We start from the raw sequence: 56,542 nt of genomic DNA on the forward strand, positions 1-56,542 counted from the left end.
TCGTCGCCGCCTGTCTGCCCGACCCCGCCGGACTCGGCGACCGTATGCGCGGGAAGACGTGCGCGGGCACCTGGGTCAAGGGCACCAAGGACGGGCGGCCCCGCGAGGTGTACCTCTACCACGTGGTCGACAACCAGTGGTCGATGCGGGAGTACGGCTCCCAGGCCGTGGTCTGGCAGACCGCGGTCAACCCCGTCGTCGCCCTCGAACTCCTCGCCTCCGGAGTCTGGCGTGGCAGCGGCGTCCTCGGCCCCGAAGCGCTGCCTCCCCGGCCGTTCCTCGACCTGCTGACGGAGTACGGCTCGCCGTGGGGCATGCGCGAGGACACTCCGAGCGTGCGTACATAGCGTAGAAAGTCCCTTATCTCCCTGTTGTCTGGATCACCCCCACAAGCAGCCGGAGCGAGGGACCGAGGATGACCGACGACACCGCCGACCCCGCTGACTCCGCCCGCCCGCCCGACGGACCGCCGGGCGGAGCGCCGGGCGGGCTGAAGCCCGACGCGATCGGGTTCGTCGACGCGCTCGTCATCGGGCTCAACTCCACCTCCCCGGCGTACTCGCTGGCGGCGGTCATCGGCCCGGTCGTCGCGCTGGTGGGCGTCTACGCCCCCGGCGTCATGGTCGCCTCGTTCGTGCCGATGCTGCTGATCGCGTCCGCGTTCTACTACCTCAACAAGGTCGACCAGGACTGCGGCACCACCTTCTCGTGGGTCACCCGGGCGATGGGGCCGTGGGCCGGCTGGCTCGGCGGCTGGGCCATCACGATGACCGGGGTCCTGGTCGTCGGTTCACTGGCGGACGTCGCCGTGAGCTTCGCCCTGCTCGCCTTCGGCCTCGACAGCTGGGTCGACGACGACGTCGTACGCCAGTTGCTCACGGTGCTGCTCATCCTCGTGATGACGGCCGTGTGCGTCATCGGCACCGAGGTCTCGGCCAAGGTGCAGAACGTCCTCATCCTCGCCCAGGTCGTCTGCCTGCTCGCCTTCGCGGTGGTGGCGCTCTACCGCGTCTACGCCGACACCGGCACCCTCGACTCCGTCGACCCGTCGATCACCTGGCTCGACCCCTTCGGGCCCGGCGGCGCGGCCCTCACCGGCGCCCTGCTGCTCGGCGTGTTCATCTACTGGGGCTGGGAGTCGGCGGTCAACCTCACCGAGGAGGTGGAGGACTCCGCCACCGCGCCCGGCAGGGCGGGTATCTGGTCGACGGTCATCCTGCTGGTGACGTACGTGTCGGTCGGCTACGCGGTCGTCGCCTACGCCGGAACCGCCTACCTGACCGAGAACGCCGACGACGAGGAGTACATCTTCGCGCTGCTCGCCGGGGAGGTGATGGGCGGCTGGGACTGGGTCGTGCTGCTCGCCGTCTCGACGTCCGCGCTGGCGTCGACGCAGACGACGATCATCCCGGCGTCCCGCACGGCCCTGTCCATGGCCCGCCGGCACGCGCTCCCCGCACACTTCGGGCACATCGCCCCGCGCTTCCGCACGCCCGACGTGAGCACCTGGTGGGTCGCCGCCATCGCCATCGCCTGGTACGTCGTCGTCAACGAGATCAGCGAGAACGCGCTGTTCGACTCGCTCACCGCGCTGTCGCTGCTGATCGCCTTCTACTACGCGCTCACCGGCGTCGCCTGCGCCATCTACTACCGCCGCCATCTGACCGAGAGCGTCCGCCACTTCCTGCTCATCGGCCTCGGCCCGCTGGCCGGCGCCGGGCTGCTCGCCTGGCTGCTGGTCGAATCGGTCGCCGACATGTCCGACCCCGAGAACTCCTACAGCGGGGTCTCGTGGTTCGGCCTCGGTCCGCCGCTCGTCATCGGCATCGGCATCGCGCTCACGGGTGTGGTGCTCATGGTGGTGCTGCGGCTGGTGACGCCCGTCTTCTGGTCGGAGCGTCCGGGCGTGGCCGACCCCGACCTCGTCCACGGAAAGGGCGGGGAGTCCTGATGGCGATCGTTCTCGGATACGACGAGTCGCCGGGCGCCGTACGCGCGCTGCGGGTCGCCATCGAGGTGTCCGGCCGCTACGGCGAGCCCCTCGTGCTGGTGTACGGCGCGGCCGCCCCCGGCGGCAAGGGCGACGAGTACCGGACCCACCGCGAGGCCCTGCACCAGGCCGGACGCGTCGCGCTCGCCCACGCCGTCACGGCGGCGGACGAGGCCGGCGTCCCGACCACCGTCGAGATCATCGACCAGAAACCGGCGCTCGCGCTGATCGACGCCGCCACGCGCCATTGGGCACGGCTGATCGTGGTCGGCACCTGGGGCGAGAGTCCGATGCGCGGGGCCCTGCTGGGCTCGACCCCGCACAAGCTGCTGCATCTGTCGCGCTTCCCCGTCCTGTGCGTGCCCACCGAGGAATGACGTGGTGAGGCCGGCGCGGCGCGCGCGGGACGGGCGGGCGATCGGCTCCCCTACTGCTCGGGCGCGCCGCCGAAGCGCTCCTTGTACGCCTCCAGGTCGTCCTCCGTCAGCTTCGCGAAGAGCACCGGGGGGACGGTGAAGGGCGTACCGGCCGGGACGAAGTCGAGGGACCTGGCCTCCTCCGCCGTCACCCAGACGGCCGAGTCGTCCTTCAGGGCGAAGGCGGCGCGCATGACGGCCGAGGACGCCGGGATGAAGGGCTCGGAGACCACCGAGTAGAGGTGGATCAGGTTCATCGCGGTACGCAGGGTGAGGGCCGCGGCCTCCTGGTCGGTCTTGATCTCCAGCCAGGGGGCCTTCTCCTCCAGGTAGGAGTTGCCCGCCGACCACAGGGCGCGCAGCGCCGCCGCCGCCTTGCGGAACTGCAGGGCCTCCATCTGCGCCTCGTACTCGGCGAGCAGACGGGCGATCTCCTCGCCGAGGCGGGTCTCCGCCTCTCCGGCCGCCGCGCCCGCCGGGACCTCGTCGCCGAAGCGCTTCCTGGAGAAGGACAGGACGCGGTTGACGAAGTTGCCGAGGGTGTCGGCGAGGTCCTTGTTGACCGTGGCGGTGAAGTGCTCCCAGGTGAAGGAGGAGTCGTCCGACTCGGGGGCGTTGGCGATGAGGAAGTAGCGCCAGTAGTCCGCCGGGAGGATCTCCAGGGCCTGGTCGGTGAAGACGCCGCGCTTCTGCGAGGTGGAGAACTTGCCGCCGTAGTACGTCAGCCAGTTGAAGGACTTGACGTAGTCGACCTTCTTCCACGGCTCGCGGATGCCCAGCTCGGTGGCCGGGAACATCACCGTGTGGAAGGGGACGTTGTCCTTCGCCATGAACTGCGTGTAGCGCACGGGGTGGTCGTCGGCGTCGGCCTCGTACCACCAGGACTTCCAGTCGCGGTTCTCGCCGTCCGGGGCGGCGTCCGACCACTCCTTCGTCGCGCCGATGTACTCGATCGGGGCGTCGAACCAGACGTAGAAGACCTTGCCCTCCGCCGCCAGCTCCGGCCAGGTGTCGGCCGGGACCGGGACGCCCCAGTCCAGGTCACGGGTGATGGCGCGGTCGTGCAGGCCCTCGTTCAGCCACTTGCGGGCGATGGAGGACGACAGGTGCGGCCACTCCTCCTCGTGGGCCGCCACCCAGGCCTCGACCTCGTGCTGCAGCTTGGACTGCAGGAGGAAGAGGTGCTTGGTCTCGCGGACCTCCAGGTCGGTGGAGCCGGAGATGGCGCTGCGCGGGTCGATCAGATCGGTCGGGTCCAGCACGCGGGTGCAGTTCTCGCACTGGTCGCCGCGGGCCTTGTCGTAGCCGCAGTGCGGGCAGGTGCCCTCGACGTAGCGGTCCGGGAGGAAGCGGCCGTCGGCGGGCGAGTACACCTGGCGGATGGCCCGCTCCTCGATGAACCCGTTCTCCTTCAGGCGGCGGGCGAAGTGCTGGGTGATCTCGACGTTCTGCGGGGAGGAGCTCCGGCCGAAGTAGTCGAACGCGAGCGCGAAGCCGTCGTAGACGGCCTTCTGCGCGTCGTGCGCCTGCGTGCAGAACTCGTCGACCGGCAGGCCCCGCTCCTTCGCGGCCAGCTCGGCCGGGGTGCCGTGCTCGTCCGTCGCGCAGATGTAGAGCACGTCGTGGCCGCGCTGGCGGAGGTAGCGGGCGTACACGTCCGCCGGGAGCATGGACCCCACCATGTTGCCCAGGTGCTTGATCCCGTTGATGTACGGAAGGGCGCTGGTGATGAGGTGTCGAGCCATCGGGGGCTGCTCCCAGGTCGGTTCTCTGACTGCTTCGCGAACCTTGAAATCGTAGCCGACACGGGTGTGCCGCCCGCCTCCCGTTTTAGGGGATGAGAAGCGGGCGGCACGGTGGGACGGGGGCCGGGCTACGGGCGCCAGGCGGCCAGGATGCCCTCGTAGACCTCGGCGTCCGTGAGTTCGCGCGGGGTCTCGCCTGCCAGGAAGTGGGACGTGGTGGACGTCTTCAGCTTGCGGAGGTAGTCGAAGGCCTTGTTCTCCGGGTCGCCGAACGCGACGAACGCGAAGTGGACGGCGGGGTGGTTCCCGGCCGCGTCCGCGAGCGCCTGGTTCGCCGGGGTCTTGGCGTCCGGGGCGCCGTCGGTCTGGAAGACGACGAGGGCGGGGGTGCCGGGGGCCGCCTTCCGGTGCTGGGCGAGGACTTCCTCGACGGCCACGTGGTAGCTGGTACGGCCCATGCGGCCGAGGCCGGCGTGCAGGTCGTCGACCTTGTTCTCGTACGCGTCGAGGGTCAGCTCGCCGGTGCCGTCCAGCTCGGTGGAGAAGAAGACGACCGGGACGGCGGTCTTCTCGGGGTCGAGGTGGGCGGCGAGGGCGAGGGTCTGCTCGCCGAGGGCCTGGGCGGAGCCGTCCTTGTAGTAGCCGCGCATCGAGGCGGACCTGTCCAGCACGAGGTACACCTTGGCGCGGGCGTCCTTGAGGTCCTGCTTGGCGAGTACGGTCCCGGCGGCGTCGTAGGCGGTGCGCAGGCCGGCCGGCACGGGGGCGGCTCCGCCCGGGGTGGCCGCCGACCCGGCCTCGGCTTCGCCATCGGCCGAGCCCGTTCTCCCACCCGCACCACCCGTGCCGCTTTCGTCGTCGGCCGCGGGTGCCACCTGCGGGGCGACCTCGCCGTCGGCGACCGCGGGCTCGGGGGCGGGTTCGGGGGCGGGTTCGGGCTGGGGTGCGGCCTCGGTTTCGGCTTCCGGGGCGGGCGCGGCTTCGGGCTCCGAGGCGGGCTCGGGCACGGAGGCGGCAACCGGCTCCGGCGCGGTTTCGGGCTCGGGTGCGGCTTCCGGTTCCGGCGCGGCTTCGGGCTCGGCGGCGGCGACCGACTCCGGGGAGGCCTCGTCTTCCTTCGCGGGTTCCGGCTCGGGTGCGGCCTCGACGGTGGCCTCGGCCTCGGCCTCGGGCGTGGCCTCAGGCTCGGTGGCGGCTTCGGGCTTGGCCGAGGCTTCTGCCTGCGGCTCGGTCTCGGCTTCGATGACGGGCTCGGACTCGGCCTCGGGCGCCGCCTCGGCCACGGGTGCGTCGGCGGGCTCGGCCACGGGTTCCGCGACGACCGGCTCGGCTTCGGCGATCGGCTGCGGGGCGGCGGCCTCGGCCCCCGCCTCCGGCTCGGTCTCGGAGTCGGCAGGGGCCTCGGCTGCCGTCTCGGCGGCGGGCTCGGCCTCGGCAACGACCTCAGCCGTCGGCTCGGGCTCGGCTTCGGCGACTGCCTCCGGCGCGGCTGCCGACTCGGACTCGGGCTCGGCCTCGGCAACGGCCTCGGCTTCCACCTCGGCGGCCGGCTCGGCCTGAGCCGCCGACTCGGGCTCGGCCTCGGTCACCGCGTCCGGCTGGCCCGCCGACCCGGTCTCGGTCTCGGCCTCAGCCACGACCGCAGCCTCCGCGTCGGCGGCCGGGGCCTCGGACGCAGCCACGGCCTCCACCTCGTCCGCCGCGGCCTCTACCGCAGCCACAGGCTCGGCCTCGGCCACCGGCTCCGGCGCGGCCTCCACCTCGGCGGCAGCCTTCACCTCCGGCTCAGCGGCCGCTTCCGGCTCGACGGGCAGGGCAGTCGGCTCGGGCTCGGCGGCAGCCGTCATCTCGGGCTCGGCCTCGGCGGCCGGCGCCGCCTCCGCCTCGGCCTCGGCGGCCGGCGTCGGCTCGGCTTCCGGGGTCTTCGCCTCGGGAGCCGCCACCGTGTCCGCGGCCGGAGTCTTCGCCTCGGTCTCCGTGGGCGCGTCCTTCGCCTCGGCCTCCGTGGTCGACGCGGGGGTCTCCTCGGCCTCGCTCTCGCCGCCCCGCGGCTTCGGCACCGTGACGTTGTCGAAGGCCGCGGAGACGAGGTCGTCGGCGACGGAGGTGGGCGGCGTAGGCGCCGCGGGCTCGGGCTCGGCAGCCTGGGCCGGAACCCTCGGCTCGGCCGGCGCGGAGCCGTCGGTCGACTCCGGCGAGGAAACCCGCTCCGCCTCCTGCGAAGAATCCGTGTCGCGCCCCTTGCGTGAGCGACTGAACGCATTCCGCAGAAGAGAGAGAATGCCCATGTGCGCAACCCTTCGGGTGAGTTGAAGCCGTCAATCCCTGGCCAGGACGGACACGTAAGGTTAGCGGCCGGGCGTGGCGATCTTGGGGTGGGGCGGGGGGCTTTCACTATCCCCGCCACCCCGCGCTGTCAACACCGCCTGGACCGCCGCAGGTTCACCCCTTGTTCATCTCGCGTCCCCGTGCTCGAACGCACGCCCCCCTAGCGTCGCGCTCACACCAAAAATGTACAAAGAGCATCGAGGAGCGCGCTGTGCGCAAGCTGCTGCCCATGATCGGCTCGCATCCCGGCGGCCGTTCCGCCCTGACCTGCCGGTTCCGCTGTGGGGACGCCTGCTTCCACGAGGTACCGAACACCAGTGCCAACGCCTACGTGGGTGACGTCATCGCGAGCGCGCTGAGCCGCCGCTCGGTGATGCGAGCCGCCGCCGTCGTCTCCGTGGCCGGCGCTGCCGGTACGGCCGTCACGCTCGGCACCGCCGCGCCCGCCGCCGCGGCCACGACGGCGGAGTCCGCCGAGGCCGCCAGGAGCGCGGCGGCCAGGAGCAAGAACAAGGCCGCCCGCGGTCTGCGGTTCACCGCCGTCGAGCCGAACACCGCCGACACCGTGACCGTCCCCGAGGGGTACGAGCAGAACGTCGTCATCCGCTGGGGTGAGCCCATCCTGCGCGGCGCCCCCGCCTTCGACCCCGAGAACCAGACGGCCAAGGCCCAGGCGGGGCAGTTCGGCTACAACAACGACTTCCTCGCACTGCTCCCGCTCCAGGGCGAGCGCGACCGCAAGCTGCTCGTCGCGAACCACGAGTACACCGACGAGATCCTGATGTTCCGCGGCTACGACGCCGCCAACCCGACCCGTGACCAGGTCGAGGTCGCCTGGGCCGCCCACGGTCTGTCGGCCGTCGTCGTCGAGGAGAACCGGCGCACCGGCAGGCTCACCGCAGTGCCCCGCCACCAGCTCAACCGGCGGGTCACCGCCACCACCGAGTTCCGGCTGACCGGCCCCGCCGCCGGGTCCGACCTGCTCAAGACCTCCGCCGACCCGACCGGCCGCAAGGTCCTCGGCACCCTCAACAACTGCTCCGGCGGCACGACCCCCTGGGGCACCACGCTGCACGGCGAGGAGAACTTCAACCAGTACTTCGCCAACAGCAGCCGTCCGACCGACAAGCGGTACGGCGTCGGCACCGGTGCCACCGAGCGCAAGTGGGAGCGGTTCGACAAGCGGTTCGACGTCGCCCAGGAGCCGAACGAGGTGCACCGCTTCGGGTACGTCGTCGAGTTCGACCCCTACGACCCGTCCTCCACACCCCGCAAGCACACCGCGCTCGGGCGGTTCAAGCACGAGGCCGCCACCATCCGGCTGACCTCGGACGGGCGTCCGGTCGTCTACTCCGGTGACGACGAGCGCTTCGACTACTTCTACAAGTTCGTCAGCGGCAAGCGGATGAAGAAGGGGTCGAGCCGCTCCGTCCGCGAGCACAACCTCTCCCTGCTGGACGAGGGCACGCTCTACGTCGCCCGGCTCACCGGCGACTCGCCGGCCATCGAGATCGACGGCACGGGCAAGCTGCCGGCCGACGGCGAGTTCGACGGCGCCGGTGAGTGGATCCCGCTGGCCACCGCCACCGCCAAGGGCGCCGTCTCGCACGTGGACGGGATGACGGCCGACGAGGTGTTCGTCTTCACCCGGCTCGCGGGCGACAAGGTCGGCGCCACGAAGATGGACCGTCCCGAGGACATCGAGCCCAACCCGGTCACCGGCAAGGTCTACGTCGCCCTCACCAACAACTCCAACCGCGGTGTCGGCTCCAACGCCAAGGCGGACGAGGCCAACCCGCGCAACGCCAACAAGCACGGCCAGGTCCTGGAACTCACCGAGCACCGCAACCTGCCCGAGAGCACGACGTTCGGCTGGCTGCTGTTCCTCGTCGCGGGCGACCCCGAGGACCCGGCGACCTACTTCGCCGGTTTCCCGAAGGAGCACGTCAGCCCGATCTCCTGCCCGGACAACGTCGCCTTCGACCCGCACGGCAACCTGTGGATCTCCACCGACGGCTCGCAGCTCGGCTCGCACGACGGTCTGTTCGGTGTCGCCACGCGCGGCAAGCGGCGCGGTGAGCTGAAGCAGTTCCTGACGGTCCCGAGCGGCGCCGAGACCTGCGGCCCGATCATCCAGGACCGCCGCGTCCTGGTCGCCGTCCAGCACCCGGGCGAGCTGGACGGGGCCACCGTCGAGAAGCCGAAGAGCACCTGGCCCGACGGCCCGGGCACCTACGTCCGCCCGGCGGTCGTCGCGGTGTGGCGCGCGGACGGCAGCGACATCGGCGTCTGATCCCGTACGTACACAGGCACGTACGGGCACACGCGCATGCGGGCCGTCCTCCTGTCGGGGAGGACGGCCCGCATGTCTTTCGGTGCCGCGTGGTTCAGGGAGCCAGGCAGCTGACGCCCGGGAGGCCCGCCGGGTCCACGAGGGCGGCCGGGTCGGCGAGCACGGCCGGGTCGACCAGCTCCGTCACGCCGGCCGGGGTCTCGGTGACGCAGGTGACGGTGGCGACGGGGTCCGGGATCGCCTGGGCGGCGGGGGCCGCGGCGCCGGCGAGGGCGAGGGTTCCGAGCAGGACGGTCGCGGTGCGACGCATGAAAAATCCCCTTATAGGTAGGGCGGTTGAACCGGATTGATCATGTCTGCTTTTCGGCTGCGTATTCGCCCTCAGTCACCCGTGCGGGGATGACGTAACGATTCGGCGCCCTGCACCCGGTTGACCTGCTCAGAGGGGCGAGGTGATCGCCCGCGCCGCCGCCACCTCCTGGCGCAGCGGCTCCAGCACGCTCCCGGGCGGTCCGCTGAGGTCGGAGCGCACCTCGTAGAGGGTCTCCGTCCTGCGCAGCCCGTCCGACAGCTCCCGCAGCTGCAGCGCGACCTGGTCGACCTCGGCGGCGGACGGCGGCTGCGCGCCCTGCTTGATCCGGACCCGCGCGGCCGTCGTCGCGTCGACGATCCGCTCGGCCGCCACGACCAACGGCCACCAGGCGGCCGCCCGCCGGCCGATGGGTGGCGGTTCGGTCAGGGCCCGCTGGAACTCCGTACGGATGGCGGACAGGTCCCGGTACAGACGGCGGCGCATCCGGGTCCGGTCGGCGGGGTCGGCCGGCTCCGCACCGAAGGCCGCCTCGACGTACGCGGCCGTGTCGGCGACGGCGTCCGCGAGGCGGGCGCCGACCCGGGCGTGCCAGCTCTCCGGCCAGAGCAGATAGCCGGCGACCAGCGCGATCGCACAGCCCATGAGGGAGTCGACGAGACGCGGCACCAGCAGACCCGTGCCCTGGTGGTTGAGGACGTCGGACAGGAGCAGGATCACCGGGGTGATGGCGGCCGTCTGGTAGCCGTAGCCCCGGGGGGTGAACACCGGGATGAGCGGCGCGAGCAGCAGCATCACCGGCACGTCCCACCAGCCGCGCGGCACCTCCGCGAGGATCCCGGCCGCGACCACCAGCCCCACGACCGTGCCGAGCGCGCGCAGCAGCGCCCGCGAGAACACCGACCCGAAGTCCGGCTTCAGGACGAACGTGATGGTCAGCGCCACCCAGTACGAGCGCGGTACGGGCACGAGCGACACCAGGGCCTGCGCGATGCCGATGCACAGGGCGAGCCGCAGGCCGTAGCGCCAGGAGGCGCCGGACAGGGCGACGTTGCGGGCGACCCGGGCGGCGCGCACGCCCAGCGGGGCGGGGCCCCCGGACCGGTCGCCGGCCTTCCGCAGCGCGTCCGGCGACTTCTCGGTGGCGACGTCGGCGGCGTGCCGCAGCGCCTGGTCGACGGCCCGCCCGATCTCGCTGCGGGGCTCCGGCAGTCGCAGCCCCAGCGGCCCCGAGTACCCCGTCTCGACGGCCTCCGCGAGATGCCGTACGGCCACCGGGATCTCGGCGGGCAGCGGGCGGCCGGACAGCCGTACCGCGGGGGCGGCCTCCACCAGCGGGGTGACGGCGTTCAACTGGGCCAGCAGCCGCACCAGTTCGGGGCTGCGGCCGTGGTGCCGGGCGCGGCGGGCGAGGACCAGGTCGTAGGACTGGTTGAGGGACTGGGTGACGATGTGCCGGGCCGCGTCGTAGGCGTCCGTGTGGCCGGCGGGGTCGTCGGCGGTGGTCGTGGCGAGCAGGTCGGCGACCTTGCGGTAGGTGTCCGCGACGGCGTCCCGTTCCGGTACGCCCGCCCTGAGCGGCCAGGCGAACAGGGCCAGGGCGAGGACGAGGAGACCGCCGCCGGTCATCAGCACCGGGGCGAGCCACCACTGGCCCGGCATCGGCAGGCCCGCGCCCACCACCGAGTTGAGGAGCAGGAGCAGTCCCGAGACGGAGGCCACGGCGCCGATCGACGAGATCATCCCGGAGACGAGCGCGGCCAGCGTGAGCGCCGCGACGGTGACCCAGCCCTGCCCGTACACCAGCGAGCCGAGCGTGATGCCGACGGCGGCGAACAGCTGGGGGACCGCGATGTTGAGCAGCCGCATCCGGTACGCGGCGGCCGTGTCGCTGATGACGCCCGAGAGGGCGCCCATGGACGCGAGCGCGCCGTACTCGGGCCGGCCGGCGGCCAGGCCGAGCACGAGCGGCAGCGTCAGCGCGATGGCCGCGCGGGCGACGGCCGGCCGGTTGACCGGGGTCGGCTGCGGCTGGAGGTTCCGCACCAGCCAGTCGGGCGGGGCGAGGCCGATGGGGAACGGGCGGGACATGCGCCCATTATGACCGGGGGGTTTCGGGGATTCCGGGGAGCCTGTGTGCCCGTTGGTTCACGCGCGGCGGTGCAGGTCGAGGTCGACGGTGACGGCGTTGTGGTCGGTGCCCGCCAGCTCGACGAAGCGGACCTCGCGGGCGGAGAAGTCCTCGCGCGAGACGAGGACGTGGTCGATCTGGGCGCCGAACCTCGGGGTCGTGGCGGAGGGCCAGGTCGGTCCGCGGTCCTGCCCGGTCAGCCGGGCCGCGTCGTTCAGGCCGGTGTCGAGGATGGCGCGGAAGGCCGCGTGGTCCTGGGAGGCGTTGAAGTCGCCGGCCAGGATGGTCGGCGTGCGGGTGTCCTTCGCCGCATACGCCCGCAGCGCGTCGAGCTCCTGCCGCCAGGTGTCCAGCGTTCCCGGGAGCGGCGGCATGGGGTGCGCCAGCTGCAGCCGTACGGGACGGCCCTCGATGTCGGCGACGGCGGCGGGCATGCCCATCGAGCCGGGGATCGGGTCGGCGGGCTTCAGGGGGTAGCGGCTGAGGATGACGGAGCCGGTGGAGCCGTAGCCCTCGACGGACCGGCGGTGGGGGTAGAGCGGTTTCTTTCCGCTCAGGTCCCCGAGGGTGTCGCGGAGTCTGGCCGAGCAGGTGACCTCGCACTCCTCGACGAAGACGATGTCGGGGCGGTCGCGGTGTACGGCCCTGACGAGGGCGTCGGTGGCGTGGCCGAACTGCACGTTCGACGTCATCACGCGTATCTCGGCGAGCACCGGGCCGGTCGGCTCGGTCGCCTTTCCGTACGGCTCGATGTACCAGGCGAGCGTGCCGAGGATGACGACGCCCCAGGTCAGGCCGGTCCACCAGCGGGCGACGAGGGAGAGGAGGAGGGCGAGGGCGGTGGGGGCGAGGAGCCAGGGGAGGAACGCGAGGAGCTGGGGGACCGGGGTGAAGGCGTCCACGTCGGCCGCACGCGAGGCGACGACGAGGGTGACGCCGAGGAGGAGCAGGGCGGCGAGGGCGGCCTTGCCGCGGTGCCGCTTGCGTGGGGGTGGGGGCGGGGTTGCTTCCGGTGCCGGGTCCGGCATCGGCTCCGGCCGCTCGATGGTCGCGCTCTCCACGGGCCGGTGCCTCTCGTTCTTGTTGCGGGGTCCTCTTTAGGACGGGTGGGGCGGGGAGAAGGTTGCGTAGTCGGGTGCGGTCCGGTGGGGCTTCTCGCGCAGTGCCCCGCGCCCCTGGAAAGACAGGGGGTGCGGGGTCGGGGTCGCGTGGTGGGGTGCGGGTTCGGTGGGGGTTCTCGCGCAGTTCCCCGCGCCCCTTTGAGGCCGGGCCCTGCGGGTCTGGAAGGCGGGGCCTGGCAGTGACCGTTCTGCGGGTCTGAAAAGCACGGGGCGTAGCCCGTGCTTTTCAGGGGCGCGGGGAACTGCGCGATCAGCCCCCACCGGGCCCGCGGTCGGGCGTGGGTGGGGTCACATGCGGGAGTGGGAGTCCGGGGAGGTCGCCAGGGACCAGATCACGAACACCGCGGCGCCGATGCAGATGAGTGACCAGATCGGCGCGTAGGGCAGGAACATGAAGTACTCGATGGCGAACAGGGACGTCAGGGCGATCCCCGCCGCACGGGCCCAGCCACGGCCCTGCATGACGCCCCAGCCGGTAGCCAGGACGGCGAGTCCGAGCACCAGGTGGATCCAGCCCCACGTGGTGAGGCTGAACTTGAAGACGTAGTCACCGATGTTCGTGTAGACGTCGTCCGTGGCGATCCCCGCGATGCCGTTGAGGATGCTCATGACGCCGATGGCCATCATCAGGACACCGGCGAAGACCATCCCGCCGTGGGCCCACTCCGAGCGGGCGTCCCGGTGGCGCGCCGACGTCTCCTGCGACGTCGGGTTCGAACGCGGTGCGGTGCTGTGCTGGGCCATGAGGGCCTCCTCCGACGGATGGACAGCTCACCCGCATGCTCACGCGGCGGGGGTGGCGCCGCATGTGGTGTAGGCCGAACGGGTGAATCACAGCCCCGGGGGCCGGCCTCGGTCCAGCCGTGCCAGGAAGCCCTCCAGCGCCTCGTCGAACGCGTCCGGTCGCTCCAGGTTCGGCAGGTGGGCGGCGCCCTCGACGACGTGGAGGGTGGAGTCGGGCAGGGCGGCGTGCATGGCCTCGGCGTCGGAGACGGGGGTGTACTCGTCGTCGGCGCCCACGACGACCAGGGCGGGCACGGCGACCCGGGTGAGCAGATCCCGGTAGTCGGGGCGCTCGGCGCGGCCGCGCAGGGCCGCCGCCGCGCCCACCGGGTCGGTGGCCGTCATCATGCGGCGCACCTGGGCCGCGACCTCCGCGTCCGCGTACGGCGCGACCATCTTGAACAGCACCTCGTCGGCGTACCCCGCCATGCCCTCGCGCAGCAGCCGGTCGGCCATGGCGTTCCGGTCGCGCCGGCCCTCGGGCGTCTCGGCGGCGGGGAAGGTGTCCGCGAGGAGGAGTCCACGGACGCGGTGCGGGTACTGGCGGTAGCACTCCATCGCGATCTGGCCGCCCATGGAGAGGCCGCCGAGGACGAACTCGGAGATCCCGAGGTCGTCGAGGAGGGCGGCGATGTCCTCGGCGAACGTGGACAGCGGGGTGACGCCCGGGACCACGGGGGAGGCGCCGTAGCCGCGCAGGTCGGGGGCGACGACGCGGCGGGAGGCGGCGAACCGGGTGATCTGGGGGTGCCACATCGTGCGGTCGAAGGGATGGCCGTGGATCAGGACGAGAGGGAGGGGGCGGGACGGGCCCGCTTCCCCTTTGTCCTCGTATGCGAGGAAGGCGGTCATGGACACGACCCTAGGGGCGCCCGACTGGTCGGTGCAATAAGATCTTTGCCCTCGGTGCAATGTGAAGAGGCCGGGAGAGGACGAGCGGGAGGCGGGGAACGGTCGTGGCCGACTACCGGCGTATCGCCGATCGCATCGCGGACGACATCGCCACCGGACGGCTGCGGCCCGGTGACCGGCTGCCGCCGCAGCGGGTGTTCGCGCGGCGGCGGGGCATCGCCGGGTCGACCGCCGGGCGGGTGTACGCGGAGTTGGTGCGGCGCGGGCTGGTGGTGGGCGAGGTCGGACGCGGGACGTTCGTACGGGCGGCGCCGACCGGGCCGGCCGGGAGGGCGCTGGCGGAGCCGGTCGGCACCGCTCCCGTGAACCTGGAGCTGAACTACCCCTCCGCGCCCGGCCAGTCGGAACTGCTGGCCGCAGGGATCGCGCCGCTGCTGCGCCCCGACGTGCTGACGGACGCGCTGCGCACGGCCCCGGCGACCGGGACGGCCGCCGCGCGCGAGGCCGCCGCCGGGCTGCTCGCCACGGCCGGCTGGCGCCCGGCCCCGGACCGCTTCCTCTTCACCGGCAACGCCCGCCAGGCCATCGCCGCCGCCCTCGCCCTCCTGGTACGGCCCGGGGGCCGTGTCGGCGTCGAGGCGCTCACGTATCCGCTGGTCAAGGAGATCGCCGGGCGGCTGGGGGTGACCCTGGTGCCGCTCGCGACGGACGAGGAGGGCGTGCGGCCGGAGGCCGTGGCCGCCGCGCATCGGTCGGCGCCGCTGTCGGCGGTGTACGCGCAGCCGACGCTCCACAATCCCACCTCCGTGACGGCGGGAGACGTACGGCGGGCTCAACTGGCGCGTGTAGTACGGGAGTTGGACCTGCCGGTGATCGAGGACCGGATCTGGTCCTTCCTCGTGGACGGTGACCTCGGCGCGGGGGCGCCGGTGCCGCCGCCGCTGGCCGCGTACGCGCCGGAGCGGGTGTTCGTCGTCGACGGGCTGTCCAAGCGGGTGGCGCCGGGGCTGACGGTCGGGTTCCTGGTGGTGCCGGAGGGGCGGGCCGAGGGGGCGGCGGAGGCCTTGCGCTCGGGGGGTTGGGCGGCGGGACGGTTCGCGCTGGAGGCGGGGGTGCGGTGGATCGCGGACGGCACCGTCGGACGGCTGGTCGCGGCGAAGCGGGCGGACGCGGCGGCGCGGCAGCGGCTGGTCGCCGAGCATCTCGCGGGGTTCGCCGTGCGGGGCGATCCGCGGGCCTACTACGCCTGGTGGGAGTTGCCGGAGCCGTGGCGCGCCGACACGTTCCGCGCGGCGGCGGCGCAGCGGGGGGTGGCGGTGACCCCCGGATCCGCGTTCGCCGTCCCCTTGGTGGGGGCCGGCCGGCGGGCCGGGGAGGCGGTGCGGGCCACACCCGTGGTTCCCGCGTCCGACTGCGTCAGGCTCGGACTCGCGTCGGTTTCTCCGCCGGAGCTGGCGGGGGCGCTGCGGACGCTCGCCGCAGTCGTACGAGATATCCCGTGAGCCAGGCGGTCGCGGCCACGGTGGTGCCGAGGCCCAGCAGGCCCCAGGTGACGCTGCGGAGGGTGGCGGTCAGGGCGTCGTAGACGGCGCCGGCGGCCGCGGGGGAGACGTCCGGGGGCAGGTCGGCCAGGGTGAGATGGCGGCCGAGGGCGACGGCGACGCCGAGCAGCGCCCCGCCGAGAGCCGTGCCGAGGCCCGTCGCGCAGACGGCCCGGCGGCGTTGTGTCGCGACGAGGATGCCCCCGGCGGCCAGCGCGAGCGCGCCGACCGGGAGCCAGAACGCGGCGATTTCGAGCACGCGATATCCCTTCCGAAGCTGAACCAGTTCCGTGGCCGACACCACCTCGACCTCGGTGTGCGCGACCGGGATGCGATGGGCGAACGGCACGTGGTCGCGGACGAGTTGACGCTTGACGCGTTCGCCGATCGGCGCGAGGTCGAGCGTCACCGGCCGGGTCCCGGCGCCCGTGCCCCCGCCGTACGCGCCCTCCTCGCGCACCGCCGTCAGCACCGCGTCGTGCGCCGCCAGGTTCGTCAGGTGCCAGGCCGTGCGGAACGCCTCCGTCCGGGTGAAGGAGTGTGCCGCGTCGTAGGTGAAGTCCCGCACCGGTCCCCGCAGTCGTGGCCCCACCCGCACCTCGCGCAGGATCCCGGTGGCGACCGCGTCCGCGAGCGCCTCCTGGACGGCGGGGTCGGTGGCCAGCGGTGCCATGACGGCCTCGTACCGGGTGCGGTCCGCGATCTCGTACGTCGCCCACGCCGCGAGCGCGCCCACCGGCGCGAGCAGGCAGGCGAGCACGGTCAGCGCGGCCGACAGGGTGCCGCGGGCACGGGGGGACACACCTCCAGGCAAGACCCCCGCCCGGCAGCGCGCGAGCGCTCCCGCCCGGGGTGACTGCGAATGGCCCCGCAGGACAAGCCGAACGGGGCCACCGGGCCCGGTGCTCCGGTGGAGCGCTCACCCGAACGGGTGTTACCTGGGAGGGAGGTGACAGGGGGTGGCGAGGGGGTGCTGAGGAGGCCGAGCATGCGTGGTAATTCGGGTACGTCGGTCCTGCGGGGCCTCGTCGCGGCCGGGATCACGGGTGGTGTGCTGACGGTGACGGCGCTCGGGACGGCGTCCGCGGCGGTGGACCGCGCGGCGGACCGCCCCCACGGGGACCACGAGGGTTCCGTCCGCGGCACGATCGTCGCCCGCGGCGATCTGAACCTCCGTGAACAGCCGACCACGCACTCCCGCGTCGTCGGCTTCCTCGCGCCCGGCGGCCAGACCCGCGTCGATTGCGTGGTGCGTGGCCAGAAGGTGTTCGGCGACCGGGACTGGTACTGGCTCGCGGACGCCCGCGGCTGGGCGAGCGCCGTGTACGTCGACACCCACGGCCGGTCCGTCCCCACGTGCACGGACCCGTGCCCGCGCTGGAAGGAATGCGATCCCTGCCAGGACGGGCACGGGCACGAAGACCGGAACGGGTCCGTCTCGTTCACCTGGACCTTCACGGCCTCCGGCACCTGGGAGTGGACGGAGGACTGAGGACCGCACGGGCGGACCGGGCGGCCACCGGCTCACCGCAGCCGGTGGCCGGCCGCGTCCTCGTGCGTGTAGTAGCGGTAGAAGTTCACCGCGAGGAATCCCGCCGCGACGGCGAGGGACATGCCCACCGACCGCAGCACGGAGTGCTGGGACGCCTGGCTGTACAGGAACCCGAACGCGCAGCCCGCGAAGGCGGCCCAGAGAGCGGCGTGCAGTTCGCGGCGCAGCCGGGGGGCCACGGCCAGCACGGCCATGTGGAGCGCCGCGAACACGAACGCGACGACGAGGCCGAAGAGGACGTTCCAGCCGGTGATGGGGCCGGCGTCACGGGTCAGGGCCGCGGCCCAGTAGCCGTAGACGAGGCCGAGGGCCACGGGCACGAGCCGGTTCGCGAGCACGTGCGTGCGCTCGCTGAACACATCGGGCGTGGCCGGCGCCGCCGACCTGCCCGCAGCCGAGGGCCTGCCCGGAATCACCGGCCGGCCCGGAGTGGGTGCCGCTTGCGCCATGGGAGCACTCCTCTCTTCCCGCCCCCGCGCCTGTCCGCCCCGACTACCAGAGCACACCTGGGAGCACCCCGTGGCAAGTCGGACGACGCGAGGACTGTGCCGGGGCGGGGGCAGGGGCGGGGACGGGCGAAGGGGCGGGGGCGCCGCCGACGCCTCGGGGCGGGTGGTCGGGATGCGTCGGGCGTGGGCGCGTGTTTCGCTGTGGGGCATGCGGATGCGGATGCCGGGGCCGCGTGTGCGTCGGGAGCCGGACCCCTTCGAGCGGCGGCTGCCGCTGCGGGTCCGCGGGCACGACATCACCTGGCTCCCGCCGTTGGTGCTGCTGCTCGCCGTGCCGACGCTCGACTGGTTCACCGGCGGCGATTTCCGGGTCATCTCCTGGCTGGTGCTCGTACCTGGCCTGGCCGCCGCGGTCTGCGGGCTGTGGACGACGGCCCTGTTCGCCGCGCTCGCGATGCTCATGTACGTCGTCGGCGACAACTCCTGGCCGCACCAGTACCGCACCGGCCTGCCCGACTTCGTCCTGGTCGCCCTCGGCGGAATCCTCTCGGTGGTCGCCTGCGCGGTACGGCTGCGCGGGCAGGAGAGGATGCTGCACATGCGGGCCGTCGTCGACACCACCCGCCGTATCCTGCTGCGCCAGCTGCCACCGGACGTCGGCGGCCTGGACCACGCGGAGATCTACCTCGCCGCCGACAGCCAGGCCCGCGTGGGCGGCGACTTCTACGACATCCAGCCCAGCCCGTACGGCACGCGCGTCGTCGTCGGCGACGTCCAGGGCAAGGGGCTCGCGGCGGTGGAGGCGGCGTCCGTGCTGCTCGGCACGTTCCGCGAGGCCGCCTACTGCGAGACCGACCCGGTCACCGTGGCCGAACGGCTGGAGACGCGGATGGTGCGGCACGTGCGCTACTGCGCCCACGTCGGCCGCGACGACTCCGAACGCTTCGCCACCGCCGTCCTCCTCGACTTCCCCGACCTGCGCAGCGATCGGACCGACTGGGGGCCCGACCTCACCGGGCTGGACGCGGTCACCGTGGACATCGTCAACTTCGGCCACGAACCCCCGCTCCTGGTCCGCCCCGACGGCGTGCGTTTCCTGCCGTTGCGCGACGGACTCCCGCTGGGCCTCGGCGAGCTTGCCCCGCGCACACCCCGCACGGCCACGGTCCGGCTCGCCCCGGAGGAGACATTGCTCCTGGTCACGGACGGCGTGACGGAGGCCCGCGACGGCAACGGGGAGTTCTTCCCTCTCCGCGAGTACCTCACCCGCGCCCTCGCCGCCGGGCCGCCCGCGCTCGACCCCGCTTCGCTGGTCCGGCTCGTCCGCGACGGCGTCCTCGCCCACACCGGCGGCGGCCTCGACGACGACACGACGATCTTCGCGGTGCGCCGGGCGTCGGAGCCGATGCACAGGGGGCCCGGGGCCCCGCCGTGACCGGTCCCGCCCCCCTCCTCCCCTGCCCCTTTCCCCGTTCGCACGCGCAGCGGTTACCGTGCTGACTGGCCTACGTGATCGACGGGGAGGGAACGATGCCCGGAACAGTGCTGCTGCTCGCGGCCTCGCCCATGGGCAGGGGGTGCCTCGTGGACGCGGCCTCCGTGCTCCCCGTACTGGCGGCCGTCACACCCGAGGTGCTGTCCGGCACGGGGACGGCGAACGTCGTCGAACTGGCCGATCCGCTGGAGCCGCAGGCCGTCCTCACCCGGCTGCGCGCGGCGGCGACCGCGCCGGGCCCGCTCACCGTGTACCTCACGGGACAGCTCCAACTCGACCGCAGACAGCGGCTCGTGCATCTGGCGCTGGCGCGTACGACGCCGGCGACCGTGCGGTACACGGCGTTCCCCTGGCACTGGATCGTGGAGGAACTGCGGCTGCGTGCGCCCGGATCCACGACCCTGTTCGTCGATCTGCACGCCGACGCGGAGGTGTGGCGGCAGCTGGCCGGGCAGCCGTTGTCGGCCGGGCCAGGGGTGAGCCTGTACGGGCGGATCGCACCGCCCGCGGGCGGGGTGCGGCGCGGGGTGGCCGCTCCGGGCTACATGAAGGCGCTGGCGACGATACTGCGCAGTGGGCAGCGGCCGGCGCCGGGAGCGCTGCATGAGCAGGTGCTCGCGCGGACGGGGGGCTACGGCGATCTGGTGCTGGCCCGGGACGCCACGGCGCCCGACGAGCCGGTGCCGCACGGCGAGGCCGCCCGCGCGGTCCCTCCCGTGCCTGCTCCCTTGCCTGCTCCCGTGGCCGCCCCCGCGGTCACCGACCCCCACAGCGCCATCGCCGTCGCCGTCGAGGCCGGGCGGCACTCCGAGGCCGCCGGGCTGGCCGCGCGGTGGGAGCAGGGGGCGTTGCGGGAGTTCGGGGACGGGTCGGAGGAGGTGCTGCACTGGCGGGAGGTGCGGGCGGACCTGGCGATGTTCGCGGGGGACGCGGCCGGCAGCTGCGAGGCCTGGATGGGGGTCGCGGGGGCGCGGCTCGCTGCGGGGCGGCTCGCGCGGGACCCCGTGGTCGAGGCGGCGGTCGACCGGGCGCACCACCAGTGGGGACTGGTCACGGACGCGGGACGAGCCCTCGAACTCGGTGCCGTCTTCGTGGAGTTGCGCGGCCGGGTGCCGGGGCGGCGCGCCGGGGCCCTGGAGCACGCCCGGCAGCGACTGGCCGAACTGCGCAGGCAAGAGGGCGAGTTGAGGTCGGCCCAACACGTACCCGGTTAGCCGAGCCGGTCGATGAGCCGTCGTTCCGTTCGTCGTAGATCGATGAGCCGTCGATCAGGGCGAATGCCGGGCCGACCTCGGAGGGGAGTCGTACGAGGCCGCACCGCACTGCACAAGGTGGACACCGCACGTTGATCACTTAAGCGGTCGCCGTTCCGGAACGGATCGGAGTTCGATCAGGGAATGATCAGAAACTCCCCAGCCGTCGGCAAAGTCCACCCCCTGTCACAACCCGTGGGCTAGGACGGGGTGGGCTGGGACGGGTGAGTCAGGACGGGCGGGTCAGGACGAGGCCGGGATCAGCACCCTGAACCAGGCCCCCCGGTGCGACGGATGGGACGGCTCCAGCGTGATCGTCCCGCCATGGGCCGTCGCGATCGCCGCGACGATGCTGAGGCCGAGCCCGCTGCCGGCGGCCCGCGTCTCCTCACCGCGTACGAAGGGGTCGAACAGCCGGGCGCGCAGGTCGTCCGGGATTCCGGGACCGTCGTCCAGGATCTCGATCACCCGGTGGCCGTCCTCCGTGCCGAGCCCCAGTGTCGTCGTGGTGCCCGGCGGGGTGTGGACCCGCGCGTTGGCCAGCAGGTTGGCGACCAGCTGGTGCAGCCGCAGCGGGTCGCCGGTGACCGTGTGGTCCCCGGGGGCGAGCAGCAGCCGTACGGGACGGTCGGGGTGGCAGTCGCGGGCGGCGGAGACCGCGTCGCGGCACAGCTGGGCCAGGTCCACGCAGGTCAGCTGGAGGGGCTGGCCGAGGTCGAGACGGGTCAGCAGCACGAGTTCGTCGATGAGCGTGCTCATCCGGCCGACCTCGGTGGCGATCCGGCCGAGCGCCTCCTGCCGCATGGGTTCGTACGCGGGGTCGCCGACCCGGGCGAGTTCGGCGTAACCGGAGATCGTGGTCAGCGGGTTGCGCAGTTCGTGCCCGGCGGCCGCCATGAACTCCCGCAGCCGCCGCTCGGTGTCCTCCCGTTCGCGGACCTCACGGCGGCCGAGCCGGCGCGCGCCGAGCAGGACGGTGGCGAGGAGGGGGAAGGCGGCGGCCGTCTCGACCTGGAGGAGGCGTTCGACCGCCCGCCGGTCCTCCACCGTCGACCTGGCCGTGACGACATAGCCGCTCGGGTGCCTCCGGTCCGTCTCCGGCACGCGCACCACCTTCGCCCGGTAACTCTCCCCGAACGCCGAGGGGTTGGGCCGGGCGGCGTACGCCTTCAGCCGGGCGGGCGTGAGCGCCGGGAACGCGGGGAGCCCCTCGGAGCCCCGGTGGCGCTCCACGACCCTGCCCTCGGCGTCGAGGACGAGGACCAGGTCGTTCCCGCCGAGGGGCGGGAACGGTAAGGAGGCCGCGTCCGGCAGCGCACCCGCCCCCGCACCGCCGAGTCCGCCCAGTTCGCTGGCCCTGGTGATCTCCTGGTCGGTGCGGGCGGCCAGATTCTGGGCGAGGGTGTGGGCCGAGAGGGCGGCGACCGCGCCCAGCGTGGTGAGGGTGGCGATCAGCCAGAAGCCGACGGTGCGCCGGCCCGCGTGATGGGGGCGGATCGGCTGTTCGACGGGAGGCAGGGGCCGGCCGGGGTGCGGCCGTCGGCACGTGTCAGTCGGCGCGAGCATCCCGGCCGCCCTGATGTTCTCGCCCAGCCCGGTGAACCCGCTCATCCGACCAGCTTTCCGTAGCCCTCGCCGTCGTTGCCCGCGCCTCCCCCCGAGGCCCCCGTTCCCTCGCTCAGTTCGTGCACAGCTGGTAGCCCACACCCCTGACGGTCCGTATGAGCGACTGGCCCGGCTCGCCCAGTTTGCGACGCAGGTAGTAGATGTACGTGTCGACGACCCCGGACCCCTCGTCGCGGTGGTTCCAGACACGTTCCTGGATCTGGCCCCGGGACAGGACGCGGCCGGGGTTCTCCATGAGGTAGCGCAGGAGGGCGAACTCGGTGGTGGTCAGCTCGACGGGGCGGTCGGCGGCCCAGACCTGGTGGGCGTCGGCGTCGAGCTGGACCACGCCGGCGCGCAGCCGGTTGCGGTCGGGCGCGGGGTGGCCGCCCCCGGCCCGGCGCAGCAGGGCGCGGACGCGGGCGGCGACCTCCTTCAGCTCGAACGGCTTGGTGACGAAGTCGTCGCCGCCCATGTCCAGCCCGCGCACCCGGTCGTCGACGCCGCCGAGCCCGGTGAGGAAGAGGACCGGGACCGCGTTGCCCCGGTCGCGCAGGGTCCGGCACACCTCGAAGCCGCCCAGGTCGGGGAGGTTGACGTCGAGGAGGATCAGATCGGGGTCGTACCGCGTGACGGCCTGCAGTGCCTGACGGCCCGTCGCCGCGGCGGTCACCTGGTATCCGAGGAACTCCAGCGCCATGGTCAGCATGGACCTGATCCCCTCCTCGTCGTCCACGACGAGGAGGCGTCCGGTGGGCCCCGGGGTGCCCGTCGGCGGGGACTGTGGGGCCGGAGTCGCTGAGGGGACTGCTGATGGGGCGGAGGGCACAGGGGTGGTCATGTCCTGTTCCTTTGCTGCCGTGACCTCATATTGAGATCTCAAGTTTCGGCGGAGTCCGTATCGTCACACGTACCGGCAGGTAAGGGAGAGCGGTTGGGGATTCATGCGGAATGACTCCTTCCTTGCTTTCGTCCCACGACAGCGGCGAGCGCCGCCGGCGGACCCGTGGATCCGCCGACGGCGCTCGCCGTGCTGCTGCCAGGGCCGCCCGGTACCGCTCGGACCGGCCGCCCCGCGTGCGTCTAGCTGGTGAAGATGAAGTACTTCCAGGCCCCGTACGTCGTGGTGTTGACGTTGTCGCCCGAGGTCGTGTCGTGGTACTCGGAGCGGAAGCGCAGGCGGACGTTCGTGGTCGGGGTGCCGGTGAGGGTGATGTCCGACCCGCCGGAGGTGCCGAGCGCGAAGTACTCGGCGCCCCAGTCCTGCCACGAGCCGTCGATGTTGAACTGCAGCTGGAGGCGCTGCTGGCGGTTCGGGTAGTACGTCATCACGGTCTTCAGGACGGGGTCCTTGGACTTGCGGATGTAGTGGTACTTGTGGCCCCAGGCCGTCCGGGTCTTGTAGTGGCCCGAGATCGACGACGAGATCTTGACCTTGGTGTAGACGGTGTTGGTGACGGTCTTCGCCTTGTAGCGCGAGTCGCCCGCGAACTTCGCCGAGAGCTTGGTGTCACGCTTCAGGTCGACGGTGACCGACAGGTTCCCCTGCGAGTTCACCGTCCCCGACTTCACCAGCTTGTTCGGCCGGTCGGAGCCGTAGGGGTCGGCCCAGATCTCGACCTTGCGGTTCTTGTACGTCGTACCGAGGTGCGCGGTGAACTTCACGTCCGCGCCGTACGCGTAGGTCTTGCGGTTCTTGTCCAGCGTCAGCGTGGGCGTCGCCCGCGAGACCTCGACGGTGTCGGAGGCCGACGCGGCGGTGTGGTCCGCGTCCCCCGCGTACTTCACGGTGTACTTCACCTTGCCGCCGGCCGGCGGGGTGTCGGAGAAGCTGTAGGTGCCGTCGGCCGCCACGGTCACCGCGGCGAGGGCCTTGCCGGACGGGGACTCCAGGTCGGTGCGGGTCACCGTCAGCTTCACCCCGGCCGGGAACGCGGCCTTCGAGGTGACCTTGCCCTTGACCGTGAGCTTCTTGGCGCGGGTGGCCGTGGCCGGGGCGGCGACGGTGATCGCGGTGAGCGCCGTGGTGGGGGCGTCCAGCGTGCGCAGCGAGTACACGCCCTCGTCGTTGTACGTCACCGCGAAGAGGCGGGAGGCGTCCGGCGCCCAGGCCAGGCCGGAGTCGGGCAGCTCGTCGCCGCCGCTGCTGCCCCCGGTGTTCGGGAAGTCGTACTCCCGGATCGAGGTGGTGGAGCCCGGCTCGTAGATGTAGATGTCGGGCTCGTAGATGCCGTCGATGCCCGCCGCGACCGTGCCGTCGGGCGCGATGGCGACCGAGTTCGGGTAGCTGTCGCTGGCGTAGGTGCCGTCCGGCGTCAGGTCCGAGGTCTTGAAGACCTGGTGGTGGTACGGGGAGCCGCTGGCCACGACGACGCGCTGCCCGTCCGGGGTGACCGCGAGGTCGCCCATGTTCCCGCCGTTCGTGTCCACGGCGGCCGTACGGGAGGCGGTGCCCGAGGAGACGTCGTAGACGGCCAGCTTGCTGCCGCCGGGCTCGCCCGCGACCAGAGCGCCGGAGCCGGGGGCCGCGTCCAGGACCGGCGCGTAGTACCAGAGGTGGGTGGTGTCCTGGTCGAGGGCGACCACGGGCTCCTCGCCGGACAGGTCCAGCGAGCCCAGCTGGCCGTCGCCGGTCGGGCCGTAGCCGAACCAGACCTTGCCGCCGGCCACGGCGACACCCACCGGGGCGTCGCCCACCGGGTAGCGGGCCGACTCGGTCTCCGTCGCCGTGTCGACGGCCACGATCGTGTCGGCGTCGCGCACGGCCCCGTACAGCGTGCCGGAGTCGGCGGACAGCTCCAGGCCCTGGACGCCCGGGAGGTTCGTGAACTGCTTGCGGACGATGCCGTAGTAGTCGGTGACGACGATCTTGCCGTTGCTGGGGTCGCTGATGAAGACCCGCTGGTGGACGCCGTCCACCACGATGTCGGCGCTGGACGCGACCGGAAGCACCTTGGTGCTGTCGGCGGACGCCGTCGGTGCGATGGCGAGTGCGGCGGAGCTGAAGAGGACTGCCAGCGCGGTGGCAGCCGGAAGAGTGCGCATACGCACGGTGTCGAACCCCCCGGTACGAAAGAAATGGGCGCGTCGTCGTGCGGGGCCGGTGTGTTCGACCTGTGCGGCACGTGTGACGCGTGTGCGAAGACTAAGTCATGGATCTGACAAGAGTCACAGGGGGTGGTGGCGAACTCAACGGATTTACGGGACGGACGTCCACTCCGGCGCACGCGCCGTCCGCGCACCTCGCGCGCGGTCACCCGAACGGCCCTGAACTGCGCCGTCACCCGGTCGGCCCACTGCTATCCACAAGGGGAGGGGACGTATCCGACGTACCCGCGAAGGGGAGAACCACCCATGGTCAGCCTGTCCGTCGACCTGTCCGTCGACTTCACCCAGGGCCTGAACGACGCCTGGTCCAAGGTCGCGCAGTTCGCTCCGCAACTCGCCGTCTTCCTCGTCATCCTGCTCGTCGGCTGGTTCGTCTCGAAACTGATCGCCCGCGTCCTCGACCGCGTCCTGCGCAAGGTCGGCTCCGAACGCCTCTCCGAGCGTGCCGGAACGTCACGGCTGCTCCAGGACTCCTCCTACGACCTGACCGGCATCCTGCGCCGGATCGTGTACTACGCGCTGATGCTGATGACCCTCCAGCTCGCGCTCGGTGTCTTCGGCACGAACCCCGTCAGCGCGATGATCGACGACATCGTGGCCTGGCTGCCGCGCGCGGTCGTCGCCGTCGTGCTCGTCGTGGTGGCGATGGCCATCGCCAACGCGGTGCGCGGCATCGTCGGGGGCGCGCTCGCCTCCGTCTCCTACGGCCGCACCCTCGCGACCCTGGTCTGGGCCTGCGTCGTGGGCCTCGGCGTCATCGCGGCGCTGGGCCAGGCCGGCATCGCCCAGGACATCACCCGGCCGGTCCTCTACGCCGCGCTCGGCACGGTCGCCGGGATCCTCGTCGTCGGTGTCGGCGGAGGCCTGATCGGGCCGATGCGGCAGCGGTGGGAGCGGGCGCTGACGACGGTGGAGCGGGAGACCGTGCAGGCACGGGAGAGCGTGGCGGCGTACCGGGCGGCCCGCGAGACCGTCCCCGCCAGCCGTCCGACCGCCGACGTCTGACCGCAGGCGCGCCTTCCGCCTTCCCCACACGGATCCCCGCACCTCTTCGAGGTGCGGGGATCCTGCGCGTCGGGGGCCGCGCGCCACCCGCGCCGGGGCGGACGCACAATCTCCCCCGAAGAGGGATAGCCGTGCGTGGCTCGGCACGTCGTGAGGGTTGCCGAGAAGGGGGAGGGTTGATGAAGGCGTCGAGTCACGACGAGTTCCGGGAGTTCGTAGCGATGCGCTCCACCGCGCTGCTGCGGCTCGCGGTGCTGCTCACCGGTGGTGACCGGCACGGAGCGGAGGACCTGCTGCAGATCGCGTTGATGAAGGTCTACGGACGCTGGTCGAGCATCGAGCAGCCCGAGGCGTACGTGCGCCAGGTCATGTACCGCCAGCAGGTCAACCGCTGGCGGCTGCGTGGACACCGCGCGGAGACGACGGTGCCCGTGGTGCCCGAGTCGGGTACCGACGCCGACGCCGGAGCGGAGTCCGAGCTGCGGATCGCGCTGTGGGCGGCGCTCGCCCGGCTGACGAAACGCCAGCGGGCCGTGGTCGTCCTGCGCTATTTCGAGGACCTGCCGGAGGCCGAGGTCGCGACGCTGCTGCGGTGTCCGGTCGGCACCGTGCGCAGTACGGCGTACAGATCACTGGCCAAACTCCGCGCACTCGTACCGGAACTGGGGCCCGCGGGGCTCGCGGAGGAAGAGGGACGGCAGCTCAGTCTTACGCCGAAGGGGGCACAGGGATGACGACGGAGCAGGTGGAGCAGAAGGTCCGGGAGACGCTGCACGCCGTCGACCTGGACGGCGTACGGGCGCCCGGTGACCTGGTCGAGAAGGTGGTGCGGCGGCGCGCGCGGCGCCGCTTCACGCAGGTGGCGGGGACGGCGGCGGCCGTGGCCGCGATCACCGTGGGTGCGGTGCTCGGCTTCGGGGGCGGCGGGACGGGCGACCAGGACCGGCCGGCGCGGCCGGCGGCCTCGCCGGAGGGCTGGCAGCCGTGGCGGATCGACGCCCGGGGCGCCGTCGACCGGGGCTGCATGGTGGACGGCGCCGCGCTGTACTGCGCCGGGTACAAGTACGACGCCGTGAAGTTCGACGCGAACACCGGTGAACGGCTGTGGACACTCAAGGCGATCGGCGACGGCTCCGGACCCGTGTCCGTGCTCAGCCGACCGGTCGCCGTGCGCGACGGCGTGCTCTACGCCTACCGCGCCCACACCGCCGAGAAGGGGCCGGACGGGAACTACGCCCCCGGCACCGACCTGATGGCGGTGAACACCGACACCGGCAAGGTGCTGTGGTCGGTGCAACTGGCGAGCGACAACCGCGACGACCAGGCCGCCGTGCTCATCGACGGCGCGGTGCTGGCCAACACCCCGAGGGACCGGACGCTGACGGCCGTCGATCCGCGGACCGGAAAGGTGAAGTGGCGCCACAGCTGGGGCAAGGGCATCTGGTGCGACCGGGTGGCGCTGAGCGGCGTCCCCTATCTGCTGTGCTCGCCGGAGACCAAGAAGCCCGGCCCGACCGACGTCCTCCGTCTCGACCCGGTCACCGGACGGACCACCAAGGTCACGGCCCTCTCCGGCAGGCAGCAGATCGTCGGGACCTGGGGGGACCGGATCGTCCTGACCCCGATGCCGGCACGGTCGAGCGTGGTCTTCGAGACGGAGGAGCAGAAAGCGAGGACCGAGAGGCTGACCGTCGTCGACAGCTCGGGCAGGCAGACCCCGCTCTCCTACCCGGTCCGGGGGACGACGGTCACCAAGGCCCTCGTCGGGGACCGGCTGATCTCCGTGTCCCGTACGGGCCAGGCGTCCTCCTACTCGCTCACGACGGGAAAGACCCTGTGGACCGCGCCGGTCGGCATCAAGGTGCCCGACAGCGAAGCGCCCTGGCCCGACCTGGCGAACCCGGTGGTGTCGCCGCACCGGAACGTCGTGTACTTCTTCGGCCCGGACGGCGCCCTGTCCGGCCTCGACGCGGACACGGGCGAGCGGATCTGGCGCGGACACGTCGACGCCGGCAAGCACGGGGCCATGCCCCAGGCCCTGCTCCACGGGGACGTACTGATCGCCCGGAGCGGCAGCAGGTTGGTCTCCCTCCTGCCGAGCCTGGGCGACTGACCGCGCGCCCCCGGGCCGGGAGGCACCCCCCGTCCCGGCCCGGGGGCGCCTCGACACCGGGGCAACCGCCGCCGGTGTGGGGCCGTGGGCGGGAGAATCGCGGGGAGAGCGGGCCGGGCGCGGGCACCGGCCCCGGGCGAGGGGGAGACAGACACATGCGCGACGCCGTGGTGACGGACGCCGGGGACCGGATGCGCTGGGTGGAGTGGGCGGGCGAGGAGCCCGGCCGGGTGTACGTGCACGGGCTCGGGGCCACCTCGGCCGCGTACTTCACGGCGGTCGCCGCCCACCCCCTGCTCGCGGGGCGCCGTTCGCTGTTCGTCGACCTGATGGGACACGGCATCAGCGACCGCCCCACGGACTTCGACTACAGCCTGGAGTCACACGCCGACGCGCTCGCCCGGGCCCTGACGGCGGCGGACGTCGCCGGAGCCGAGCTGGTCGCGCACAGCATGGGCGGTTCGGTGGGGATCGTGCTGGCGTCACGGCACCCGCGGCTGGTGCGGAACCTGGTGATGATCGACTCCAATCTCGACCCGCTCACCCCCACGCACGGTGTCGTCGGGAGCAACGGCATCGCGGCGTACACCGAGGCGGAGTTCCTCGCGGGCGGCCGGGAGGAGTTCGCCGCGCTGGCCGGGGAGCAGTGGTGGTCGACCATGCGGCTGGCCGGCCCCGAGGCGCTGTACCGCAGCGCCGTCCGACTGGCCCGCGGCACCCGCCCCACGATGCGTGAGCTGTTGCTCGACCTGAAGATCCCCCGCACCTACCTCCATCCCGAGGCCGACGGCCCGCTCCCGGGCACGCAGGCCCTCACGGAGGCCGGCGTGACGGTCGTCCCGGTCCCGGCCTGCGGCCACAACGTCATGCTCGACAACCCGGAGGCCTTCGTACGGGCGACGGCGGAGGCCCTGGCCGACTGAGTCCCGAGCCGGGGCACTGGGGCCGGACGGGTGGGCCGAGCGTGTTCGATGCGTCGCTCGACGTAGGCCTTTGGCATGTCAACGGCAAGAGTGTGGTGGGGAGTTGGAGTAAAGCGGCTGGCGTAAGCGGGGTTACTGGCATGCTTACGTCATGGCAGGTACGGCCGAGCGTGACGATCCCGAGGTCATCGGGCGCAGAGTGCAGCGACTGCGGACGGAACAGGGCCTCACACAGCGTCAGTTGGCGGAACCCGCGTACACCCCGGCGTACATCTCGACCCTGGAGGCCGGCCGTGTCCGCGCCTCCGAACCGGCCCTGCGGCACATCGCCGAACGGCTCGGCGTGGGCTACGAGGAACTGGCCACCGGCCGCCCCGCCGGCTTCGCCACCGAGCTGCGGCTGCGCCTGACCGGTGCCCAGCGCACCCTGTCCGGCGGCGCCACGGAGGCGGCCGCCGAGGGGTTCACGGCCGTCCTCGCCGAGGCGGAGGAGTACCAACTGGTCGCCGAGCAGGCCGACGCGCTGCTCGGACTCGGTGAGTGCGCCCTGGAGACCGGGGACCTGGAGACCGCCCAGCTGCGGTTCGAGCAGGTCGAGCAGTGCCTCGCCGAAGCCCCGCTGCCCGCCCGCGTCCCCGCCCTGCGCGGTCGCGCCACCGCCCACTACCTCGCCGGTGAACTCCGCTACTCCTGCTACCTCTACGAGTCCACCCTCGACGAGCTGAACCGCAACGGCCTGCACGACCCCGACGCGCTGCTCCTCCTCTACACCGGCGTCATCGCCCCGTACATGGACATGGGCGCCCACGCCCGCGCCGCACAGGCCGCCGAGCTGGCCCTCGCCCTCGCCCCGCGGTCCGGTGATCCCGCCCTGGTCGCCCGTATGCACCGCTCGGTCGCCCGCACGATGATCGCCGAGGGCCGGATCGCCGAGGCCGACGCCTCGCTCGCCAAGGCATCCGAGCTGTACCGGCAGCTCCAGATCCGCACCGAACTGGCCAACTGCCACTGGATGCGCGGCTACCTCCACGCCCAGAACGGCGACTACGTCCGCGCCGAGGAGGAGCTGCGCGAGGCCCGCCGCATGCTCTCCGCCAAGCGCGCCGCCCTCTACACCAGCCAGGTCGCCGTCGAGCTCGCGGACGTCCTGCACCGCCGCGGCAAGTCCGAGGAGGCCGCCGAGCTGCTCCGCGAGGTCCTCAGCGACCTCAGCTCCGAACGCGGCGCCCTGCACTCCGCCGCCGCCCACCGCCTCCTCGGCATCATCGCCGAGGACGCCCGGAACGCGGACACGGCCGAGGAGCACTACGTACGGGCGCTGAGCCTGCTGGAACGCGCGGGCGCCGCCGGTGACCTGGCCGACCTGTGCCGCCTGCTCGGGGACCTGTACCGCCGCACGGGCCGTGTCGAGGCCGCCCTCGACGCCTACCGCACGGGCCTCGGCCACCGCACCGCCCCCGGCACGACCACCCTCGGCCCGGCCCCCGCACAGCCCCCGCTGTGACGGGGGCTCAGTCGTCGAACGTCCGCGAGACCAGGACGGTGCCCTCCTTGTCGTACACCGTGACCTTCTCGGTGAGGCTCCGCAGGCGCTCGGCGTGCGGGGTCCCCTCCTCGCGGTGCGTGAGCACGTACCAGGCACCCCACTCCTTGGTCCCGGCCAGCCGCAGGACCGTGCCGTCGAGGGTCCGGCCGTCGCGGAGTTCGAGCCGTACGCCGGCCGCCGGGGTCCGGGTGCCGAAGTAGAGGCCGGACAGGAGGGCGTAGTCGTTGCCCGACGCCGCCTCCTGCATCGCGGCTCCCGGACGGCTGCGGTCGATGTCCTCGTCGAGCAGGTTCTGGAACTCGACGAGGTCGGACATCACCGGCTCGTACGCGTGCTTGCCCTCGGCGGTCAGCCAGATCTGTGTGCCCTTGCCGACGTCCACGCGCTCGCCCGGCTCGACGACGCGGGTCTGCCCGGCGTACGGTCCGGCGATCCGGGCGGGCGTGGGCGAGGCGCTCACGGCCGGCGTGGGCGGGGCCATGGGCTGGACGGTCGCGGGCGGGCCGCCGGGCCGCAGCGCCAGCACCACGGCGAACGGGAGCAGCAGCAGTCCGCAGCCCGCGCTCAGCGCGGCGGCCCGGCGCCGCCGCCGGACGACCCGGCCGTCGCGCTCGATCGCCGACAGGGGCACGGCCTGCGGGGTGATGTCGTACGCGGCGTCGGCGAGGGCCTCGCGCAGCAACCGCCCGGTGCCGGCGTCGTCCGCGCCGTCCTCGACCGTACCCACGTCCGTTCCGCCTCCTTCTCCTGTCACTCTTCCTGCGGTGGTGTCCGGGCCGGTCCCGGGGGTGGGCTGGTTCATGGGCGTGCTCCGGAGACGGGCGAAGGGGCCGCGTGGGCGGCGCCGGCGAACTCGGGGTGGGCGCGCAGGGCCTGCAGCCCCCGGCGCAGGTGGGTCTTGACGGTGCCGAGCGAGCAGCCGAGCAGCTGGGCGATCTCCATCTCGCCGAGGTCCTCCCAGAAGCGGAGCACCAGCACGGACCGCTGCCGGGCCGACAGCGCCGCCAACGCCTGGGTGACGGCGGCCCGTTGGGCGATGGACTCGGCGTGCCCGGCGTGCCGTTCGTGCACCCGCTCGGGCAGGAACGGCGTCAGCAGAAGGGCCACGCGTCTCTTGCGCACGCGGCTGATGTTGTTGTTGACCAGCGAGCGCCGTACGTAGAAGTCGACGTCGTCGCGCGGGATGCGCCGCCAGCGGGCGTACACCTTCGCGAGGGTGGTCTGCACGAGATCCTCGGCCTCGTGGAAGTCGCCGGTCAGCATGTGCGCGGTGCGCACCAGACGCGGCCAGGCGGCGGTGGCGTACGCGGCGAAGTCGCCGGCTTCCGGTGATCCGGGTTTCTCTTGCGGCACGGACGACGGTCCTCGGGCTCGGGAACGGGGGAGCATGCCGTGCGGGAGCGGGGTGGTCAAGTACCGCTCCCGCACGGTCACTTCGGTGCGGGCGCGGCCGTCAGCCCAGGGACAGCCGGGAGTAGACGCCGCCCTGGGTGTCGTGGACGGTCACGGAGCGCAGGAACTCCTGCCCGTCGTCCCGCGCGGGCAGATCCGCGACGGCGTACCAGACGCCCCAGCCCGGCTTCCCGGGCAGCTCGATCAGCTTGCCGTGGACCGTGCCCGTGCTCGTCCGGACCGCCACGCGGGAGGCGGTGCCCTTGCCTCCGTAGTAGATGCCGGAGAGGTAGTAGTGCCCCTCGAAGGCGGACGCCTGGAGGGAGACCCCGGGCCGGGACAGGTCGATGTTGCCGTCGACGACGCTGCGGAACTGCGGGAAGTCGGGCAGGTCCGGCTCCAGCCAGTGCTTGCCCTCCGCCGTCATCCAGAACTCGAAGCCGGGCGCGGCGACGACGTGCTCACCGGGCTGGACGATGCGCGGAGTCGGCGCCTTCCTGGCCGCCGCCTCCGCCACCGCCGTGGCGGCGCCGTGCGCCGTCTCCCCCCGCGAGACGGCGTACGACGTCGTCGACGCCCCCGCCAGCAGCGTGGTCAGCGCTGCGACGGCGACGAGTGTGCGCATCCGTGTCATGGTCATGAACGGACGACCCCCAAAGGTGTGTTGGTTCAGGTGCGTTGGTCTGACACTCCTGAAACCCCGGAGGCGTACGGGACGGATGACACCGGTGCGACGTTTTTTCTGCCGCCTCAGCTCAGCGCGCTGCCCTCCTTCCACCGGTCCCAGCCCAGGTTCCAGTCGCCGTACCCGTTGCCGACGGCCACGGTCTCCTCCGAACCGGTCACCTTCACCACGTCACCGGGGATGACCTGGTCGTAGAACCGCCGCGCCGTGCCGTCGTCCGCGAGACCCACGCAGCCGTGGGTGACGTTCTGCCGGCCCGCGTAGGTGTTGGCCTTCGGGTTCTCGTGGAGGTAGGTGCCGGAGGCGGTGAGGTGGACCGCGTAGCCGTACCAGCCGGCGTACGAGTCGCCGTAGCCGACCGTGCTGGAGTCCATGAACACCCGGCGCTGCTTGTCGGAGACGACCATCGTGCCGTTCCACGTGTCCATGCCGGGCGCGCCGGCGGTGATCGGGATGCGCTGGGTCGAGCCGTCCTTCTCGACGGTCATGGTGTGGCTGCGGACGTCGACCGTGGCGACGAGCGAGCGGCCGATCGTGAAGTGCCGGGTGAGGCCCGTACCCACCTCGACGGTGACCTTCGTACCGGGCTTCCAGTAGGCGCGGGGACGGTAGTCGACGCGCCGGCCGTCGGCGAGGTTGTGCCCCTTGACCCAGCTCCAGGAGCCCTCGGCGCCGGTGTCCGTCGTGACCCTCAACCGCCGTTCCACGGCGGCGCGTTCCGACGTCGCGACCGGGCGGTCGAAGGTGACGGATATCGGCATGCCGACGCCCACGGTCCGGCCGTCGGCGATGTTCACGCGCACGCCCTCGAAGGCCTTCGGCAGGGCGGGGCTCGGCTTCACGCGCACGGCCTCCGCGTCCGCCCGGGCGTGCGCCTTCGGTATCGCGCTCGGTCCCTCCACCCGTACGCCCGCTCCGGCCCCCGCGCAGCCCGTGAGCGCCAGCGTGACCGTGCACGCGGCCGTCGCGGCGAGCGCGTGGACCAGGCGCCGGGCCCGCCTCGTCCCCGTGGTCCTGCCTCTCGCGGCCCTCTTCCCCGAGCCGCTGTTCCCCGTGGTCATGTTCCCCCCTGCTGTCTTACGACCAGATCTCTTTCGAGCGGTGTGTTTCCGTGATGTGTTTCGATGTGTGGCGTACGTACGGGACCTGTACGCACGACGGGGGCGACCGGGTTGCACGGCGATGCACGGGACTTCGGAAAAATGGCGGGGGCGCATGACCGAGGACGAGTTCGACGCGTTCTACGCGACCGCGTTCCCCCGGCTGACCGGCCAGATCTTCGCCTTCACCGGAGACCACGGGGAGGCGCAGGACGTGGTGCAGGAGGCCTTCGTACGGGCCTGGGACCGGCGCCGGGAGTTCCTCGCGGACGGGGCGCCCGAGGCGTGGATCCGGACCGTGGCGATGCGGCTCGCGGTGAGCCGGTGGCGGCGGGCCCGCCGCTGGCTGGAGCTGGTGCGCCGCAACCCGCCCCCGGAACACGCGCCGGGCCCCGATCCCGAACGGGCGGTACTGGTCGACGCGTTGCGCAGGATCCCGGAGGCACAGCGGATGGCGGTGGTTCTGCACCATCTGTGCGACTTGAGTGTGGAACAGGTAGCCTCCGAGACGGGCGCCCCCGTGGGCACGGTCAAGGCCCGGCTGTCCCGCGGCCGGGCGGCGCTGGCGCGCGAACTGGCTCCGGGCGAGGGTGAGAAGGAGGACGGCCGTGTCCGATGAACTCACCGTCCGGCTGCGCGAACTGGCCGAGACCGCCGAGGTCCCACCGCCCGGCTCCGGCGCCGAGGTCCGCGCCACCGCGGGCCGCCGTCGCCGCCGGCGCCGTACGTCCGCCGCCGTCGCGGGCGGCTGCGCGGCGGCCGGCCTGGCCGCCGTCCTCACCCTGAACGCCGCCTCCCACGGCACGCAGCAGCGCCCGTCCACGGCCGCCAGTGACGTGCCCAGCGCGTCGGCGGCGCCCGAGGCCGTGGTGGACCTCTCCCGCCACGTCCTCACCTTCGCCGGCCGTGAGCTGCCCATCTCCGCCGGGAAGGAGCGCACGCCGACGCCGACCGGTCTGATGACCGTGACCGGCAAGGCCGACTCCGCGAAGTTCTCCAACGAGACGGTCGCCTTCGGTGACGGGTACACGGTGAACCTGAAGTGGGTCCTGGGGCTGTCGCCCGTCGCGACGGGAACGGGGGACACCGGCGACTCGGGCGGTGGCACCGACACGAGCGGGAGGACGAGCCCGGCGCCGACGCGGACCCCGAACCCGTGGTCGCTCTGGATCGCCGCCATCGCGTACAACGAGACGGCACCCGGCAGCCTGGACACCACCGACGGCTGGATCGGCCTGCGCACGGCGGACGCGCGGTGGCTGTACGAGCGGATGCCCGAGGGTGCGGTCGTGCGGATCCGGGGCGCGGCGGCGACCCCGTCCCCGTCCGCCGCCATCCCGTCCGGCTGACCGGGGGCGGCCGTACGGGGGAGCGGCTCACCCGTACGCCCTCGTGCGGTGGTGGACGGGCGCGGGCGGTGTTGGCGTGGGAGCGGAAACGTCGTGCTCTCGGGAGGCTCCGCCATGCGTCGTCCGTACCGTGTTCTCGCCCGGGTCGTGGCCCTCGGGATGCTCGCGGGGGCGGCGGGCTGTTTCGTGGACGATCCGGGACACCCGCGCGGCTTCCCCGAGGCGGCCGTCGACGACACCGCCGCCCCCTCGTCCCCGCCCTCCGCCCCGTCCGCCCTCACCGACGCCCGGGCCAGAAGCGCCCTGCTCCGCCAGGACGACCTCGGCGAGGCGTGGGCCGGTACGCAGGGCGCGGCGACCTGGCGGGACGGCCTCCTCAAGGGCCGCACCGATCTCCCCGAGTGCCAGGAACTCCTCGACGCGGTGTACGCCGAGGACGTCCTCGGCAAGCCCAGGGGCGGGACGGCCGTCACGGGCTTCGACGACTTCGAGTACGGCGCCCAGTTGCGCTACCAGGTGGGCGCGTACGACCGGGCCGACATCGACGCCCGGCTCAGCCACCTCCGCGAACTCGTCGGCAAATGCGGGGAGTTCACCATCACCGGCTCCCAGGGCCGGGAGTACGGCGCCGAGGTCACCCCCGTCGAGCTGCCCGGCGACCTGGGTGACGCCCGGCAGGGCCTGCGGCTGGTCGTCAGCGGTGACGTCGAGGGCGAGGACAGCGCCCTCACCCTCGACCTCGCGACCGTACGCGTCGGCGACACCGCCGCCCTCGTCACCCACGGCGGCCTCTACGGCATCGACGACACGGCCACCCGCGACGCCGCAACGGCAGGGGCGAAGCGCCTGAGGAACGTCCTGAAGACGGAGGGGCAGGACACGAAGAAGGGGAAGACGACCCCGAAGAAGGAACCGAAGGCACGGAAGACGGACGCGACGGAGGACGAGACGAAGGCGCCGTCCGACGAGGAACCCTCCTCCGAGGACGACTCCTCCTCCGAGGCCCTGCGGCCCGCCCACGTCCTCACCGGCGTCTCCCTCACCCCTCCTTCAGCAACGGCGTGACGACGCCCCGCACGTCCTTCTCCGACACCTTGCTCTGCACGGCCCCGGCGATGCGGCCCTCGCGGTCGACGAAGAGGGTGAAGGGAAGGATCCGCGGGTTCACGAGGCCCTTCGGCAGCTTCAGGAACTGCTTGCCGCCCGGGTCGTGGAGGCTCGGGTAGGACAGTCCGAGGTCCCGCTGGAAGGCGAGCGCGTGCGACCGGGACACGTCGGCACTGACGCCCAGGACCTGGACACCCCGTGCCCCCGACTTCCGCTGCACACGGTCGAGATCGGGCGACTCGGCCCGGCAGGGCCCGCACGTGGAGGCCCAGGCGTTCACGACGACGACCCGGCCGCGGAAGTCGGAGAGGCGGACGGGTTCTCCGTCGACGCTCGTCCCGGCGAAGTCGGGGGCCACGGGCCGCTCCGCCACGGGGATGTCCTTGAACAGCCCCGCCCCGGCCCCCTGCCGGGCCCGCTCGGCCCGCTCCACGCCGGCCGGCAACGGCTTCGGTGTGGCACAGCCCGCCATCGCGAGGCCGACCACGAGCACGCACAGGCCCGCGCGGGCGTTCGTCTTCATGGCCGCACAGCTTAGGCAACTGCCTTATGGGGTCCGCCGATCGGCCTGTCGAGGGGGCTGGAACACTGCTGTGGTCACCGGTTGACCGCCGGTGACGTACGGGGATGCGAGGAGCGCAGATGATCACGCCTTGGCGTCGGGCGATCGAGTACGCGGTGCTGGTCACCCTTCCCTCATGGCTGTGGGGGGTGGTCGTGCTCAACGTGGGGGTGCTCGCTGGGAGCCCGTCCGCCACCGACCTCGGCCCGGACATGACCGTCGGCGGCGGCCTGCTGTTCGTGCCGGTGGCGGTCCTCGTGCTGACGCTGGTCCGCAGGACGCTCCCCGCGCTGTCGCGCTGGCGCACCGCGACCATCGACGTCTCGGTGTACGCGGTCCTCCACCTGCTCTGCGTCGTGGCGACCCTCCTCACGGCCGGCTCCGGCCCGGCCGACGCGGTGGACTGGGCCTTCGTGATGATGACCGCCGCCCTCCTCGACCTGCAGTTCCTGCTGGCCCTCGCCCTGTGCGCCTGGCGCTACGACCGCCTCGTCCCGACGGCCCCCGCGAACCGCCTGCCCCACGGCCCCCACATGGCCTGACGAGGCCACGGACCGTGGCACCGGCCAGGACCGACGGACCGGCCACGAAGTCAGCGCGCGGCGTCCTCGCACTGTTCGCCCCGAACCCGTTCGATCGGGCCCACCAGGGAGCTGAGGTCTACCAGAACGCCGTCGACCGCCGTGATCCGGTCGGCGACGAACGCCTGGACGGCGGGGTCGCGGCCGTAGGTGATGAGGACGCGGTAGCCGGAGCCGGCGGAGGAGGTCTCCCGGAACACCCAGTCGACGCCGTCGACCTCCACGCACGGGTCGTCGGTCTCGGGCGGGGGCTCCAGGCCGCAGCGCAGGACCACGCCCCCGTCCCCCCAGGAGGCCACGCCGGTGACGGAGACGGGGTCGCGGAACTCGCCGGCGATGCGGGCGGGGTAGCGGTCGGTCAGCCGGGTGCAGGCCCGGTCGTCGGCGCGCGCGGCCGGCCGTACACCGAGGGCGGGGGAGGCAACCTCCCGCGCCACGAGCACACCGGCGACCACCGCCGCACCCAGCCCCACCCCGAGCGCGACCCACCCACGCCTCGAAGGGCGCCTCATCCGTCAACTCCTCCGCGGCACCGGGGTCATGGCGAGGGTCTCGCCGCAGGAACCTCCGCCCCGACCGACATGTTCGCATCCACCCCGCAGGCGCTCGGAGGGGGCGGTCTCACCCCTGTCCGGACGGCGGCCGCATGGATCGGCCCGTGCCCGGCTTGACGCCCCACACGTACACCGCGTCGTCCTCGTGCATGACGTTCCAGAGCCGTTCGGCGTCCGCGTAGCGCAGGTTCACGCAGCCGTGGGAGCCGCCTCTGAAGAGGTCGTCGAGGACGCCGTGGAAGGCCTGCCCGTCGTTGAAGAACTGGGCGAACGGCATGGGGGCGTCGTCGTACAGGTCGGAGTGGTGGTCGCGGTTCTTCCAGTAGACCGAGTGCCAGCCGGTGCGGGTCTCCTGGCCGTCCCTGCCGGTGCGCACGGGCACCGGCGCGTAGATCACCCGCTCCCCCTGCTGCACCCACATCAGCTGACGGTCGAGGTCCACACACGTCACCTGGTACGACCGCACGGGGCACTTGCCGGCCGCGTTGGGGTCGGGGCGGGCCTGCACGACCAGCATCGTGCGGTAGGTGGCGAGGCCCGCGTAGCCGTCGGCCGGCTTCACCCCCGTGCGCTGCTGGAACGCGCGGACCGCCACACAGTCGGCGGTGGACTGCCGGCCGTCCTGGGGAAGCCGGAGATGGCGTTCCAGGTCCCACTGGTACGGGCCGGTGCGCGTGGCGCACTCCGGCGCGGGCGCCGACGCGGCGGCGGGGACCCACGTCCAGCCCAGCAGCGCGGTCGACACCGCCGCGACCACGCCTGTCCGGGTCTTCTGCGCCTTCCCCGTCTTCCGTGTCCTTCGTCTCGTCAACGCGGCCTCCGGTACTCACTGACTCGCTCGGTCGCCGAACCCCCTCCCAGAGATACGGCATCCGGCCCGCCCCGGAGACGTCGTGCTGGGCCGAACGGGCTCCCGCCCGCCGGCCCCGCACACCACGGCGCCCCGGGTCCTCGAACGGGACCCGGGGCGCCGGAGTCAGGAAGGTGTCAGCACTTCTTGCCCTTGCACGCCTCTCCCCGCGCGTTGCGCAGCTTCACGAGCAGCCCGTCTCCGGCCGAGGCGTTCCTCGGGGTGAGGACGTACGGCCCCGTGACCGGCTGCTTCGGCTTGAGGTAGCCCTCGGGGACGTCGGTCTCGACCAGGTGGTACCTGCCGGGCAGGAGCGAGCCGAACGAGCAGCGGCCGGTGCGGGAGCTGGCGCAGTCGTTGACGAACCGGTCCTTGCGCGTGCCGTGCCGCTGCAGGCCGCGGACGCCGTTGGTGTCCTGCCACAGCTCGAACACCGCCCCGGCCAACGGCCTGCCGGACCTCTTGTCCAGCTTCAGGAGCGTCAGCCGCACCGACTGGGTGAGGCCGGCGTCGACCGTGTGGTTCACATGGCCGGGGTCGCCGACGCGGACCGTGGTCCGGCCGTGCGCGTCGACGTCGGAGTCGATCGCGCGGTTCGTACCGGCGCCCTTGACCGTCCACTTGAGCGAGGCGTGGCTCGGACGGCCCGGCAGGACGGTGGTGTCGACGCCGCGGTGGTCGAAGGAGACCCGGTAGGTGGTGTTGGGCCGCAGGCCCTGCCCGCTGCCGATGTAGTACTCGCCGTTCGCGTCCGTGCGGGCCGTGAGGTCGGGGCCGGGCGACTGCGGGTCGAGCGTCACCTTCACGCCCTTGACCGGCGGCTCGGAGGGGTCCTGGACACCGTTGCCGTTGACGTCGTACCAGACCCGGTTGCCGATCTGGACGGGCGCCCGGTCGCAGACCATCTCCAGGTCGGCGAGGCCGTTGCCCTTGCCGAAGAGGAGGGCGCGCCGCTTCGCGTCCGCGCTCCAGGTCCGCTGGATCGTGAGGTTGCCCTCGGTCCGGCCCTTGTCGGTGCTCCAGCGGCGGACGCCCTGCTCCCAGGGGTAGTCGTCGAACGGGTCGTAGACCGTGCTCCACAGCCTGTTCCGGAACGGCTGGAGTGCCGTGCCGCCCTGGGTGACCTGGTCCTCGTGGGCGTCCGCGAGCGCGGTCGAGTCGGCGTAGAACTCGCCGTGGCCGGGACCCTCGTCGTTGTTGGGCCGCGCTCCGTAGAGCGCGTCGCATCGGGCGTTGTTCTCCAGCGTGTACGTCGTACGGGAGGCGCACACGCGCAGCACGTCACCGGCGGCGATGGCCCTGACCAGGCTCTTCTTGTGCGCGTTGAAGGGGTACGTCGCCGTCCCCTGCATGTCGGCGAAGCGGTCGCGGAAGCCCAGCACCAGGTCGCCGTTGTCGGCGATCTCGATGTTGGACAGGATCGGCTGCGGCGCGGAGACGAAGGAGAGGTGTCCGGGGACGGGGACGCGCTGGTTCCACGCCTCCCACATGGCGCTCAGCGGCCGGCCGACGGTCGAGGGCTTGGCGCAGCGGGCGATGCTCGCGGGCAGTCCGGTGAACCGGTAGGCGCAGCCGCGCGGGTAGTTCATCGCCGTGTGGAAGAGATGGCGGAACGAGCCCTGGCGGAACTCGTAGACATGCGCGGTGACTTCGGACGGGTCGCCCCACGGGGCGGTCCTGCTCACCGTGTTCTCCGCGCCGCACACCCCGCCGACGAGCACCCGCCCGCCGCGCACCCCGATGCCGTACGGGTGCCAGTGCCCCGCGCAGTCCGCGGGCTTGGGGATGACGTGCGAGCGGTAGGTGCCCGGGTAGACCTGGTCGCCGCTGCCGCGGATCGGCACGGAGTACAGCCGGGAGTCGTTGAGGCTGACGGCGTAGAGGGTCCTGCCGTCACCGGAGACGTCGACGTCTCCGATGCCCTCCCGGCCGACCCTGCTGTAGACCGGGTTGTCCCGGAGCCAGTCGTCGGACTCGTCGTGCTCGGTGAGCAGGCCCGGCAGGGTGACGAAGGTGCTCACCCCGGAGTCGCTGTTGCGGCGGTAGATCGTGTTGGTCGCGCCCGCCGGACCGTACGCCGCGTGCCGCTTGACCAGCGTGCCCATGTAGGTGTTGCCGGTCCGGTCGTTGCCGATGCCGAACACGGCGCCCTGCTGCGTGTTGTTGGTCAGCCGCTCGACCGTGCCGCCGGGGTGGGTGTCGGAGAAGTTCCCCGCGAACCGCACCAGACCCTGATGGGTGTCGGGGGCGTCGCCCTTGGTCAGGTTGCAGGTCACCAGGTCGGGGTTCTCCTGGCAGTAGACCCCGGGCTCCCAGAAACCGGTCGTGTACGTCACGCTCCGGTTCCCGGTCACGTCCACGAAGCCGACGCTGCTGTGCATGACCTTCGGACCGTCGCCGAGTCCCGCGATCGCCGGCTGCAGGGTGCGGGGGTCGGGGTTGTGGACCTGGACGCGGTATCTGCCGCCGAGCAGCGGGGAGTTCGACGGCTGGAACCAGGCGACGCCATAGGCGTTGGTGGTCCGGGTCACCACCGTCCCCCGGTCGTCGGTCAGCGTGACCCGCACGCCCTCCCGGCCCTTCTCCAGGCCGCTGTCGTACGTCCCGTCGCCGTCCACCTCGTTGACGACGCGTACGGTCACGTTGCCGTCGCCAGGTGCCCTGCCGTCCACCGTGCCTCTGACGCCGGGGCCGGCGCCGACCGCCTCGCCGGCCGGCCCGAGCACCAGCGCCGCCGAGACGGCCAGGACCAGACCCACGCCCCCCGGAGTTCTTCGCTTCACGCCACGTCCCTCTTCTCCTGATGTCCTGCCGAGGCGACGGAACCCGGTGCCCGAAGCCGACCCCTGCATTCATATGAAGTGCCAAGCGCGACTAATCAGGCCGAACGGGGCACGGGAGGGGTGGGAGGGCGTGGCGTGATGCCGGGAATCTGGAGATTCGGGGGAGGCGGGGGGCACGGGGGAGAGGCCGGTGGCCCGGCGAGTTCACCCGGCCGGCCGAGCGAAGGCGTCCCCGCATGGCGTACGGCGACGATCGGCGGTAGGCCCGTACACCCGCGGGGAACGGCGGTGGGGCCCGTACCCGCGGGCAACGGCGGTGGGCGGACCGTACCCGCGGGGAACGGCGGGGTCAGGTCGGTGGATCACCCGACGGGTCCGTCGACGGGTCCGCCAGTGACTGTTCCGCCCAGATCACCTTGCCCTCGGGCAGGAAGCGGGTGCCCCAGCGCTGGGTGAACTGGGAGATGAGGAAGAGGCCCCGGCCGCCCTCGTCGCTGGTGCGCGGGTGGCGCAGATGGGGCGCGGTGGCCCCGCCGTCGAACACCTCGCAGATCAGGGTGCGTTCGAGGACGAGCCGGAGCCGGATGGGCCCGGCCGCGTGCCGGATCGCGTTGGTGACCAGCTCGCTGACGACCAGTTCGGTGGTGAACGCCAGTTCGTCCAGCCCCCACGCGCCGAGCTGCCGGGTGGTCGTCTTGCGGGCCTCCGCCACCAGCGCCGGGTCGGCCGGCAGCTCCCAGGAGGCGACCCGGTGGGCGGGCAGCCGCCGGGTGCGGGCGAGGAGGAGGGCGACGTCGTCGGTGGGGCGCGCCGGGGCGAGGGCGTCGAGGACGCGCTGGGCGTGCCGTTCGAGGGAGGGCTCGGGCCGGGCCAGCGCGCGGCACAGCGCCTCGCGGGAGGCCTCGGCGAGCAGTCCGTCGGTGTGCAGGGCGATGACGGTGCCCTCGGGGAGTTCCAGCTCCAGCGCCTCGAAGGGCTGCTGGTCGACGCCGAGCGCGGGCCCCTCGGGCAGCTTCGGGAAGGTGACGGTGCCGTCCGGGGCGACCAGGGCCGGAGCCGACGGTCCGGCGGCGGCCATCGCGCACCTGCCCGACACCGGGTCGTGGACGACGTACAGACAGCGGGCCCCGACCGTCTGGCCGCTGCCCCCGCCCGGCTCGGCACCCTCCTGGCGTGCCGACTTGGCGACCATGTCGTCGAGGTGGGCGAGCACCTCGTCCGGCGGCAGATCGAGGTCGGCGAGGGTGCGTACGGCCGTGCGCAGGCGGCCCATGGCGGCGGCGCCGTCGATGCCGTGGCCCGCCACCTCGCCGATGACGAGGGCGACACGGGCACCCGAGAGCGGGATGACGTCGTACCAGTCGCCGCCGAGGCCGGTCAGTTCGTCGGCGGGCCGGTAGCGGGCGGCGACCTCGGCCGCGTCCTGCTCGGGCAGCCGGCGCGGCAGCAGGCTGCGCTGGAGGACGAGGGCGGCGTCGCGCTCGCGCGTGTACCGGCGGGCGTTGTCGACGCAGACGGCGGCCCGGCCGACCAGCTCCTCGGCGAGGCCCAGGTCGACGGCGTCGAAGGGGTCCTGCCGGTCGCGCCGGAAGAACGTGGTGATGCCGAGTGTGATGCCGCGCGCCCGCACCGGCACGATCATCACGCTGTGCAGCCCCAGCGCGTCCGCGTGCACCGTCCGGCCGCCCGGGACCGCCCTGGCCCACTCGGCCGACAGCGGGTCGAGCCTCGGCTCCGTCCACGACCGGCCCTCGACCAGCGCCCGCACCGGCGGCGAGCCGGCCGCGTACGAGGCGACCGCGCCGATCTCCAGGACGGCCTCGGGCACCCCGGCGTGCACGGACTGCTGGGCGACCCGCCGCAGCAGGACCGAGTCGTCGCCGAGGGGGCCCGGTTCGGCTCCCCGCAGCACCGAGTCCAGCAGGTCCACGGTCACGAAGTCGGCGAGCGTCGGCACGACCACGTCCGCCAGCTCCTGCGCGGTGCGGCCCACGTCGAGGGTCCGGCCGATCTGGTCGCCGGCCCGGTCGAGCAGGGCCAGCCGGATGCGGGCGCGGTGCTGCTCCGACACGTCGACCACCGTGTAGTACACGCCGATCGGCCGCCCGTGGTCGTCCTCCAGCCGGGTGAACGACATGGCGTGCGCGGTCTCGCGGTGCGGTGACGACCGCAACCGGCCCACGTGCTCGTAGTCGAGCACCGGGACGCCCGTCTCCAGCACCAGCCGCATCTGCGTCTCGATGCGCTCGGCGTCGAGGCCCGGCTGCACCTCGGCGAGCCGCAGCCCGACCCGTTCGTGCGCCCGGCCGCCGCCGAACCGCTCCAGGGCCGCGTTCGACCACACGAACCGCAGCTCCGTGTCCACGATCGCTATGCCGACGGGCGACCACGCGGTCATCCGCTCCAGCACGGTCCGGCTCATGTCCCAGCCGGGGGCCTGCGTGGCATCGGAGACGAGAGCGACCCAGTGGGCGGCCTTGAGGGGGTCGGGGGAAGGGGAGGGGGAGGGCTGGGGTGCGGAGAGGGCCGGGGACGGCGGGAAGGGCAGACGGGCGGACGGGGACGGGAGGCCGGGTGCGGGCGTGTTCTGCCGGACCGCCGGCTTGCCGGAGCCCTGGGCGGCGGACCAGGTGCCGTGGGCCCGGACGGCCGGGCGCCCGGCTTCGGGCGCGGGCGGATGCGGGGTTGCCTGCGGGGTTGCCTGCGGCGCCGGTGACGCGGGCCGGGGCGATACGGACGGGGACGACGCGGCCCATGGCGACATGGCCCGGGGTGGGGCGGGCTTGGGCGGGGGCGTGCCCTGCCGGGACGGGGCCCCGGCGTTCGCGGAGGCCGGCAAGGTGCCCGCCTCCCGGGCGGGGGCGTGCCCGATGCCGGGCATGGGCGGGGCCGGCGGTACGGGCCGGGACGGCGCCGCGGGCGGCGTGGCGGAGTGGGCCATGTCGGGATAGCCGGGGCGCGGGGCGGGCCAGGCGGAGGGGGACGGCGGCGAGGTGGTGACGGGGGCGGGAGCGGGGGCGCCGGACGGGGCGGTCGAATCGTCGGCCGGCCCGGTGGGAGCGGCGGGTCCGGTCGCCTGGGTCGAGCCGGCCTGACCGGTCGCGGGGGTCGAACCCGTCGTTGCGGTGGAACCGGTGGAACCGGTGGAACCGGTGGAACCGGTGGAAGCGGCGGCGGGGGCCGCACTGGGCCGGGCGGCTGAACCGGGCCGCCCAGGGGAGCCGGTCGAGCCGACCGCGGGTACCGCACCAGGCAGGGCGGCTGAACCGGCCCCACCGAGGGAACCGGCGGAACCGGCCGAGCCCACAGAAGAAGCCGAGCCGCCCGCCGGAGCGAAACCACTCACCGGAGCCGTCGGGCTGTCCACCGCGTCGGGGCCGCCCACCGGACCCGAGCCTCCTGCCGTACCCGAGCCTCCTGCCGTACCCGCACCCAACCCACCCACAGACGCTGAGCCACCCGTGTGACCCGTCGGGTGACCCGGTGTGTGACCCGGCGAGGTCGCCTCGCGGGTGGGGACGACCCGGACCATCACCTTGATGCGGTGGCCGTCGCGGTGGCGGGCGGTGAGGATGCCGGACCAGCCGCCGAGGGCACGATGTGTTTCGGCCAGGCGCCCGATGCGTTCACCGTCCTCGTCGAACAGGAGCGTGCGGACGCTGCGGCCGAGGATCTCGGCCGCCGGATACCCGAAGAGCCGCTCCGCGTCCCGCGTCCAGCTCGTCACGAACCCGTCCGCGTCGATCAGCAACGGCGCGGCATCGGCCACGTCGAAGCGCTGACGGGAAACGGCACTGTCCCTGTCGGTCCCCACGGCGACCCTCTCTGTCGCTGAGACGCCCTCCGGCCCCATTATTCACCTTGTGTGATCGCAGGTGGGCCAACTTGTGACGGCGCAAATCACACGGCCGCACGCCGTGGCGCACGGACCGGCAGGCATCCAGCACCCACCAGGCAGCCGGCCGCCCTCGCACGAGCCCTACGGGACCGGGCGGGATCGGGCGTGATCGGGACGAAGCCGCCCGCCCGAACACCCCCAAGTCGCACACACGGACCCCCGTCCCCCTCACCCCCCATGCAGCCGTACGCCGGTAATGCGCCCCCGTACGCCCCCCAAGCTCCGGCGTGTCCAAACGACCGCCCCCTCCGCGGGAGGGGTGCGGAGGGGGCGGTCGATGGCCGATTAGGGCCGGTCGGAAAGCGAGGGCGGGCCCGCGACCGGGACTGGCCCGGGCCGAGGCGTCAGCAGTCGCGGAACTCCGGCGACTGGTTGAGGATCTGCGACCGCAGCGAGGTGAAGCGGACATAGGTCGCACCGCCGCGCGCCTCCGCAGGGAAGACCGCCACCCGGTGGCAGTTCTGGAAGGCGAGAGCCACACCGAAATGCCGCTCCAGGCTCCCCCGGATCGCGTCACTGGACAGCGCCCGCAGCAGCTGCCCACGCTCGCGCTCCGACGGCGGCGGGGTCTGGTTGTCGGCGAACTCGGCGCTGCTCGCGCGCAGTTCACCGACGAGGGAGGCGATCAGGTCGTACGCGTACGGCAGCGACGTACGGACCGTTTCCACGAACTCCTCCTCCCGCACCTCACCCTTCTCGGCATCGGCGAGCAGCTGCGGGGAGACGTCCAGCGACATGGATGTTCCTGTTCTGATCAGAGGGAGTCAGAGGAAGTCAGAGAGAGACCGCGGCGGCCGGCGCATCCGGACCGTGGCGGAACCCGGGGTCCACCTGCGCGGCCAGGTCGTGCCCGGTGGCGGCGTTGGCCCAGGCGGCGGCGTTGCGGAGGTGGAACTCGACGGCGTGGCGCTGGAAGGTGACCCAGTCCTTCGTGCGGGCGTCGACGGCGGCCTTCAGCTGCGTCAGCGTGTGCAGGTTGTGCGCTTCCAACTCGCCCTGCGGCCGCCCCTGTTCCTGCGCGCGGACGTACGACGACTGCACGCAGTACGCCAGCAGGTCGTCGCCGACGTGCTCCTTGAGGAAGAGCAGGTCGTCCTCGCCGGTGACCTTGTTGCCGACGACCGCGATCGGGATGCCGAACTCGGCGGCGTGCTCCCGGTACTGCCGGTAGACGGACACGCTCTTCCGGGTCGGTTCGGCGACCAGGAAGGTCATGTCGAACCGGGTGAAGAGGCCGGAGGCGAAGGCGTCCGCGCCGGCGGTCATGTCGACGACGACGTACTCGCCGGGCCCGTCCACCAGATGGTTGAGGTACAGCTCCACCGCGCCCAGCTTGGAGTGGTAGCAGGCCACGCCGAGGTCGCTCTCGTCGAAGGCGCCGGTGACCATGAGCGGCACCCCGTTCACGCGCTCGACATGCCGGCTGTGGATCTCGTCGTCCCCGAGCAGCCGCAGCAGCCGCGAACCCCCGCCCGGCGGGGTCGTCTTCACCATGGCCTCGCGCGAGACGATCCGCGGGTTCGTGCCGCGCAGATGGTCCTTGATCTCGCCGGTGCGCGAACTCAGCGCCGGAGCGCCGAAGTCGTCCTCCTCGTCGAGGCCGAGCGCGTGCGCGAGGTGCTGGTTGATGTCGCCGTCGATCGCCACGAGCGGCGCGCCCGAGCGGGCGAGATGGCGGGCGAAGAGCGCGGAGAGCGTCGTCTTGCCGCTGCCGCCCTTGCCTACGAAGGCCACGCGCATGGACCGTCACCCCGCTCGCCCTCGGCGGCACCTTCGACGCCGATAATGAAAATGGATGTCATGAACGTAGAGTCGGGAGCGGCGGCCGGGATTGTCAAATCCGCCCCCTATGAACTCACCCGTACGACTGGTGAGTTGGTGAACCCTTTGCGGTTCGGCGACCCGGCCTTGGGGTTCCCGTGAGGCACTCGTGGCAACTCGGAGCCGCTGATTCCCTTTGTGTCCCAAATGTGCGGTGCGCAGGTTCACGTGGGCCCGAGGGATGGCCGGACCCGGCAGCCGGACGGACGTTTCACGAGGTTGACAGCCCCTACCCGTTGGTAAACGATGTGCAGACTCTGTGGCTCAAGTGACCCCTGGGCCCGGTGTTTTCTACGACCACTCACACCCTGGCGCGGCCGGACCGGCGTGACTTCGTGCTGCCGTCCTGCCGACACGCCCCGGGTGGGGTCCCGTACGTTCCGAGTTCGAGAATGGGATCTGCATGTCCATAGTGAGACGTGTCATCGTGACCCGCATGGTGGGAACGGGCATCGCCGCTCTCGCGCTGAGCGCGGCCGTGTCCGCTCCGGCCTTCGCCCAGGACACGCCCGGCGGCGAGGGCTGGGGCAAGAAGAGCTACGCCCCCGGCCAGGGCGCGGGCACGCCCACCGAGACCGACCGCTGCGAGTTCTCGCTGGACGGCGTGAAGTTCGCCGACTGGGTCAAGCTCGACGAGCAGAACCTCAAGCCCACCGAGGACGGCAAGGTCCACATCAAGGTCCGCGCCGCCTCCGACGCCACGACCTGCACGGTCTCCCTCGCGTCCTACCTCGCCCACGGCCCGACCTTCGCCACCTCCGGCGAGCAGGTCCTCGTCGACTTCGACTCGGTGACGGTCGCCCAGGGCGCGACGGACTCCCTGGACATCGCGGTCCCCGACGCGGGCTGCTACGGCCAGGTCGACCTGTACCGGGGCAAGGTGAAGTTCGACGGCAAGCTCGACGCGAAGGACGGCTTCGAGCACGGCGACGTCCCCAAGGGCCCGGACCGCCCGGTCATCAAGGACAAGCTGATCGCGGCCTGGAACGGCGGCACGAAGGACTGCACGACGGAACAGCCGCCGGCCGAGGAGAACCCCCCGGCCGAGGAGCAGCCCCCGGGCGGCGACCAGCCGCCCGCCGAGGAGCAGCCGCCGGCGGACGAGAAGCCCCCGGCGGACACGACCCCGCCGGCCGACGACAAGCCCCCGGCCGACGCGCCCCCGAAGGCCGAGTCCCCCTCGCCCTCTCCCTCCGACTCCACCCCGGGCGCCGCCACCCCCAACGGTGGTGAGCCCGGCGACCTCGCCGAGACGGGCGGCGGCAACGCCATCCCGATCGCCATCGGCGCGGCGGGCCTCGTCGCCGCGGGCGGTGTGATCTTCGTGGTGACGCGACGCAAGAGCACGAACCGCACGGCGTCGTGACGCTGCACGTGCACCTGTGACCATGTGAACTCCGTGGCGCCCGACCCTTCTTCGAGGGCCGGGCGCCACGTCCGTTCGCCCGTCGGCTGCTCAGCGCACGTCGACGTGGTCGCCGGTGGCCCTGGCCGTCGAGGTGGTGCTGTTGCCGGCGAAGGTCCATCGCCAGTAGCCGTCGGCGGTGGCCTTGACCGTCGTCTTCAGCGCGCCTCCGCTGCCGCTGGTGACCGTCTTCACGGTGCTGTAGGTGTCGCTCTCCTTCTTACGGAACTGCAGCTTCACCGCCCGCCCCGAGTAGCCCGCGTTCTTGTGGGTCTTCCAGTCGGCGCGGGTCAGCTTGCCGGTCACGGTGAGCTTGGCGTCCTTCCTCGCCGGCTCGGGGGAGGCGTTGACGGTCAGCTTGGCGAGCCGCCGCACGGTGAAGGTGCCGGCCCTTTCCGTGGTGATCCAGTCGCCGTCCTCGGCGTCCACCGTGGCCGTGACGTACCAGGGGTCGTCGGCCGGGCCGTTGCCGTAGAAGCTGTTGGTGTCGATGGTCCAGGACCCGGTGCACGTCGAGGTCGTGGCGCTCTTCGCGGTGCAGGTGAGCCCCCGGTCCGACGCCAGGTACAGATAACTCGGCAGCCTCACATGCAGGTTCATCGCATCGATGCCCGAGTCGTCCCGGGCCGTGACGCTCACCTTGAACGTTTTGGGCGCCGTGGGCCCCAGCGCGACCTCGGCCCCGCCGTTCACGACGACCCCCGTGATCGTCGTGTCACCGTCGGCGTGTGCGGCCGGGACGGCGACCGCCGAGAGGGCGAGGGCACCGGTCAGCACGGTGGCCAGGGAACGTGTACGCACGCGACTGCCTCCACATCGAGCACTGTCGACCGCTGGTCATGCGAACCCGGCCCATCCTCCCGGCCGCCGCCCGCACACGTGATCGGTGAGATTACGGAATCGGCTACGTACGCACTGCCGGGTGCCCGGCGCCCGGCCTACAGCGCCGCCCGACGAAAGCGGCCCAGGAGGGCCCGAGCCTGCTCTGCGTCCGCGTCGAAGAACTGCGTGGCCAGGGCGGGCGGCACGGCGGCCCCCTGGATGCGGACCTCGTCGCAGGTGAAGCAGAACGCCGCCTCGTACAACGGCAGGTCGAGGACATCGTCGTACGCCCGCACACCCCACCCGGGGGAGAACCCGCAGCGGTGCTGCGTGCTGCCGGGCAGGCTCCTGATCAGGGTCAGAAGGTCGGCGGCCTCGTCCCCGGCCCAGTGGGCGACCACCGCACCGGGGTACGGGGCTCCCCGCCTTTCCGGGAGCCCGGAGACGCGGACGACTTCGATCAGCGCGGTGGCCGCGAGAGCCGGTGCGGGAAGCTGCATGGCCGCAGTCTGCCCGCCTCGGGCCCGGCTGTGGGCTTCGGCTACGCCGCCAGCAGCTGTCCCGTGGACGTGACGGTGAAGGCTCGTCCCCGTACGGCGAAGTCCGACGTACCGCCGTCGTCCGCCCAGGCGAGGAAGACGGACTCGGCTCCGTCGCCGAAGGCGGCCGCGGCGCAGAGCTGGAAGCGGTCACCGGCTGTCGCCGTGCTGACCTGCACCTTGTCGCTGAGGGAGAGCGCGGTGTCGGAACACATCTTCGCCATCACGGTGGGCACGGTGTCGAAGGTCGCCGCGCTCTTCTCCACCCAGGCGAGAAGGAACCGTCCGCCCGGCAGTGCGGTGAGGGCAGGGCTGGTGCGGTTGAAGTCCCGGGGCTGCCCCGCGGTCACGCTGGTGACCTCGACGCTCCCGCCGCTCGGGTCGTAGACGCTGGCCTCCACGGTGGTCTGCGGGACACCGATGTCGCTGGGGCCGATGCCGTCGATGTGCGCGACGACGAACCGGCCGTTGTCGAGCAGCGTGATCGCGTTGTCGCCCTTGAATCCCGAGGCGTTGGGCTGGACCTCGCCGCCCTGCGGCACCCCTTCGAAGTCGAAGACCCGGAAGGTGAGCCGGCCTCCGCCGATCGAGGAGGGGTCGGAGGTCCAGGCGATGGCGTAGTTCCCGTCCGCCAGTACCGTCACGGCCGGGTTCACATGGAACCCCTCGGTGGTGTTGACCGTGAACTCCGGGCCGGCCTTGATGCCTTCGGAGGTGAAACGCTGGGCCCGGATCCGCTGGTCCGCGCGGGAACCCGCCCAGGTGACGAGGCAGCCGCCGTCGATCATGTTCGTGACGGACGGCCGGGTCGCCGGGTCGATGTCGGAGCCGTTGACCTGGACCTCGGGCCCCGACGGCTGCCCGCCGACGAACCGCCGCAGCTTCAGCTGCGGACCGGGCGGAGGGTTGAACGCCTCTTCCCGCCACACCGCGAACGAGGAGAACCCCGCGGACTCGACCGTCGGCCACTGCCGGTTCGTGTTCCCGCCGGGCGCCGCCACCGGACTGCTGACCTGGAACTCCGCACCGAGCTTGGTCCCCGTCACGCCCAGGTTCTGCCCCTTGATGCCGGCATTGCTCTCGTCCGCCCACATGGCCACGTACTGCGCACCGAAGACCGAGTCGACGGACGGTTGGAACTGAGCACCGCTGGTGGTCGTACTGACCGTGATCTCACCCATGCCGGACTCCGTTTCGTCTCTTCACTGCGGATGACGGGGTGCAAGAGAGATCCACGCGCGGCGCTACAGAAAAGCGTGACACGTCCCGGAGGCCCCTGCATCCGCACCGCCACCCCGCACGCGCTCATCACCCCACACACGACCCGGCGCCATCAGCGGAGCCGCCAACCGCAACCGCTGCCCGGCGTGCCCTTGGAGGCCCCCGGCATTGAGCAAACCCCCCATCGCCGCACGTACCCCCTGCCGAGTGCACTCGGTACGGGACGCGAACGGAGATCAGGGCATGGTGAGGAAGCTGTCGCGTGGGGTCGCGTTGGCCGCGAGCCTGGCTGCCCTGCCCCTGGTGGCGGCGTGCAGCGGGGACGAGGCCAAGGGGGACGCCAGTCCTGTCGCCGCGGTCGCGCCAGCCAAGGTCGAGGTCATCGCCGAGCTCACGGGGTGCGAGGTGAAGATCCGGACCGAGGCCGAGGAACTGCGCGAGGGCGTGTGCCAGACCGGGGTGGGGGACTACCTCATCACCACCTTCCCCAAGGAGGAGCTGAAGGAGGTCTGGCTGGAGTCGGCCTCCATGTACGGCGGGAAGTACCTGGTCGGTCCGCAGTGGGCCATCTCCGCCAAACCCGACGTGCTCAAGAAGCTCAAGGCCAAGGTGGGCGGCAAGATCCGGGACCTGCGTCAGCCGAGCGCCTCGTAGCCGCTGAGCGTGTACGCCTCCTCGTCGTCGATCGCGTCCTCCTCCCAGTCGATGGAGATGGCGGTCGGACGGCCGTCCTTCGCGTAGTCGACGTCCACTGCGTCGGCACCGTCACCCCGTGCCGCATCCGCCTGCCTCAACAGCTCCGCGATCGTGGGTACGTCGGACGGGCTCCGGTCCACCAGGCGGCGGGCGCTGTCGTCGAGTCCGGTGGCCTTCTCGACCTTCCCGTCCCGGACCGTCACCTCGAACGTGCCGATCAGCGCCCGTTCACCCTCGCTCGACGTCAGGGTGTAGCGGTACGCGGAGGGCTCTGTCCAGGCGGGCGCCGGTGTCGCGGCTGCCGTCGGCTCCTCCCCGCATGAGGAGAGCAGCGCGATCGAGGCCCCGGCCAGCGCGGCGGCGGTCAGGGCGCGGTGACGAACTCGTACGGTGGCGGGCTTCGGCATGGTGGTGACCTCCATGTCCTCCTGGTGAGGCGGGCACCACTGGGACGCGGGGTGGGTCCGTAACGTTCGGCGCATGCGTCATCGACATGACTTGCGACCACGGCGGCGCTCGGAAGGCTCTGTTCCGGGGTGTGAGGGGCAGCATGGCTCCATGACGAAACTGCCCGAACCATCGGCCTCTCCAGGCTCTCCAGCCTCTTCCGCCGCCACCTCTTCGGTGCTGTCGCTGTGGTCCCAGAACTCCGTGCTGTCGATCGGGTCGGTCGGATCGGTGCTCTCCGTGGGGTCCGTCGGTTCGGCTCTGTCGGTCGGTTCGATCGGAAGCGCCCTGTCGGTCGGCTCGATCGGGTCGTGGCTGAGCACGGGGTCGTTGTTCTCCGCCCAGTCGCGGTGGTCGGTGCTGTCGTGGCGGTCCAGTGGCGGCTTCATGGCCGTGGGAGCCGTGGGAGCCGTGGGAGCCGTGGGGGTGGCCGCCGGCGGCGCTCTGCTGCTGGCCCGGCTGCTGCACCGGGCTGACAGCGCCACCCCGTGACGACGCCCTCCCCCGTACGACCTCTGCTCACTCCCTGCGCCAGGCTCCGAGCAGTTCGTCCGGACCGTAAGCCGCCTTGAGGCCCGCGCAGCTGATCCCGTTGCGGGAGACCGCTACCAGGGGGAGCGGGCGGTCGGTGAGCGCCGCCCGGTGCTTCTGCAGCGCGGCGAGGCCGTGGTCGTCGAACGGGGCGTTGTCCAGCCACTTGACCGAGCCGAGGAAGAGCAGCTCCTTCGCCACCGGCTGACGGTCGGCGCCCACGAGGTCGATCTCGACGTCGTTGCTGCGCATCCAGTACCCGCCGATCGCCGGGGCGGCGGGCAGATGCCCGTCCGGCAGGAGGCGGGCGAGGGATTCCCGGACCAGGGGCTCGATCGCGCGGCCTCGCCAGTTCGTCCAGCGCCCCTTGATCCGGGTCAGCGTGAGGTCACCCCGCATGCGCTCGATCTCCGCCATGTGCGGGTCGAGGAAGGTGAGCCAGAACCGCGGATAGGGGTCGGCCACCCGATAGCGGCGTTCCTTCGACGGGCGCAGAGAGAGGGGCAGCTCGGTCGCCACCACCCGCTTCGCGGTCAGGACGTCCGTGGCTCGGGTGAGCGTGGTGTGCGCGATGCCGCCGGCCGCCCGCGCGATGTGGGTGAAGGTGCGCTCCCCGCTGCCGATGGCCCGGAGGACCTCCCCGCTCATGGCCTGTGGAGGGAACTCCGCGGCCAGTGAGCGCTCGGCCGAGACCAGCAGGGCCGAGACCGGGTTGTCCAGGGAGTCGCGCAGGAACTCCCACACGTCCGCGCCCGGCCTCCATTCCGCGCAGATCAGCGGCAGACCGCCGGTGATCAGTGCCGCGTCGAAGGTGGCTGCCGGGGGGAGGTCGAGCATCTGCCCGATGTCGGCCGGGTTCAGCGGACCCACGACCATTTCCCGGCCCCGCTGGTGGAAGGGGCGGTCGTAGCCGTTCAGCGCCTCCATCATCGACAGGTCGGAGCCGACCAGGAGGAGGAGTACCACTGCCGTTGCTCTCTTGCCTGATGCCGTGTGCCTGACGCCCTGTGTCTGACGGTCTTGCGCCCGGCGGTCCTGCAGTCTGACGACCTCGTCCCGGCAACGCGAGAACCCCACCTCGCCGAAGCGAAATGGGGTTCTCGTCACTGGAGCGCCGGGCAGGCCTTGCACCTGCATTTCCCCGCAGGAAGCGGGGCGTCTTTCCTTGGACCACCAACGCATTGAGTACTACCGGGAGTTTGTGCTCCGGTGAGCGGCTCGTGATCAACTATAGCGGATCTCCGGGGGTGTTGCATCCCCGGAGATCGCGCGGTCAGAGCAAGTGCGCCTGGGGGGCGTACTCGACGACGAGGTACTTGGCGTCGTGGTCGCCGTAGGCCTTGCGGAGGATCGGTTCGGCCTTGCCGGGGTCGTCCACGCCGATCTGGACGCGGCCGGTGCCGTCGAGGCCGGCTTCGCGCAGGTCGAAGGTGCCGTCCCAGCGGGTCATGTCCTCGCTCACGCGGTCGAGGAGGGCGTTGAGGTCCCGCTCGTTGACGTCGCGGTCGTGGATGCGGACGGTCACGCCCCGCTCGGCCGCGTCGCAGACGGCCTTGTCGAGGGCGGCGGAGGGCATGCGGTAGAGGTCCATGGCGACTCCGTCCTCGTCGACGACGAGGCCCGTGAAGACGTCGGCGTGGGCGCCCGCGACCAGCTCGTCCACGTACGTCAGGGTCCGGTCCAGCGGGGTCTCCGCCGGGGTCTCGGGCCTGAGGTGACCGGCGAGGCTGCCCTCCGGGCGCGTGCCGTGGCACGTGACGGCCGGGTTCGACACCTCTCCCACGGACTGGGCGTCGGCCATCGAGCCCTGGACCCCACCGAGCATCAGCACGGCGACGACCACGGCCGCGGCCGTCCCCGCCCTGCCCCGCCCTTTCACGTCACGCCCGTCACGCTCGTCATGCACATCGGTTACGTCACCTACGCCGTCCATGGGGCACCCCGTGTTCTCCTCGTCGCCGGGCGGTCGGTACTGGGACGCGGCAGGGGGTGAAAGCGTTCGGGGCGGGCGGCCGGCTTCGAGCGTCGCCTTCTCCGCGGCCGGACGTCCGGGTGTAGACAGGGCGGTGAGCTGTGGGAGACGAGGGAGAGGGGCCGGCCGATGGGTCGTCTGCGCGGGGTGCTGACCAAGCCCGTGGTCATCGCGGTACTGGTCGTCGGGGTCGTACTGGCCGGCATCGGGCTGTACTGGTTCCAGCCGTGGAAGCTGTGGACGGACGAGACCGTCCGGGAGGCGGTGCCCTCGGCGACGACGGCACCCAGGGAATCGGAGAAGGCGACGGCCTCGGCGAGTCCCGCGGCCCCCGCGACCGTCGCGCAGGGTGAGTTCATCAGCCACGAGCACACGACCTCCGGACGTGTGCGGCTGCTCCGGCCGGCCGACGGGTCGTACGTCCTGCGGCTGGAGGACTTCGACACCAGTAACGGGCCCGATCTGCGGGTGTGGCTGAGTGACGCGCCCGTGAGGGACGGGAAGGACGGCTGGCATCTCTTCGACGACGACGCCTACGACCATGTCGCCCTGGGCGGCCTCAAGGGCAACAAGGGGGACCAGAACTACCCGGTGCCCGACGGCGTCGATCCGGCCGACTTCACCGCCGTCACCATCTGGTGCGACCGCTTCAACGTGTCGTTCGGGGCGGCCGAGCTGGCCCGGAGCCGCTGAGGGCTCCGGACCGGCTCGGGGGCGTACCCGAGGGCGTACCCGAGTCTCAGTAGCCGACCCGGAACGTCGCGTCCGCCTTCTCCGTCGCCGTCGAGATCGGGTCGATGCGGAGCACGTAGTTGCTGTGCCGGATGTAGCGGGTCGGGTTGTTGTACGACCGGAAGGACGACCAGGTCGAGTCCGCGAGGCCGGCGACGCGGGTGAACGTGGCGTCGGCGGCGAAGGTCGACGTGCCGTCGTTCACGTCGAGGCGCAGGTTGTAGCTGTAGTGGCGGAGGTAGCGGGTGGGGTGGCTGACCGACTGGAAGGAGACGCCGGAGGAGTCCGCCAGGCCCGGGACCAGCTTCCACTGGGAGTCCGTGAACGGGTCGAAGGGGTACTCGTCGATGCGGCCCACGTAGTTGCTGTGGCGGATGTAGCGGGCCGGGAAGTTGTACGACTTGAGGCGGTTCCAGGCCGGTGCGCCCCACTTGGTCAGCAGGTTGCTGTACTCGGTCGAGGTGATCGGGTGGATGCCGCAGTGCTTGGAGTTGAGCGGCTGGGTGTAGAGCTTCTGGTCGAGGGCGGTCCAGGTGCCGGCGGCCAGGTCGCTGGACTGCCAGGCGTAGAAGACGCCGTTGGGGGTGTACGTGTCGCCCCACAGGTACCAGGAGTTGGACGTCAGGGACTTCACGACCGTGGGGGCCTCGGTGCCGCCGTGGGACGCGGCGGTGCTGAAGGGGGTGAAGCTGCCGGGGTTCAGGGTCGTCGAGCGGGCGCCCACCAGGGTCTGGTTCACCTTGTAGTAGAGGTAGTTGACGCCGTTGACACCGACCGTGAGGTTGCCGTCGATGATGTCGTAGCCGGGGTCGAAGAAGACCTGGGGGTCGGACGTCGTGACGAAGTCGGTGGTGTAGCTGACCATGATGACGTTGTGGCCGCTGCTGTTCACCGAGGAGTAGAGGATGCCGTACCGGCCGCGTGAGGCGTCCCAGT

General features: G+C 72.4%; 50 protein-coding genes and 2 pseudogenes (2 of these 52 running past the window's edge). 21 read left to right on the forward strand and 31 right to left on the reverse strand.

Features of this window, described 5'->3' with window-relative positions:
- The 3 genes from H4687_RS23750 to H4687_RS23760 form a co-directional block, all read left to right on the forward strand.
- Positions 1-347, forward strand: the end of a protein-coding gene (locus tag H4687_RS23750; RefSeq protein WP_046917163.1) for a saccharopine dehydrogenase family protein. It extends 901 nt beyond the left edge of the window; 347 of the gene's 1,248 nt are visible here — the last part of the coding sequence; its start codon lies beyond the left edge, outside the window; its stop codon occupies positions 345-347.
- A 68-nt stretch (positions 348-415) separates the two neighbouring features.
- A complete protein-coding gene (locus H4687_RS23755) occupies positions 416-1,951 on the forward strand; it encodes an APC family permease (RefSeq protein ID WP_078907224.1) in 1,536 nt (511 codons plus the stop codon).
- Positions 1,951-2,367: a universal stress protein gene (locus tag H4687_RS23760; protein ID WP_046917162.1), complete on the forward strand. Its 417-nt coding sequence runs from the start codon at positions 1,951-1,953 to the stop codon at positions 2,365-2,367. Before H4687_RS23755 ends, H4687_RS23760 begins: the two co-directional genes overlap by 1 nt.
- Positions 2,368-2,417: 50 nt before the next feature.
- Here H4687_RS23760 and metG read toward each other — a convergent pair whose 3' ends face one another.
- Both metG and H4687_RS23770 read right to left on the reverse strand, forming a co-directional pair.
- Positions 2,418-4,151, reverse strand: coding sequence for a methionine--tRNA ligase (metG, locus tag H4687_RS23765; protein WP_046917161.1), 1,734 nt, complete (start codon positions 4,149-4,151; stop codon positions 2,418-2,420).
- A gap of 128 nt (positions 4,152-4,279) precedes the next feature.
- Positions 4,280-6,439 (reverse strand): VWA domain-containing protein, encoded by a 2,160-nt coding sequence (locus H4687_RS23770; protein WP_050398413.1) that lies wholly within the window; start codon positions 6,437-6,439, stop codon positions 4,280-4,282.
- Positions 6,440-6,690: 251 nt separating this feature from the next.
- Between H4687_RS23770 and H4687_RS23775 the strand changes: the two genes are divergently transcribed.
- Complete coding sequence (locus tag H4687_RS23775) at positions 6,691-8,772, forward strand: PhoX family protein (RefSeq protein ID WP_046919794.1); 2,082 nt, start codon at positions 6,691-6,693, stop codon at positions 8,770-8,772.
- 94 nt (positions 8,773-8,866) lie between these two features.
- Here the strand turns inward: H4687_RS23775 and H4687_RS23780 are convergent, their stop codons facing one another.
- From H4687_RS23780 to H4687_RS23800, 5 genes are all read right to left on the reverse strand, one after another.
- Positions 8,867-9,082, reverse strand: coding sequence for a hypothetical protein (locus H4687_RS23780; protein WP_005483158.1), 216 nt, complete (start codon positions 9,080-9,082; stop codon positions 8,867-8,869).
- A gap of 129 nt (positions 9,083-9,211) precedes the next feature.
- Positions 9,212-11,173, reverse strand: a complete 1,962-nt coding sequence (locus tag H4687_RS23785; RefSeq protein ID WP_046919795.1) for an FUSC family protein — start codon at positions 11,171-11,173, stop codon at positions 9,212-9,214.
- A gap of 57 nt (positions 11,174-11,230) precedes the next feature.
- The gene (locus H4687_RS23790; RefSeq protein ID WP_050398414.1) at positions 11,231-12,274 is read right to left on the reverse strand and encodes an endonuclease/exonuclease/phosphatase family protein; all 1,044 of its coding nucleotides are present in this window, start codon (positions 12,272-12,274) and stop codon (positions 11,231-11,233) included.
- A gap of 348 nt (positions 12,275-12,622) precedes the next feature.
- The gene (locus H4687_RS23795) at positions 12,623-13,078 is read right to left on the reverse strand and encodes a DUF7144 family membrane protein (RefSeq protein WP_046920282.1); all 456 of its coding nucleotides are present in this window, start codon (positions 13,076-13,078) and stop codon (positions 12,623-12,625) included.
- Between the two features lie 87 nt (positions 13,079-13,165).
- Positions 13,166-13,969, reverse strand: a complete 804-nt coding sequence (locus H4687_RS23800) for an alpha/beta fold hydrolase (RefSeq protein WP_046920283.1) — start codon at positions 13,967-13,969, stop codon at positions 13,166-13,168.
- Between the two features lie 104 nt (positions 13,970-14,073).
- Between H4687_RS23800 and H4687_RS23805 the strand changes: the two genes are divergently transcribed.
- A complete protein-coding gene (locus tag H4687_RS23805; protein ID WP_050398415.1) occupies positions 14,074-15,471 on the forward strand; it encodes an aminotransferase-like domain-containing protein in 1,398 nt (465 codons plus the stop codon).
- Here the strand turns inward: H4687_RS23805 and H4687_RS23810 are convergent.
- A complete protein-coding gene (locus H4687_RS23810) occupies positions 15,386-16,312 on the reverse strand; it encodes a hypothetical protein (protein WP_046920406.1) in 927 nt (308 codons plus the stop codon). The two genes, H4687_RS23805 and H4687_RS23810, sit on opposite strands and share 86 nt — an antisense overlap.
- A 186-nt stretch (positions 16,313-16,498) precedes the next feature.
- On the opposite strand from H4687_RS23810, the gene H4687_RS23815 reads away from it, so the two are divergent.
- Complete coding sequence (locus H4687_RS23815) at positions 16,499-17,002, forward strand: SH3 domain-containing protein (RefSeq protein WP_050398416.1); 504 nt, start codon at positions 16,499-16,501, stop codon at positions 17,000-17,002.
- Between the two features lie 32 nt (positions 17,003-17,034).
- Here H4687_RS23815 and H4687_RS23820 read toward each other — a convergent pair whose 3' ends face one another.
- Positions 17,035-17,511 (reverse strand): hypothetical protein, encoded by a 477-nt coding sequence (locus H4687_RS23820; RefSeq protein ID WP_050398417.1) that lies wholly within the window; start codon positions 17,509-17,511, stop codon positions 17,035-17,037.
- Positions 17,512-17,719: 208 nt separating this feature from the next.
- Between H4687_RS23820 and H4687_RS23825 the strand changes: the two genes are divergently transcribed.
- Together H4687_RS23825 and H4687_RS23830 are read left to right on the forward strand one after the other, a co-directional pair.
- Positions 17,720-18,946 carry a PP2C family protein-serine/threonine phosphatase gene (locus tag H4687_RS23825; RefSeq protein ID WP_050398418.1) on the forward strand — a complete coding sequence of 409 codons (1,227 nt, stop codon included), beginning with the start codon at positions 17,720-17,722 and terminating at the stop codon, positions 18,944-18,946.
- Positions 18,947-19,041: 95 nt separating this feature from the next.
- Entirely contained in the window at positions 19,042-20,220 is a 1,179-nt protein-coding gene (locus H4687_RS23830) for a hypothetical protein (protein WP_050398419.1), read from the forward strand.
- 282 nt (positions 20,221-20,502) lie between these two features.
- On the opposite strand, the gene H4687_RS23835 is transcribed toward H4687_RS23830, so the two are convergent.
- The 3 genes from H4687_RS23835 to H4687_RS23845 form a co-directional block, all read right to left on the reverse strand.
- Entirely contained in the window at positions 20,503-21,870 is a 1,368-nt protein-coding gene (locus H4687_RS23835; RefSeq protein ID WP_046916909.1) for a sensor histidine kinase, read from the reverse strand.
- A 67-nt stretch (positions 21,871-21,937) separates the two neighbouring features.
- On the reverse strand, positions 21,938-22,600 hold the full coding sequence (locus H4687_RS23840) for a response regulator transcription factor (protein ID WP_005483177.1): 663 nt from the start codon (positions 22,598-22,600) through the stop codon (positions 21,938-21,940).
- 347 nt (positions 22,601-22,947) lie between these two features.
- The gene (locus tag H4687_RS23845) at positions 22,948-24,909 is read right to left on the reverse strand and encodes a YncE family protein (protein WP_046916910.1); all 1,962 of its coding nucleotides are present in this window, start codon (positions 24,907-24,909) and stop codon (positions 22,948-22,950) included.
- Between the two features lie 309 nt (positions 24,910-25,218).
- On the opposite strand from H4687_RS23845, the gene H4687_RS23850 reads away from it, so the two are divergent.
- The 5 genes from H4687_RS23850 to H4687_RS23870 all read left to right on the forward strand — a co-directional run bounded on the left by H4687_RS23850 (position 25,219) and on the right by H4687_RS23870 (position 30,517).
- Complete coding sequence (locus H4687_RS23850; protein WP_046916911.1) at positions 25,219-25,977, forward strand: mechanosensitive ion channel family protein; 759 nt, start codon at positions 25,219-25,221, stop codon at positions 25,975-25,977.
- A 179-nt stretch (positions 25,978-26,156) separates the two neighbouring features.
- Positions 26,157-26,711: a SigE family RNA polymerase sigma factor gene (locus tag H4687_RS23855; RefSeq protein WP_046916912.1), complete on the forward strand. Its 555-nt coding sequence runs from the start codon at positions 26,157-26,159 to the stop codon at positions 26,709-26,711.
- Positions 26,708-28,090: an outer membrane protein assembly factor BamB family protein gene (locus tag H4687_RS23860; RefSeq protein ID WP_046916913.1), complete on the forward strand. Its 1,383-nt coding sequence runs from the start codon at positions 26,708-26,710 to the stop codon at positions 28,088-28,090. Before H4687_RS23855 ends, H4687_RS23860 begins: the two co-directional genes overlap by 4 nt.
- Before the next feature lie 155 nt (positions 28,091-28,245).
- Positions 28,246-29,013: an alpha/beta fold hydrolase gene (locus H4687_RS23865; RefSeq protein WP_046916914.1), complete on the forward strand. Its 768-nt coding sequence runs from the start codon at positions 28,246-28,248 to the stop codon at positions 29,011-29,013.
- A 151-nt stretch (positions 29,014-29,164) separates the two neighbouring features.
- A complete protein-coding gene (locus H4687_RS23870) occupies positions 29,165-30,517 on the forward strand; it encodes a helix-turn-helix domain-containing protein (RefSeq protein ID WP_046916915.1) in 1,353 nt (450 codons plus the stop codon).
- 7 nt (positions 30,518-30,524) lie between these two features.
- On the opposite strand, the gene H4687_RS23875 is transcribed toward H4687_RS23870, so the two are convergent.
- The 4 genes from H4687_RS23875 to H4687_RS23890 form a co-directional block, all read right to left on the reverse strand.
- Positions 30,525-31,286, reverse strand: coding sequence for a hypothetical protein (locus H4687_RS23875; protein ID WP_233443415.1), 762 nt, complete (start codon positions 31,284-31,286; stop codon positions 30,525-30,527).
- A 71-nt stretch (positions 31,287-31,357) separates the two neighbouring features.
- Positions 31,358-31,912, reverse strand: a complete 555-nt coding sequence (locus tag H4687_RS23880) for a SigE family RNA polymerase sigma factor (RefSeq protein WP_046916917.1) — start codon at positions 31,910-31,912, stop codon at positions 31,358-31,360.
- Positions 31,913-32,012: 100 nt separating this feature from the next.
- Positions 32,013-32,576: a hypothetical protein gene (locus H4687_RS23885; RefSeq protein WP_225966795.1), complete on the reverse strand. Its 564-nt coding sequence runs from the start codon at positions 32,574-32,576 to the stop codon at positions 32,013-32,015.
- A gap of 125 nt (positions 32,577-32,701) precedes the next feature.
- Positions 32,702-33,697: a L,D-transpeptidase gene (locus H4687_RS23890; RefSeq protein WP_046916919.1), complete on the reverse strand. Its 996-nt coding sequence runs from the start codon at positions 33,695-33,697 to the stop codon at positions 32,702-32,704.
- A 154-nt stretch (positions 33,698-33,851) separates the two neighbouring features.
- Here H4687_RS23890 and H4687_RS23895 point away from each other — a divergent pair, with 154 nt between their 5' ends.
- The 3 genes from H4687_RS23895 (at position 33,852) to H4687_RS23905 (ending at position 36,150) form a co-directional block, all read left to right on the forward strand.
- Positions 33,852-34,355, forward strand: a complete 504-nt coding sequence (locus H4687_RS23895; protein WP_046916920.1) for a SigE family RNA polymerase sigma factor — start codon at positions 33,852-33,854, stop codon at positions 34,353-34,355.
- Positions 34,345-35,085 carry a L,D-transpeptidase gene (locus H4687_RS23900; protein WP_046916921.1) on the forward strand — a complete coding sequence of 247 codons (741 nt, stop codon included), beginning with the start codon at positions 34,345-34,347 and terminating at the stop codon, positions 35,083-35,085. Before H4687_RS23895 ends, H4687_RS23900 begins: the two co-directional genes overlap by 11 nt.
- Positions 35,086-35,199: 114 nt before the next feature.
- The gene (locus H4687_RS23905; protein WP_046916922.1) at positions 35,200-36,150 is read left to right on the forward strand and encodes a hypothetical protein; all 951 of its coding nucleotides are present in this window, start codon (positions 35,200-35,202) and stop codon (positions 36,148-36,150) included.
- On the opposite strand, the gene H4687_RS23910 is transcribed toward H4687_RS23905, so the two are convergent.
- Positions 36,125-36,715, reverse strand: a complete 591-nt coding sequence (locus tag H4687_RS23910; protein WP_050398420.1) for a TlpA family protein disulfide reductase — start codon at positions 36,713-36,715, stop codon at positions 36,125-36,127. The genes H4687_RS23905 and H4687_RS23910 overlap by 26 nt on opposite strands.
- 119 nt (positions 36,716-36,834) lie before the next feature.
- Between H4687_RS23910 and H4687_RS23915 the strand changes: the two genes are divergently transcribed.
- On the forward strand, positions 36,835-37,296 hold the full coding sequence (locus H4687_RS23915) for a hypothetical protein (RefSeq protein WP_046916923.1): 462 nt from the start codon (positions 36,835-36,837) through the stop codon (positions 37,294-37,296).
- A gap of 50 nt (positions 37,297-37,346) precedes the next feature.
- Here H4687_RS23915 and H4687_RS23920 read toward each other — a convergent pair whose 3' ends face one another.
- The 7 genes and pseudogenes from H4687_RS23920 to H4687_RS23945 all read right to left on the reverse strand — a co-directional run bounded on the left by H4687_RS23920 (position 37,347) and on the right by H4687_RS23945 (position 47,160).
- On the reverse strand, positions 37,347-37,847 hold the full coding sequence (locus tag H4687_RS23920; protein ID WP_046916924.1) for a DUF3515 family protein: 501 nt from the start codon (positions 37,845-37,847) through the stop codon (positions 37,347-37,349).
- 109 nt (positions 37,848-37,956) lie between these two features.
- Complete coding sequence (locus H4687_RS23925; RefSeq protein WP_046916925.1) at positions 37,957-38,700, reverse strand: L,D-transpeptidase; 744 nt, start codon at positions 38,698-38,700, stop codon at positions 37,957-37,959.
- A gap of 176 nt (positions 38,701-38,876) precedes the next feature.
- Complete coding sequence (locus H4687_RS23930; RefSeq protein ID WP_050398422.1) at positions 38,877-41,522, reverse strand: SdrD B-like domain-containing protein; 2,646 nt, start codon at positions 41,520-41,522, stop codon at positions 38,877-38,879.
- 349 nt (positions 41,523-41,871) lie between these two features.
- A complete protein-coding gene (locus H4687_RS23935; protein ID WP_434977209.1) occupies positions 41,872-44,286 on the reverse strand; it encodes a SpoIIE family protein phosphatase in 2,415 nt (804 codons plus the stop codon).
- 747 nt (positions 44,287-45,033) lie between these two features.
- A pseudogene (locus tag H4687_RS48715) lies at positions 45,034-45,375 on the reverse strand (PAS domain S-box protein); the annotation flags it as partial.
- 389 nt (positions 45,376-45,764) lie between these two features.
- Positions 45,765-46,157, reverse strand: coding sequence for an SCO5389 family protein (locus H4687_RS23940; RefSeq protein WP_046919847.1), 393 nt, complete (start codon positions 46,155-46,157; stop codon positions 45,765-45,767).
- A gap of 37 nt (positions 46,158-46,194) precedes the next feature.
- A complete protein-coding gene (locus H4687_RS23945) occupies positions 46,195-47,160 on the reverse strand; it encodes an ATP-binding protein (RefSeq protein WP_046919848.1) in 966 nt (321 codons plus the stop codon).
- A gap of 484 nt (positions 47,161-47,644) precedes the next feature.
- On the opposite strand from H4687_RS23945, the gene H4687_RS23950 reads away from it, so the two are divergent.
- On the forward strand, positions 47,645-48,607 hold the full coding sequence (locus H4687_RS23950) for a hypothetical protein (RefSeq protein WP_050398425.1): 963 nt from the start codon (positions 47,645-47,647) through the stop codon (positions 48,605-48,607).
- A 90-nt stretch (positions 48,608-48,697) separates the two neighbouring features.
- Here H4687_RS23950 and H4687_RS23955 read toward each other — a convergent pair whose 3' ends face one another.
- From H4687_RS23955 to H4687_RS23965, 3 genes are all read right to left on the reverse strand, one after another.
- Positions 48,698-49,447: a hypothetical protein gene (locus H4687_RS23955; RefSeq protein ID WP_046916633.1), complete on the reverse strand. Its 750-nt coding sequence runs from the start codon at positions 49,445-49,447 to the stop codon at positions 48,698-48,700.
- Positions 49,448-49,584: 137 nt separating this feature from the next.
- Positions 49,585-49,968, reverse strand: coding sequence for a hypothetical protein (locus H4687_RS23960; RefSeq protein ID WP_046916632.1), 384 nt, complete (start codon positions 49,966-49,968; stop codon positions 49,585-49,587).
- Between the two features lie 41 nt (positions 49,969-50,009).
- Positions 50,010-51,188 carry a hypothetical protein gene (locus tag H4687_RS23965; protein WP_046916631.1) on the reverse strand — a complete coding sequence of 393 codons (1,179 nt, stop codon included), beginning with the start codon at positions 51,186-51,188 and terminating at the stop codon, positions 50,010-50,012.
- Positions 51,189-51,471: 283 nt separating this feature from the next.
- Here H4687_RS23965 and H4687_RS23970 point away from each other — a divergent pair, with 283 nt between their 5' ends.
- On the forward strand, positions 51,472-51,882 hold the full coding sequence (locus H4687_RS23970; protein WP_046916630.1) for a hypothetical protein: 411 nt from the start codon (positions 51,472-51,474) through the stop codon (positions 51,880-51,882).
- Here the strand turns inward: H4687_RS23970 and H4687_RS23975 are convergent.
- Positions 51,864-52,346, reverse strand: a complete 483-nt coding sequence (locus tag H4687_RS23975; protein WP_225966797.1) for a DUF6174 domain-containing protein — start codon at positions 52,344-52,346, stop codon at positions 51,864-51,866. The genes H4687_RS23970 and H4687_RS23975 overlap by 19 nt on opposite strands.
- 136 nt (positions 52,347-52,482) lie before the next feature.
- Between H4687_RS23975 and H4687_RS23980 the strand changes: the two genes are divergently transcribed.
- Positions 52,483-52,863 carry a hypothetical protein gene (locus H4687_RS23980; protein ID WP_046916629.1) on the forward strand — a complete coding sequence of 127 codons (381 nt, stop codon included), beginning with the start codon at positions 52,483-52,485 and terminating at the stop codon, positions 52,861-52,863.
- A 27-nt stretch (positions 52,864-52,890) separates the two neighbouring features.
- Here H4687_RS23980 and H4687_RS23985 read toward each other — a convergent pair.
- Positions 52,891-53,865: pseudogene (locus tag H4687_RS23985) on the reverse strand (ATP-binding protein); the annotation flags it as partial.
- A 310-nt stretch (positions 53,866-54,175) separates the two neighbouring features.
- A complete protein-coding gene (locus tag H4687_RS23990) occupies positions 54,176-54,835 on the reverse strand; it encodes a hypothetical protein (protein WP_225966798.1) in 660 nt (219 codons plus the stop codon).
- A 168-nt stretch (positions 54,836-55,003) separates the two neighbouring features.
- On the opposite strand from H4687_RS23990, the gene H4687_RS23995 reads away from it, so the two are divergent.
- Positions 55,004-55,567, forward strand: coding sequence for a DM13 domain-containing protein (locus tag H4687_RS23995; RefSeq protein ID WP_046916628.1), 564 nt, complete (start codon positions 55,004-55,006; stop codon positions 55,565-55,567).
- Positions 55,568-55,613: 46 nt separating this feature from the next.
- Here H4687_RS23995 and H4687_RS24000 read toward each other — a convergent pair whose 3' ends face one another.
- A protein-coding gene (locus H4687_RS24000; protein ID WP_046916627.1) for a glycoside hydrolase family 43 protein crosses the window boundary here: on the reverse strand, positions 55,614-56,542 show its 3' portion. Its footprint extends 469 nt past the window's final position; the window shows 929 of its 1,398 coding nt (coding positions 470-1,398); its start codon lies beyond the right edge, outside the window — the gene reads right to left on this strand; it ends in the stop codon at positions 55,614-55,616.

It is taken from the genome of Streptomyces stelliscabiei (genome assembly GCF_014873495.1).
GTDB classification, from domain to species: domain Bacteria; phylum Actinomycetota; class Actinomycetes; order Streptomycetales; family Streptomycetaceae; genus Streptomyces; species Streptomyces bottropensis.

Bases quoted from the DNA above. Each gene is read 5' to 3' on its own strand.
- H4687_RS23755 (WP_078907224.1), top strand. From the start codon at position 416: ATGACCGACGACACCGCCGACCCCGCTGACTCCGCCCGCCCGCCCGAC.
- H4687_RS23760 (WP_046917162.1), top strand. From the start codon at position 1,951: ATGGCGATCGTTCTCGGATACGACGAGTCGCCGGGCGCCGTACGCGCG.
- metG (WP_046917161.1), bottom strand. From the start codon at position 4,151: ATGGCTCGACACCTCATCACCAGCGCCCTTCCGTACATCAACGGGATC.
- H4687_RS23770 (WP_050398413.1), bottom strand. From the start codon at position 6,439: ATGGGCATTCTCTCTCTTCTGCGGAATGCGTTCAGTCGCTCACGCAAG.
- H4687_RS23780 (WP_005483158.1), bottom strand. From the start codon at position 9,082: ATGCGTCGCACCGCGACCGTCCTGCTCGGAACCCTCGCCCTCGCCGGC.
- H4687_RS23785 (WP_046919795.1), bottom strand. From the start codon at position 11,173: ATGTCCCGCCCGTTCCCCATCGGCCTCGCCCCGCCCGACTGGCTGGTG.
- H4687_RS23795 (WP_046920282.1), bottom strand. From the start codon at position 13,078: ATGGCCCAGCACAGCACCGCACCGCGTTCGAACCCGACGTCGCAGGAG.
- H4687_RS23800 (WP_046920283.1), bottom strand. From the start codon at position 13,969: ATGACCGCCTTCCTCGCATACGAGGACAAAGGGGAAGCGGGCCCGTCC.
- H4687_RS23815 (WP_050398416.1), top strand. From the start codon at position 16,499: ATGCGTGGTAATTCGGGTACGTCGGTCCTGCGGGGCCTCGTCGCGGCC.
- H4687_RS23820 (WP_050398417.1), bottom strand. From the start codon at position 17,511: ATGGCGCAAGCGGCACCCACTCCGGGCCGGCCGGTGATTCCGGGCAGG.
- H4687_RS23825 (WP_050398418.1), top strand. From the start codon at position 17,720: ATGCGGATGCGGATGCCGGGGCCGCGTGTGCGTCGGGAGCCGGACCCC.
- H4687_RS23830 (WP_050398419.1), top strand. From the start codon at position 19,042: ATGCCCGGAACAGTGCTGCTGCTCGCGGCCTCGCCCATGGGCAGGGGG.
- H4687_RS23835 (WP_046916909.1), bottom strand. From the start codon at position 21,870: ATGAGCGGGTTCACCGGGCTGGGCGAGAACATCAGGGCGGCCGGGATG.
- H4687_RS23845 (WP_046916910.1), bottom strand. From the start codon at position 24,909: ATGCGCACTCTTCCGGCTGCCACCGCGCTGGCAGTCCTCTTCAGCTCC.
- H4687_RS23850 (WP_046916911.1), top strand. From the start codon at position 25,219: ATGGTCAGCCTGTCCGTCGACCTGTCCGTCGACTTCACCCAGGGCCTG.
- H4687_RS23855 (WP_046916912.1), top strand. From the start codon at position 26,157: ATGAAGGCGTCGAGTCACGACGAGTTCCGGGAGTTCGTAGCGATGCGC.
- H4687_RS23860 (WP_046916913.1), top strand. From the start codon at position 26,708: ATGACGACGGAGCAGGTGGAGCAGAAGGTCCGGGAGACGCTGCACGCC.
- H4687_RS23865 (WP_046916914.1), top strand. From the start codon at position 28,246: ATGCGCGACGCCGTGGTGACGGACGCCGGGGACCGGATGCGCTGGGTG.
- H4687_RS23870 (WP_046916915.1), top strand. From the start codon at position 29,165: ATGGCAGGTACGGCCGAGCGTGACGATCCCGAGGTCATCGGGCGCAGA.
- H4687_RS23885 (WP_225966795.1), bottom strand. From the start codon at position 32,576: ATGCGCACACTCGTCGCCGTCGCAGCGCTGACCACGCTGCTGGCGGGG.
- H4687_RS23890 (WP_046916919.1), bottom strand. From the start codon at position 33,697: ATGACCACGGGGAACAGCGGCTCGGGGAAGAGGGCCGCGAGAGGCAGG.
- H4687_RS23895 (WP_046916920.1), top strand. From the start codon at position 33,852: ATGACCGAGGACGAGTTCGACGCGTTCTACGCGACCGCGTTCCCCCGG.
- H4687_RS23905 (WP_046916922.1), top strand. From the start codon at position 35,200: ATGCGTCGTCCGTACCGTGTTCTCGCCCGGGTCGTGGCCCTCGGGATG.
- H4687_RS23910 (WP_050398420.1), bottom strand. From the start codon at position 36,715: ATGAAGACGAACGCCCGCGCGGGCCTGTGCGTGCTCGTGGTCGGCCTC.
- H4687_RS23915 (WP_046916923.1), top strand. From the start codon at position 36,835: ATGATCACGCCTTGGCGTCGGGCGATCGAGTACGCGGTGCTGGTCACC.
- H4687_RS23920 (WP_046916924.1), bottom strand. From the start codon at position 37,847: ATGAGGCGCCCTTCGAGGCGTGGGTGGGTCGCGCTCGGGGTGGGGCTG.
- H4687_RS23935 (WP_434977209.1), bottom strand. From the start codon at position 44,286: ATGTCGCCATGGGCCGCGTCGTCCCCGTCCGTATCGCCCCGGCCCGCG.
- H4687_RS23940 (WP_046919847.1), bottom strand. From the start codon at position 46,157: ATGTCGCTGGACGTCTCCCCGCAGCTGCTCGCCGATGCCGAGAAGGGT.
- H4687_RS23945 (WP_046919848.1), bottom strand. From the start codon at position 47,160: ATGCGCGTGGCCTTCGTAGGCAAGGGCGGCAGCGGCAAGACGACGCTC.
- H4687_RS23950 (WP_050398425.1), top strand. From the start codon at position 47,645: ATGTCCATAGTGAGACGTGTCATCGTGACCCGCATGGTGGGAACGGGC.
- H4687_RS23960 (WP_046916632.1), bottom strand. From the start codon at position 49,968: ATGCAGCTTCCCGCACCGGCTCTCGCGGCCACCGCGCTGATCGAAGTC.
- H4687_RS23965 (WP_046916631.1), bottom strand. From the start codon at position 51,188: ATGGGTGAGATCACGGTCAGTACGACCACCAGCGGTGCTCAGTTCCAA.
- H4687_RS23970 (WP_046916630.1), top strand. From the start codon at position 51,472: ATGGTGAGGAAGCTGTCGCGTGGGGTCGCGTTGGCCGCGAGCCTGGCT.
- H4687_RS23975 (WP_225966797.1), bottom strand. From the start codon at position 52,346: ATGGAGGTCACCACCATGCCGAAGCCCGCCACCGTACGAGTTCGTCAC.
- H4687_RS23980 (WP_046916629.1), top strand. From the start codon at position 52,483: ATGACGAAACTGCCCGAACCATCGGCCTCTCCAGGCTCTCCAGCCTCT.
- H4687_RS23990 (WP_225966798.1), bottom strand. From the start codon at position 54,835: ATGGACGGCGTAGGTGACGTAACCGATGTGCATGACGAGCGTGACGGG.
- H4687_RS23995 (WP_046916628.1), top strand. From the start codon at position 55,004: ATGGGTCGTCTGCGCGGGGTGCTGACCAAGCCCGTGGTCATCGCGGTA.